At 71.3% G+C, this 57671-nt stretch carries 52 protein-coding genes (2 of these 52 cut by a window edge); 32 read left to right on the forward strand and 20 right to left on the reverse strand.

Annotated features, from left to right (window positions below; genetic code table 11):
• The 3 genes from AWX74_RS15825 to AWX74_RS15835 form a co-directional block, all read right to left on the reverse strand.
• A protein-coding gene (locus tag AWX74_RS15825; RefSeq protein ID WP_091277327.1) for an acyl-CoA synthetase crosses the window boundary here: on the reverse strand, positions 1-130 show its beginning. Its footprint begins 1388 nt before the window's first position; only the first 130 of its 1518 coding nucleotides appear in the window; its start codon is at positions 128-130; the stop codon falls past the left edge of the window.
• A 28-nt stretch (positions 131-158) separates the two neighbouring features.
• A complete protein-coding gene (locus AWX74_RS15830) occupies positions 159-1439 on the reverse strand; it encodes an amidohydrolase family protein (RefSeq protein ID WP_091277329.1) in 1281 nt (426 codons plus the stop codon).
• A gap of 79 nt (positions 1440-1518) precedes the next feature.
• Positions 1519-2514, reverse strand: coding sequence for an aromatic ring-hydroxylating oxygenase subunit alpha (locus AWX74_RS15835; RefSeq protein WP_091277331.1), 996 nt, complete (start codon positions 2512-2514; stop codon positions 1519-1521).
• 257 nt (positions 2515-2771) lie between these two features.
• Here AWX74_RS15835 and AWX74_RS15840 point away from each other — a divergent pair, with 257 nt between their 5' ends.
• On the forward strand, positions 2772-5129 hold the full coding sequence (locus AWX74_RS15840) for an acyl-CoA dehydrogenase family protein (protein WP_091277333.1): 2358 nt from the start codon (positions 2772-2774) through the stop codon (positions 5127-5129).
• Positions 5130-5210: 81 nt separating this feature from the next.
• Here AWX74_RS15840 and AWX74_RS15845 read toward each other — a convergent pair whose 3' ends face one another.
• Complete coding sequence (locus AWX74_RS15845) at positions 5211-5948, reverse strand: class II aldolase/adducin family protein (RefSeq protein WP_091277335.1); 738 nt, start codon at positions 5946-5948, stop codon at positions 5211-5213.
• A gap of 11 nt (positions 5949-5959) precedes the next feature.
• Positions 5960-7240, reverse strand: a complete 1281-nt coding sequence (locus AWX74_RS15850) for an amidohydrolase family protein (RefSeq protein WP_226930778.1) — start codon at positions 7238-7240, stop codon at positions 5960-5962.
• A 580-nt stretch (positions 7241-7820) separates the two neighbouring features.
• Between AWX74_RS15850 and AWX74_RS15860 the strand changes: the two genes are divergently transcribed.
• The 4 genes from AWX74_RS15860 to AWX74_RS15875 all read left to right on the forward strand — a co-directional run bounded on the left by AWX74_RS15860 (position 7821) and on the right by AWX74_RS15875 (position 13852).
• Positions 7821-8939, forward strand: coding sequence for an NDMA-dependent alcohol dehydrogenase (locus AWX74_RS15860; protein WP_091277340.1), 1119 nt, complete (start codon positions 7821-7823; stop codon positions 8937-8939).
• A 108-nt stretch (positions 8940-9047) separates the two neighbouring features.
• Complete coding sequence (locus AWX74_RS15865) at positions 9048-10550, forward strand: aldehyde dehydrogenase (protein ID WP_091277342.1); 1503 nt, start codon at positions 9048-9050, stop codon at positions 10548-10550.
• A gap of 327 nt (positions 10551-10877) precedes the next feature.
• Positions 10878-12050: an amidohydrolase family protein gene (locus tag AWX74_RS15870; protein WP_091277343.1), complete on the forward strand. Its 1173-nt coding sequence runs from the start codon at positions 10878-10880 to the stop codon at positions 12048-12050.
• A gap of 206 nt (positions 12051-12256) precedes the next feature.
• Positions 12257-13852 (forward strand): AMP-binding protein, encoded by a 1596-nt coding sequence (locus AWX74_RS15875; protein WP_091277345.1) that lies wholly within the window; start codon positions 12257-12259, stop codon positions 13850-13852.
• A 25-nt stretch (positions 13853-13877) separates the two neighbouring features.
• On the opposite strand, the gene AWX74_RS15880 is transcribed toward AWX74_RS15875, so the two are convergent.
• Positions 13878-14789, reverse strand: coding sequence for a helix-turn-helix domain-containing protein (locus tag AWX74_RS15880; protein WP_091277346.1), 912 nt, complete (start codon positions 14787-14789; stop codon positions 13878-13880).
• Between the two features lie 189 nt (positions 14790-14978).
• Between AWX74_RS15880 and AWX74_RS15885 the strand changes: the two genes are divergently transcribed.
• Genes AWX74_RS15885 through AWX74_RS15895 form a run of 3 tightly spaced genes read left to right on the forward strand, consistent with a single transcriptional unit; the run spans position 14979 to position 17168 of the window.
• Positions 14979-15443 (forward strand): pyridoxamine 5'-phosphate oxidase family protein, encoded by a 465-nt coding sequence (locus AWX74_RS15885; protein WP_091277544.1) that lies wholly within the window; start codon positions 14979-14981, stop codon positions 15441-15443.
• A gap of 41 nt (positions 15444-15484) precedes the next feature.
• On the forward strand, positions 15485-16321 hold the full coding sequence (locus tag AWX74_RS15890) for an SDR family oxidoreductase (RefSeq protein WP_091277348.1): 837 nt from the start codon (positions 15485-15487) through the stop codon (positions 16319-16321).
• Complete coding sequence (locus AWX74_RS15895) at positions 16311-17168, forward strand: maleylpyruvate isomerase N-terminal domain-containing protein (RefSeq protein WP_226930776.1); 858 nt, start codon at positions 16311-16313, stop codon at positions 17166-17168. The genes AWX74_RS15890 and AWX74_RS15895 overlap by 11 nt, the downstream gene beginning before the upstream one ends.
• A gap of 63 nt (positions 17169-17231) precedes the next feature.
• Here the strand turns inward: AWX74_RS15895 and AWX74_RS15900 are convergent, their stop codons facing one another.
• Positions 17232-18446, reverse strand: a complete 1215-nt coding sequence (locus AWX74_RS15900) for an amidohydrolase family protein (RefSeq protein WP_091277350.1) — start codon at positions 18444-18446, stop codon at positions 17232-17234.
• Between the two features lie 252 nt (positions 18447-18698).
• Positions 18699-19361, reverse strand: coding sequence for a TetR/AcrR family transcriptional regulator (locus AWX74_RS15905; RefSeq protein WP_091277351.1), 663 nt, complete (start codon positions 19359-19361; stop codon positions 18699-18701).
• Between the two features lie 306 nt (positions 19362-19667).
• Here AWX74_RS15905 and AWX74_RS15910 point away from each other — a divergent pair, with 306 nt between their 5' ends.
• From AWX74_RS15910 to AWX74_RS15980, 16 genes are all read left to right on the forward strand, one after another.
• Positions 19668-21149, forward strand: coding sequence for an aldehyde dehydrogenase family protein (locus tag AWX74_RS15910; protein WP_193209635.1), 1482 nt, complete (start codon positions 19668-19670; stop codon positions 21147-21149).
• Complete coding sequence (locus tag AWX74_RS15915) at positions 21124-21399, forward strand: ferredoxin (protein WP_311983307.1); 276 nt, start codon at positions 21124-21126, stop codon at positions 21397-21399. The genes AWX74_RS15910 and AWX74_RS15915 overlap by 26 nt, the downstream gene beginning before the upstream one ends.
• Positions 21396-22196 carry an SDR family NAD(P)-dependent oxidoreductase gene (locus tag AWX74_RS15920; protein ID WP_091277353.1) on the forward strand — a complete coding sequence of 267 codons (801 nt, stop codon included), beginning with the start codon at positions 21396-21398 and terminating at the stop codon, positions 22194-22196. The genes AWX74_RS15915 and AWX74_RS15920 overlap by 4 nt, the downstream gene beginning before the upstream one ends.
• Positions 22197-22248: 52 nt before the next feature.
• Complete coding sequence (locus tag AWX74_RS15925; RefSeq protein ID WP_091277355.1) at positions 22249-22707, forward strand: nitroreductase family deazaflavin-dependent oxidoreductase; 459 nt, start codon at positions 22249-22251, stop codon at positions 22705-22707.
• A gap of 1 nt (position 22708) precedes the next feature.
• Complete coding sequence (locus AWX74_RS15930) at positions 22709-23968, forward strand: cytochrome P450 (protein WP_091277357.1); 1260 nt, start codon at positions 22709-22711, stop codon at positions 23966-23968.
• A complete protein-coding gene (locus AWX74_RS41315; RefSeq protein ID WP_165615653.1) occupies positions 23965-24420 on the forward strand; it encodes a Zn-ribbon domain-containing OB-fold protein in 456 nt (151 codons plus the stop codon). Before AWX74_RS15930 ends, AWX74_RS41315 begins: the two co-directional genes overlap by 4 nt.
• The gene (locus AWX74_RS15935) at positions 24407-25582 is read left to right on the forward strand and encodes a thiolase family protein (protein WP_165615654.1); all 1176 of its coding nucleotides are present in this window, start codon (positions 24407-24409) and stop codon (positions 25580-25582) included. Before AWX74_RS41315 ends, AWX74_RS15935 begins: the two co-directional genes overlap by 14 nt.
• A 55-nt stretch (positions 25583-25637) precedes the next feature.
• Positions 25638-26792: an amidohydrolase family protein gene (locus AWX74_RS15940; RefSeq protein ID WP_091277359.1), complete on the forward strand. Its 1155-nt coding sequence runs from the start codon at positions 25638-25640 to the stop codon at positions 26790-26792.
• Positions 26793-26875: 83 nt separating this feature from the next.
• A complete protein-coding gene (locus tag AWX74_RS15945) occupies positions 26876-28090 on the forward strand; it encodes a CaiB/BaiF CoA transferase family protein (RefSeq protein WP_091277361.1) in 1215 nt (404 codons plus the stop codon).
• Positions 28091-28112: 22 nt separating this feature from the next.
• The gene (locus AWX74_RS15950) at positions 28113-29825 is read left to right on the forward strand and encodes a class I adenylate-forming enzyme family protein (RefSeq protein ID WP_091277363.1); all 1713 of its coding nucleotides are present in this window, start codon (positions 28113-28115) and stop codon (positions 29823-29825) included.
• Positions 29826-29953: 128 nt separating this feature from the next.
• Positions 29954-31291 (forward strand): ABC transporter substrate-binding protein, encoded by a 1338-nt coding sequence (locus tag AWX74_RS15955; RefSeq protein WP_091277365.1) that lies wholly within the window; start codon positions 29954-29956, stop codon positions 31289-31291.
• Between the two features lie 24 nt (positions 31292-31315).
• A complete protein-coding gene (locus AWX74_RS15960) occupies positions 31316-32377 on the forward strand; it encodes an LLM class flavin-dependent oxidoreductase (protein WP_091277367.1) in 1062 nt (353 codons plus the stop codon).
• Complete coding sequence (locus AWX74_RS15965) at positions 32374-33423, forward strand: aminoglycoside phosphotransferase family protein (protein ID WP_091277369.1); 1050 nt, start codon at positions 32374-32376, stop codon at positions 33421-33423. Before AWX74_RS15960 ends, AWX74_RS15965 begins: the two co-directional genes overlap by 4 nt.
• A gap of 88 nt (positions 33424-33511) precedes the next feature.
• Entirely contained in the window at positions 33512-34618 is a 1107-nt protein-coding gene (locus AWX74_RS15970) for an ABC transporter substrate-binding protein (protein ID WP_091277547.1), read from the forward strand.
• Between the two features lie 282 nt (positions 34619-34900).
• Positions 34901-35251, forward strand: a complete 351-nt coding sequence (locus tag AWX74_RS15975) for a class I adenylate-forming enzyme family protein (RefSeq protein ID WP_226930774.1) — start codon at positions 34901-34903, stop codon at positions 35249-35251.
• A gap of 131 nt (positions 35252-35382) precedes the next feature.
• Positions 35383-36024 (forward strand): PadR family transcriptional regulator, encoded by a 642-nt coding sequence (locus AWX74_RS15980; protein WP_091277371.1) that lies wholly within the window; start codon positions 35383-35385, stop codon positions 36022-36024.
• Positions 36025-36116: 92 nt separating this feature from the next.
• On the opposite strand, the gene AWX74_RS15985 is transcribed toward AWX74_RS15980, so the two are convergent.
• Entirely contained in the window at positions 36117-38276 is a 2160-nt protein-coding gene (locus tag AWX74_RS15985) for an acyl-CoA dehydrogenase family protein (protein ID WP_091277373.1), read from the reverse strand.
• A 202-nt stretch (positions 38277-38478) separates the two neighbouring features.
• Between AWX74_RS15985 and AWX74_RS15990 the strand changes: the two genes are divergently transcribed.
• The 5 genes from AWX74_RS15990 to AWX74_RS16010 all read left to right on the forward strand — a co-directional run bounded on the left by AWX74_RS15990 (position 38479) and on the right by AWX74_RS16010 (position 43942).
• Positions 38479-39105, forward strand: a complete 627-nt coding sequence (locus tag AWX74_RS15990) for a TetR/AcrR family transcriptional regulator (protein WP_091277375.1) — start codon at positions 38479-38481, stop codon at positions 39103-39105.
• A gap of 333 nt (positions 39106-39438) precedes the next feature.
• Positions 39439-40647 (forward strand): CaiB/BaiF CoA transferase family protein, encoded by a 1209-nt coding sequence (locus tag AWX74_RS15995; protein WP_091277377.1) that lies wholly within the window; start codon positions 39439-39441, stop codon positions 40645-40647.
• Positions 40644-41777, forward strand: coding sequence for a prenyltransferase/squalene oxidase repeat-containing protein (locus AWX74_RS16000; protein WP_226930773.1), 1134 nt, complete (start codon positions 40644-40646; stop codon positions 41775-41777). Before AWX74_RS15995 ends, AWX74_RS16000 begins: the two co-directional genes overlap by 4 nt.
• A gap of 175 nt (positions 41778-41952) precedes the next feature.
• Positions 41953-42792, forward strand: coding sequence for an SDR family oxidoreductase (locus AWX74_RS16005; RefSeq protein ID WP_091277379.1), 840 nt, complete (start codon positions 41953-41955; stop codon positions 42790-42792).
• Between the two features lie 322 nt (positions 42793-43114).
• Positions 43115-43942, forward strand: coding sequence for an SDR family NAD(P)-dependent oxidoreductase (locus AWX74_RS16010; RefSeq protein ID WP_091277381.1), 828 nt, complete (start codon positions 43115-43117; stop codon positions 43940-43942).
• Between the two features lie 29 nt (positions 43943-43971).
• Here AWX74_RS16010 and AWX74_RS16015 read toward each other — a convergent pair whose 3' ends face one another.
• Together AWX74_RS16015 and tnpA are read right to left on the reverse strand one after the other, a co-directional pair.
• Positions 43972-45171: an RNA-guided endonuclease InsQ/TnpB family protein gene (locus AWX74_RS16015; protein WP_091277383.1), complete on the reverse strand. Its 1200-nt coding sequence runs from the start codon at positions 45169-45171 to the stop codon at positions 43972-43974.
• On the reverse strand, positions 45168-45590 hold the full coding sequence (tnpA, locus tag AWX74_RS16020; protein ID WP_091277385.1) for an IS200/IS605 family transposase: 423 nt from the start codon (positions 45588-45590) through the stop codon (positions 45168-45170). The genes AWX74_RS16015 and tnpA overlap by 4 nt, the downstream gene beginning before the upstream one ends.
• Before the next feature lie 95 nt (positions 45591-45685).
• On the opposite strand from tnpA, the gene AWX74_RS16025 reads away from it, so the two are divergent.
• Both AWX74_RS16025 and AWX74_RS16030 read left to right on the forward strand, forming a co-directional pair.
• The gene (locus tag AWX74_RS16025; protein WP_091277386.1) at positions 45686-46549 is read left to right on the forward strand and encodes a TIGR03620 family F420-dependent LLM class oxidoreductase; all 864 of its coding nucleotides are present in this window, start codon (positions 45686-45688) and stop codon (positions 46547-46549) included.
• A gap of 173 nt (positions 46550-46722) precedes the next feature.
• Positions 46723-48426, forward strand: a complete 1704-nt coding sequence (locus tag AWX74_RS16030) for a class I adenylate-forming enzyme family protein (protein ID WP_207550339.1) — start codon at positions 46723-46725, stop codon at positions 48424-48426.
• Positions 48427-48463: 37 nt separating this feature from the next.
• Here AWX74_RS16030 and AWX74_RS40030 read toward each other — a convergent pair whose 3' ends face one another.
• The 5 genes from AWX74_RS40030 to AWX74_RS16055 all read right to left on the reverse strand — a co-directional run bounded on the left by AWX74_RS40030 (position 48464) and on the right by AWX74_RS16055 (position 52980).
• Positions 48464-48757 (reverse strand): SDR family oxidoreductase, encoded by a 294-nt coding sequence (locus AWX74_RS40030; protein WP_091277389.1) that lies wholly within the window; start codon positions 48755-48757, stop codon positions 48464-48466.
• Positions 48754-49839 (reverse strand): NADPH:quinone oxidoreductase family protein, encoded by a 1086-nt coding sequence (locus AWX74_RS16040; protein ID WP_091277391.1) that lies wholly within the window; start codon positions 49837-49839, stop codon positions 48754-48756. The genes AWX74_RS40030 and AWX74_RS16040 overlap by 4 nt, the downstream gene beginning before the upstream one ends.
• Before the next feature lie 2 nt (positions 49840-49841).
• Complete coding sequence (locus tag AWX74_RS16045; protein ID WP_091277393.1) at positions 49842-50597, reverse strand: SDR family NAD(P)-dependent oxidoreductase; 756 nt, start codon at positions 50595-50597, stop codon at positions 49842-49844.
• Between the two features lies 1 nt (position 50598).
• Positions 50599-51885, reverse strand: a complete 1287-nt coding sequence (locus AWX74_RS16050; protein WP_091277395.1) for an acyl-CoA dehydrogenase family protein — start codon at positions 51883-51885, stop codon at positions 50599-50601.
• Between the two features lie 99 nt (positions 51886-51984).
• The gene (locus AWX74_RS16055) at positions 51985-52980 is read right to left on the reverse strand and encodes a phosphotransferase family protein (protein WP_091277397.1); all 996 of its coding nucleotides are present in this window, start codon (positions 52978-52980) and stop codon (positions 51985-51987) included.
• 222 nt (positions 52981-53202) lie between these two features.
• Here AWX74_RS16055 and AWX74_RS16060 point away from each other — a divergent pair, with 222 nt between their 5' ends.
• Positions 53203-53889: a GntR family transcriptional regulator gene (locus tag AWX74_RS16060; protein ID WP_091277400.1), complete on the forward strand. Its 687-nt coding sequence runs from the start codon at positions 53203-53205 to the stop codon at positions 53887-53889.
• A gap of 77 nt (positions 53890-53966) precedes the next feature.
• Here AWX74_RS16060 and AWX74_RS16065 read toward each other — a convergent pair whose 3' ends face one another.
• The 4 genes from AWX74_RS16065 to AWX74_RS16080 all read right to left on the reverse strand — a co-directional run.
• Positions 53967-54599, reverse strand: a complete 633-nt coding sequence (locus tag AWX74_RS16065) for a TetR family transcriptional regulator (RefSeq protein WP_091277402.1) — start codon at positions 54597-54599, stop codon at positions 53967-53969.
• A 109-nt stretch (positions 54600-54708) separates the two neighbouring features.
• Positions 54709-55518 (reverse strand): DUF427 domain-containing protein, encoded by an 810-nt coding sequence (locus tag AWX74_RS16070; RefSeq protein WP_091277404.1) that lies wholly within the window; start codon positions 55516-55518, stop codon positions 54709-54711.
• Between the two features lie 272 nt (positions 55519-55790).
• Positions 55791-56702: a thioesterase family protein gene (locus AWX74_RS16075; protein ID WP_091277405.1), complete on the reverse strand. Its 912-nt coding sequence runs from the start codon at positions 56700-56702 to the stop codon at positions 55791-55793.
• A gap of 139 nt (positions 56703-56841) precedes the next feature.
• Positions 56842-57671 carry the 3' portion of a thiolase family protein gene (locus tag AWX74_RS16080; protein WP_091277549.1) on the reverse strand. Its footprint extends 316 nt past the window's final position, so the window shows 830 of its 1146 coding nt (coding positions 317-1146); its start codon lies off the right edge, out of view; the stop codon is at positions 56842-56844.

A 57671-nucleotide genomic window follows, 5' to 3' on the forward strand; every position in this document is an offset into this window, starting at 1 on the left:
ATCTGAGCGCGTGGGCGAGCTGGTTCGAACGCGCGTCGAGCTCCCGGTACGAGACCACCCGGTCACCGATGATCACCGCCGGCCGTTCCGGTGCGGACACGGCGAACCGCTTCGGATGCTCGATTCCCATGCGGACTCCCTTGGTGGTGCGTGCCGGCTCAGGCGGTCGCGTTCCGGGCGAGGTCGAGGGCGTGGACGCCGATCTGCTTCTCGAAGCGGCCCTGGTCGAAGCTCCGGACGGAGACGTCGTGCCCGGCGGCCGCGGCCCGCAGCGCGCCGACGGTGGACTTCTCCCTGGGCAGGTGGGCGAACGGGTCGAACGAGTACCAGCGGCACGCGTTCTCGAAGGTGATCTTGTTGATCTCGTCGTCGGGCACACCGGCGGTGACCGCCGCCAGTTCCTCCGCGGCCGAGGGCCAGGACGAGTCCGAATGCGGGTAGTCGCATTCCCACGAGATGTTGTCGATGCCGATGTCGTGGCGCAGCTTCACCCCGACCGGGTCGGCGATGAAACAGGTGAGGAACCGCTCGCGGAAGATCTCGCTCGGCATCTTCCCGCCGAAGTTCTGGCCGGTCCACAGGTGATGCATCTCGTAGGTCCGGTCGATACGGTCCAGGAAGTACGGGATCCACCCCGTGCCGCCCTCGGAGAGCGCGATCCGCAGGCCCGGGAACTCCTTGATCACCCGCGACCACAGGAGGTCCGCGGCGGCCTGGCAGATGTTCATCGGCTGCAGTGTGATCATCACGTCGATCGGTGCGTCCGACGCGGTCACCGACAGTTTCCCGGATGACCCGAGATGGATCGACAGCACCGTTCCGGTGTCCGACAGCGCCTTCCACACCGGGTCCCAGTAGGTGTCGTGGAAGCTCGGGTAACCGAGCGTCGCCGGGTTCTCGGTGAACGTCAGCGAGTGACAGCCTCTGGCCGCGTTCCGGCGCACCTCCGCGGCACACAGCTCGGCATCCCACAGAATCGGCAGGCCCATCGGGATGAAGCGGCCGGGATAGGCACCGCACCATTCCTCGATATGCCAGTCGTTGTAGGCCCGGGTCACCGCCAGTGCGAGGTCCTTGTCCTGCGCCGCGGCGAACAGCCGGCCGCTGAAACCCGGGAACGACGGGAAGCACATCGACCCCAGGACCCCGCCGGCGTTCATGTCCCTGACCCGCTCGTGCACGTCATAGCAGCCCGGGCGCATCTCCTCGAACGCCGTCGGCTCGACCCCGTACTCCTCCCGCGGCCGTCCCGCCACCGCGTTCAGCCCGATATTGGGGATCACCGACCCGTTGAACGTCCAGACATCACTGCCCTCATCCGTCCGGACGACCTTCGGCCCTGCTTCGACGAACCGCGCCGGCAGCCGCCCCTCGAACACATCAGGCGGCTCGACGAGGTGATCGTCAACACTCACCAGGATCATGTCGTCTGCGTTCACAGCACCCTCACCTCGTATGTCACCTGCAAGCACATTCGTGCACCATCACTGAAATATGGAAATCCGCCGCCGATGGCGGTCACTCCCCCGGCGGGACCTCGTAGAACTGGGTCGCCCAGCGGCGGTAGGCCATGTACGGCTTGGCATCCTGCCTGGCCATGATGGGACGCTCGATGTACTCCTGATACCGCCAGATCCCGAGGTCGTCGTCGAGTGTGGAGAGGAACTCCTTCTCCACCCGTTCGAGCACGTCCGGCGGCGGAACATCGGAGGTGTCGCCCGGGATCCGGGGCCACCAGATCGAGTAGAACATGTCCGAGGCGCCGTCCTCGACGGGCGTGGTCGCGAAGATCAGACGGTAGTTGTCCACGCCGGCGAACGCGCTGATCGCACCGCCGAGGCCGAACAGGTAGCTGTGGATCCGCAGGACCATCGCGTCGGGATCGTCGCTGCGGCGGTCGGGCCAGCCGGTCTCGAACAGCCACCCGTGGTCGTCGGCCTTCCAGTCACGCAGGACCGGCGTCACGGTGGAGTGGTGGACGTACTGGAAGTGCATGCTGTCGGCGGCGTTCTCACCCGGGATCTGCGGGTGCACCGGCTCGCGCTCCATCTTGCGGGACAGCGCCGGGTAGGGCGGATAGTAGGCGTCGGGATCGGTCTCGAACTGCGAGAAGATCCGGAAGATGTCGGTCATCGGCCAGCGCGGCGCCTCGCCCCGCGGCTGATGCCAGACGAACACGCAGCCGTACTGCTCATGCACCGGGTACACCCGCAGCTGGGCGGCGCGGTTGGGCTTGTCCTGGTACGGGATGTAGTGGTTCCTGCCGTCCGGCCCCCAGCCCCAGCCGTGGAACGGGCACTCGATGCAGTCGCCGTTGACCTTGCCGCCGTGGCCGAGGTGGGCGCCCATGTGCCGGCAGTGGGCCGCCAGCACATGCATCTCACCGGACTCGTCGCGGTAGGCGACCAGCTCCTCGCCGAAGTACCGCAGCGGCCGGACCTGACCCGTGCGGAACTCGGCCGACCAGCCGACCATGAACCATCCGGTGGGCTTCCAGGTGAACGGAACCTTCATGCGACGTCCCCTCGTCGAAAGCTCTAGATTTATCTTGCACCGGGCCGAGTGTGCCGGCAAGGGTGCGGACGGCGGCCGGGCGGCAGCCCCACCGGCAGCGGGTCCCTCCCGAGGAGCCTCGGGCCCCCGACACAGGCGCGGACCGGTCGACCGACCTCGACCGACCTCGACCGACCCGTAAATAATATCTATACATATTAAGTGGCTCGCGGCCATCATGCCGCCAGCTGTGCGGTGACCGGCATTCGGAGGCGTGCATGGACCTGTCGTTGGACGAGGCGTCGCGAGCGGCGCAGGAGCTGGCCACAGCCGTGCTCGCCCGCAGTCCGGGGCTTGCGGCGGCCCGGGCAGCCGAGCCGCTGGGGCACGACCCGACGCTGTGGGCGCAGCTGTGCGCGACGGGACTGCCAGGGCTCGCCATCGCAGAGAAGCACGACGGCGGCGGCGCCGGCCTGCACGCGCCGGTCATCGCGGCGATCGAGCTGGGGCGGGCACTCGCGCCAGTGCCGTTCGCCGAGCACGTCGCGGCGGCGCGGCTGCTCGCCGCCGTCGCGCCGGACCATCCCGACCTGCCCGCCGTCGTCGCCGGGGAGCTGATCGCGACGCTGGCACCGCGGGTGCACGCCGGCACCGCCGTCGCGGTTCCGGCGGGGGCGGTCGCCGGGCTGGTGCTCGCGGTGCGCGACGGTCAGCTGGTCGCGGCACGCTCCGTCCCGCCCGGCATCGCCGTGGCCAACCAGGGCGACCTGCCGGTGGCCGACCGTGATCTGCGCGAGGCGGTGGTCCTCGGCGGCCCGGCGGCGGTGGCGGCGTTCGCGCGGGCCCGGTCGGAATGGCTCATCCTGATGGCTGGTTGGCTCGCGGGCCTTGCCGACGGCGCGCTGGAGCTGGCGACCCGATGGGTGAAGGAACGAGTTCAGTTCGGTGTGCCGATCGGATCGTTCCAGGGGGTGCAGCACGGCCTCGCGGACCTGCCGGGGCTGGTGGACGGGGCCACGCTGTTGTCGCGGGAGGCGGCCTGGAGCCTGGACACCGGGCAACGGTCGGTCACCGGAGCCGACGGGGATCAGCTCGCGGCGATGGCGGCGTTGTTCGCCACCGAGGCGGCACGGCAGGCCACGGACCGGGCGGTTCAGTACCACGGCGGCCTCGGGGTCTCCCTGGAGCACGACGCGCAGCTGTTCTTCCGCCGCGCCCGCGCCTACCCCGCGCTCGCCGGCGCACCTCGTGCGCTCGCCCGCGAACTGGGCCGCGATCTTGTGGACGGCAGGTCGCTCATCGCGGACGCCCCGGCGGTCACCGGCGACATCCCGCAGGCCGGCGAGCCGACCGAGCCGACCGTGTCGGCCCTGGGCGGTACGGACTTCAACCACAACCCGTCCGTCTCCGCGTTCGCCGCCGAGATCAGCGACTTCGTCCGGTCCTGGCTGACGGACGAGGTCCGCCACGAGGCTCGCCGGACCGGCACCGTGCATGTACCCGCGCTGCACAAGGCCCTCGCCGAACGCGGCTGGCTCGCCGCGTCGGCACCGGGCGGCCGCGCCGCACGGGATCCCTATGAGCTGGCCGCCCTCTTCCGGGAGCTGGAGCTCGCGGACGCTCCCTACCACGGCATCGGCACCACCATGATCGTCGCAGGTGTGCTCGACCAGATCGGGAGCCCGGCGCTGCGCGCCGACGTCCTGCCCCGGCTGCTGGCCGGCGAGGCGACCGCCGTGCTGGGTTACTCCGAGCCCGGCGCGGGCTCCGACGTCGCGTCCGCGCGGACCCGGGCCACCCCGGTTGACGACGCGCACACCTCCTGGCGGATCAACGGGCAGAAGATGTGGACCACCCTGGCCCACACCGCCGCGCACTGCCTGCTGCTGACCCGCACGAATCCCGATGTGCCCAAGCACCGCGGACTGACGATGTTCCTCGTCCCGCTGGACACCCCGGGGATCACGATCCAGCCGATCCACACGATCGCCGACGAGCGCACCAACATCGTCTTCTATGACGACGTGATCGTCCCGGACTCCTGCCGAGTCGGCGGGGTCGACGAGGGCTGGCAGGTCATGGCGATCGGGCTGAGCCTGGAACGCGGCGTCATGGGCAGCACCGCCACCCTCGAGCCGCTGCTCGCCGCGGTGACCGCCTGGGCCCGCGTCCCCGCGCCGGCGGGCGGCTGGCAGGAAGGGGAACGACCGGGCGACGACCCCGCCGTGCTGACCGCGATCGCACGAGCCAGGGCCGACGCGGAGGTCTCCTTCCTGCTCACCCAGCGGACCGCGTGGCTCAACATCGCCGGCCAGTCACCCGCCGTCGCGGGCACGATCGCGAAGCTGTTCGCCTCGACCGCGTACCAGCGCGACAGCCGCGAACTCCAGGACGTCTCCGGCCTCGGTGGCATCCTGCGTGCACCTGCCAGCGGGAGCACCATCGCGTCGGCCGCCGGCGGCGAGATCGAACGCGCCGCCCGTCACTCCAGCGCCGTCACCATCCAGGGCGGCACCACCGAGATCGCCCGCAACCTCGTCGCCGAACAGCGCCTCGGCCTGCCGAAGACCCGCCGAGGCACCCGCGCCTCCGCCGACCAGGCAGCGACGACACCGCAACGGAATCCCGTGCCCTGAACGCCCACCGATCCGTTCACCGGCCAACCCCGGATCGGCTTCGGGGGCGGCGTGACGTCGCCGGGCGGCAGCTCGGCGACGTCACGGGAGCAGGCTGGGATCGGAGCGCAGTTCGGCGCGGACAGCGGACTCCCAGAACCCGACGAAGCCGTCGCCGTCGGAGTTCTTCAGGTGGTTCAGGAAGCCCGCCGGGAGGACCGGAGCCGGGGAGCCGCCCGCGGCACGGATGTGCCAGGCGCGCTGACAGCGCTGTTCCAGCGCCACGGCGCGCTGGAAGATGGCGCGGGCGGATCCGCCGAGCACGAAGACGCCATGGCCCGCGAGGAGGGCGAGGTCGCCGCCGTGCATGGCGTCGATCGCCCCCCGGGCGGTGGTGGGATCGTTGACGGGGCCCTGGTACTCGTTGACGAGGACGAGGTCGCCGCCACCGCCCAGCGCCGAGCTCTGGTCGTAGATCGGTGGGATCTCGCCGAGATCCGCCCAGACGGTGCCGTACAGCGGGTGGTTGTGCACAGCCCAGGTGACGTCGGTACGCGCGGAATGCAGCGCGAGGTGCAGCGGAATACCCAGCGGGACGGGCCAGTCCCCCTCGACCACCCTGCCAGCGAGGTCGATGCGGATGACCTGCTCCGGGCGCAGTTCGTCCCAGCGGACCAGCCACGGGTTGCACAGCAGGGTGCCATCCGGCTGCAGGGCCGTGATGTGGCCGGCCAGGTGGTCGTTGTAGCCCTGCCGCCACAGGGCCCGGGCCAGCAGGGCGATCTCCTCGCGGGGGGTGAGCTCCGGCATGAGTTTCTCGGCGGTCGGGATGAACGTCATGGTCGCGTCCTTCAGTCGGCCGGCAGGACTGTCGGCGGGAGGGGGTGGCGGAACAGGGCCGCGGCGTTCTCGCAGCACATCGCCCGGATCTCGGCGGGCGGAACGTGGCCCCAGACGTCGGCGAGCACGCTCTGGGTGTCCGGCCAGGTGCCGTCTCCGTGCGGATAGTCCGTCTCGACCATGATGTTCTCGACGCCGATCCGGTGGCGGGTGTCGATCGTCGACGGGTCGTCAAGGGTGCAGAACCAGAAGTTGCGGCGCAGCACCTCGGCGGGGCGCAGGTCCCAGCCGGTGCCGTAGCCGGACCGGTCGACGATGTTGTCGAGCCGGTCGAGCAGCATCGCGACCCAGCCGATCCCGCCCTCGCTCATCGCGATCTTCAACGTCGGGAGGCGGGCCGGGTGGCCCGACCACAGCCACTCCGCGCAGGCGGTGAGCGAGGCCTGGCCGAACAGCGTCGCACCCAGCTGCAGGCCGGGCGCGCCGGGCGGCGCGTCGGACAGGCCCGAGCTGCCCACGTGCAGGGTGATGACGGTGTCCGTCTCCACACAGGCGTTGATGATCGGGTCCCAGTGGTCACGATCCCACAGCGACGGCAGGCCGATCGAGTGCGGGCGCTCCGGGAAGGTGACGGCGGTGAAGCCGCGGGCGGCGTTGCGGCGGATCTCCGCGGCGGCGAGTGCCGGGTCCGCCAGGTAGGTGATGCCCATCGGCACGACCCGCTCGGGGTAGGCCTGGAACCATTCCTCGTGCAGCCAGTCGTTCCAGGCACGCACACAGGCGAGGCCGAGATCGCGGTCGCGGGCGCCGAAGAACACCCGGCCGCAGAAGCCGGTGATCTGCGAGGGGAAGTTCACCGACGCCCAGACCCCGTTGACGTCCATGTCGCGGACCCTGGCGTCGATGTCGTAGCAGCCGGGACGCATGTGCTCGAACCGGAACGGCTCCAGCTTCACCGTCTCCGGCCGCCGCCCGGCGACGGCGTTCATCCCGACCTGGGTGAAGGTCTGGTCCTCGAAGTGCCACACCTGGTGGCCCTGGTCGGTTTCGACGATGCGTGGCGCGGCGTCGGCGAACCGTGCCGGAACCCGCCCCTCGAACAGGTGCGGAGGCTCGACAACGTGATCGTCAACGGAGATGACGGTGTACCGGACAGCCCGCGGACCGGGCTCGGGTAAGAACAGCGCGGGGTCGAGGTCGGTGGGCACGCCGGTGTCGCTCACTGCGGCAGTGCCGCTCACTGCGGCAGTGCCGCTCACTGCGGCGGTGCCGCTCACTGCGGTGCTGTTCATGAAGGCCTTCCCAGGAGGACGAGGGTGAGGAAGAGCGCGCCGAACCGCCCGCGGTGCGCAACTCGCCTCCGGCGCACGCCGCCCAGAACGGCTCGGTCAGCGGCGCGCGTGGGGCGAACGACATCCCGGCCGCCTGGGGCCGCAACCATGCATCACCGCTAGGACTATTAGTTCGAGCGGATGGTGACGGAACTGCGGGAGAAGAATCGCTCACGGCAGCCCTCGCCGCCTCCTTCGACCTGCGACTCGGCAGATCACGCTGCTCTGGTCATCGTGGAGCTACCAGGGACGACACCGGCTGGTGCGGACGATTCACTTCACCACACTCCCGTTTGGAGCTCAATAGTCTTTTAGACTGCAGGTCGTCGAGGAGAACGACGCGGAGGGCGCTCAGACGCGCCTTGTCGGCCGATTCGCCCGTCAGGCCCCCGGCTCCGGCCCAGGTCGTCTCCCGTGCCTTCCCGCAGCTCGTGGCCGGCGCGCCCACGGCTGGCCGGTACGGGGAAGGACGACTCCCTCTTGCGCGGACACGGACCACAGCCTAAACATATAGACATATTCCGTCCGAAACGGAGGAGATATGAAGAGCAGGGCGGCCGTGCTGCACGAACAGCCCGGGAAATGGCAGATCGCCGAGATCGAGGTCGAGCCACCCCGGCAGGGAGAACTCCTCGTCCGGATGGTCGCGGCCGGGTTATGCCATTCCGATGATCACGTCGCGACCGGCGACATGCCGTTCACCGGCGCGCTGCCCCTCGTCGGCGGCCACGAGGGAGCGGGCATCGTCGAGCAGGTCGGCCCGCACACCGACGGGTGGCAGGTCGGCGACCATGTCGTCCTGCCTTTCCTTCCGGCATGCGGGAGGTGCCGCTGGTGCTCGTCGGGGATGCAGAACCTCTGCGACAACGGAGCCCGGACGCTTTCCGGCGCGCGCGAGGACGGCTCCAGCCGGCTGTCTCTCGACGGCCGGCCGGTGGGCCAGATGGCCAGCCTCGCGACCTTCAGCGAGTACACGACCCTGTCCGTGAACTCGGCCGTCAAGGTCTCCACCGATCTCGATCTCGTCTCGGCCTGCCTCACCAGCTGCTGCGTGTCGACCGGCTGGGGCGCGGCGGTGAACTCGGCCGAGGTCCGGCCCGGCGACGTCATCATCGTGCTGGGTGTCGGGGGCATCGGGATGAACGCGGTGCAGGGCGCCGCCCACGCCGGCGCACGGGTTCTCGTGGCGGTCGACCCCGTGGAATGGAAGCGTCAGCGCGCACTGGAGTTCGGCGCCACGCACGCGGTGGCATCCGTCGAGGAGGCGACCGAGATCGCCCGCGCGCACAGCAACGGGCAGGGCGCCGACGCGACGATCGTCTGCGTCGGCGTGACGAACGGCGCGAACATCGGGGCGGCCTTCTCCAGCATCCGGAAGGCCGGAACCTGCGTCGTCGTCGGGCTGGGCAACATCCTCCAGGACGGCAACCTGCCGCTGTCGCTGCATGAGCTCGTGCTGTTCCAGAAGCGGCTGCAGGGCTCTTTGTTCGGCGCGTGCAACCCGATGCGGGACATCCCGGCCCTGCTGGACCTGTACCGCGCCGGCAAGCTGCGCCTGGACGAGCTGATCACCACCCGCTACTCGCTGGAGCAGATCAACGACGGCTTCGCGGACATGCACGCCGGGCGAAACATCCGTGGCGTCATCACCTTCGGCTAGCACGGCCAGCACCGCGACCACGGCCCACGCGGGGCCGAAACGCCCCGTGGCGGAAGTGCCGAACCCGGGACGTCCGGCCACGGCGTGATGAGAACAAGGAGGCACGCGATGAGCGTGGCGACAGGCATCGAGCAACACGTAAAGCACCCGGACCAGTTGTACATCGGCGGCCAGTGGGTCGCCCCGTTATCCACCGCGTTGATCGACGTCGTCGACTCGGCGACCGAGGAGGTCTTCCTCCGGGTCGCCGAGGCAGGCGAGGCGGACCTGGACCGGGCCATCACCGCCGCCCGCTCGGCCTTCGACGACGGGCCGTGGCCTTCCCTCGCGCACACCGAGCGCGCAGCCTACCTGCGCCGGTTCGCCGCCGAGCTGGCGACCCGCGGGGAGGCCATCACGCAGCTCTGGCCGCGGGAGTCCGGGGCGCTCGCGATGGTGGCCCCGCACATGGCACCGATGGCCGCGGGCGTCTTCGAGTACTACGCCGGCCTGGCCGACACCTATCCGTTCGAGGAGCCGGTCACACCGACGATGGGCAGCGGGTTCGGTCTGCTCGTCCGGGAAGCGGTCGGTGTCGTGGGCGCGATCATCCCCTGGAACGTGCCACTGCAGCTCGCCGTCCAGAAGGTCGCGCCGGCGCTGCTGGCGGGCTGCACGGTCGTGCTCAAGGCGGCCCCCGAGGCGCCCGGGTCGGCGTACGTGCTGGCCGAATGCGCCGAGGCCGCCGGCCTGCCAGCGGGCGTGTTCAACGTCGTGACGGCCGACCGCGCGGTGTCCGAGCGGCTGGTGACCGACGCCCGGGTCGACAAGATCGCCTTCACCGGCTCCACCGCCGCCGGCCGGCGGATCGCGTCGCTGTGCGGGCAGCGCATCGCCCGGTTCACGCTCGAGCTCGGCGGGAAGTCCGCCGCGGTCGTGCTCGACGACGCCGACCTGACGAAGGCCGCGACGGCCCTCGCCGGCGCCGAGTGCTTCCTGACCGGCCAGGTCTGCGCCTCGCTCACCCGCATCGTCGTCCCGCGCGGCGTGCACGACGAGTTCGTGGAGACTCTCGCGCAGGTGTTCTCCCAGGTGGTCGTGGGCGATCCCTATGACCCGGCGACGCAGATGGGCCCGCTGGCGATGGCCCGGCAGCGTGATCGCGTCGAGGGCTACATCCGGGCCGGCGTCGACAGCGGCGCGAAGCTGGTCACCGGCGGCGGGCGGCCGGGCCATCTGGAGCGCGGCTACTACATCGAACCGACGGTCTTCGGCGGCGTCGACAACAGCTCGACGATCGCCCAGGAGGAGATCTTCGGCCCGGTGCTCAGCGTGATCCCGGCGGCCGACGAGGCCGACGCGATCAGGATCGCGAACGACACGATCTACGGGCTGAACGCCGCGGTGTTCACCGAGGACGTCGACCGGGCACGTGCCGTCGCCGGCAGGCTGCGGTCCGGGACGGTCGGCCACAACGCGATGCGGGCCGACACCGGCATCGCGTTCGGCGGGTTCAAGCAGTCGGGCATCGGGCGGGAAGGCGGCCTCGAGGGCCTGCTGCCCTATCTGGAGACGAAGATGATCCTGCTGGACGAGGCGCCGGCCAGGTACCGCGAGGAAGCGGCGCATTGATCTCGCCTCCCGCGCCCGGCGACTTCCTGGGCCGCTGCCTGGTCGGCAGGTGCGCCTTCTCCACCGTACGAGCTACTAGAACCAGAATCTAGAATGGTCTCGATCGGGGCCGCGCCAAGGCGGCCCCGAGCCGACCTCGACCAGTCGACAGGAGTTGCCAGCACACATTAGGCTGTGCGCGTTGGATAAAATATTCAGCAGGCTCGACGGTTGCCTGACACACGGGCAGACCGACCAGGCGCTCCCCCAAGCGGCATGAACATGAAACGATGTTCTACCTTGGAAGGCGAGCAGCTGTGTTCGAGGCCCACCTGGGGAGGTCGCGGCGTGACTACGGACGGACTGCGCGCTTTCGACGCGGACAATCACTACTACGAGGCCCTGGACGCCTTCACCCGCCACATCGAGCCCGAGTTCGCCAAGCGCTGCATGCAGTGGGCGGAGGTCGGTGGCCGCACCCGGCTGCTGGTCGGCGGGAAGGTCAACAAGTTCCTGCCCAACCCGACGTTCAGCGCGCTGGCCAAGCCCGGCGCGCTGGAGCGGTACTTCCGAGGCGAGGTCGGCGGCCCGGTCATCAACCTGTTCGGCGAGCTGGCCCCGCCCCGCCCCGAGTACCAGAACCGGGACGCCCGACTGCGGGTCATGGACGAGCTGGGCCTGGACGGCGCCTACTTCTTCCCGACCCTCGGAGTCGGCATGGAGCGGGCCCTGCAGAACGACCTGCCCGCGGCGCGGGCCGCCTTCCGGGCCTTCAACCGGTGGCTGGACGACGACTGGGGCTTCGCCTACCAGGAGAAGATCTTCGCCGCGCCCTACATCTCGCTGTCGGATCCGGCGGCGGCGGTCGCCGAGCTGCGGTGGGCGCTGGGCAGGGGAGCCCGCATCGTGGTGATGCGAGCCGGCCCGGTGCGCACCGAGATGGGCCTGAAGTCACCGGCCGACCGGATGTACGACGAGTTCTGGGCGCTCGCGAACGAGGCGCGGGTGGTGTGCGCCTACCACGGCGGCGACGACGTGTATTCGGAGCTGATCGGCTGGTGGAGCGAGAGCGACGAGACCGAGGCGTTCCGCCGCACCCCGCTGCGGGCCCTGCTCTCGCCGACGGCCGTGGCCGACACGTTCGCCGCGCTGCTCGCGCAGGGCACGATGCACCGCAACCCGCAGCTGCGGTTCGCCGCGATCGAGACCGGCTCGGACTGGGTCACCCCGCTGTTCAAGTCCCTGAAGAAGTCGTTCGTGCAGGGCGGCGAGGCGTGGGCGGAGGACCCGCGGGAGACCTTCCGGCGCCAGGTCTGGGTCTCACCGTTCCACGAGAACGACCTCGCCGAGCTCAAGAAGCTGATCGGCGTGGAGCGGATGCTGATGGGATCCGACTGGCCGCACGTCGAGGGACTGGCCGATCCGCTGTCGTTCACCAAGGACCTGGCCGCGGCCGGCTTCGACGACGCCGAGATCAGGCTTGTGATGCACGACAACGCGGCCTCGCTCATCGGCGTCTGACCGCCCCCGGCGTCTCCCAGCGGCACTGTGAAGGAGTGACGGACGTGTCCATCGGTCTCGACGAGGATCACAAGGCGCTGGCCGATTCGGTCCGCGGTTTCGTGTCCCGGCAGTCGAAATCCAGCTCAACGTCATCGCCGAGCGCATACTCGGGCTCCCGCGCGAGCTGACGCCCAGCTGACGCCTGCTTTAGGGGTGACTCGACAATGGACGGCAACTTAGGAATCGAGCTTCCTGCTCTGCACCCGTTCGTGGGTATGGACGTGACCTCGGCGCTGGAGGAACGGTCACGGCGGTACGGCGAGCGCCCGTTCCTCGTCTGGGAACCGCCGGACGGAGCGCGCCGCACCTGGACCTACGGCGAGTTCGCCCGCGACGTGCGTGCCGTCGCGGGCGGGCTGGCGAGCCGGGGCGTGCGCGCCGGCGACGCCATCGTGATCCATCTGGACAACAGTCCGGGCTTCCTGCTGGTCTGGTTCGCGTGCGCGCGGCTCGGCGCGGTCGCGGTCGACCTGAACACCCGGTACGCCGAGGATGAGCTGGCGCACGCCGTCGAACTGACCGGTGCCGTCGGGATCGTCACCGACCCGCGGCTCGGGCTCGCCGACTGCCCGGCGGTGACCGCGCTCGGGTGGACGGCTCTGCTCGACCCGGCCACCGGGACCGTGCCGGAGCTGGTCGGTGACCCGGAGCTGGCCCCGCACCGGGAGGCCGACCCGGCGGCGGCACTGTGCGTCCAGCTGACCTCCGGGACCACGGCCCGTCCGAAGGCGGCCCTTTTCACCCACGCCAACGCCCTGTGGGCGGGCCGGGTGGGGGCGCTGCTCTGGCGGCTGGCGCCGGACACCATCCAGTTGGTCTACGCCCCGCTGTTCCACACCCACGCGCTGTGCTGGCAGCTGTTGCCCACCTTCTGGGTGGGCGGCACCGTGGTGGTCCAGCCGAAGTTCTCCGCCTCCCGGTTCTGGGAGGTGTCCCTCCGCAACAGGTGCACCCACACCGGGCTGCTCCCGCTGCTGTTGAAGGTCGTCACCAGCCAGCCGGTTCCGGAGCACAGCTACCGCAGCTGGATCTTCGGTCTCGAGATGCCCCGGCTGGACGCCCTGCTCGGCGTCAGGATCTTCAGCGCCTGGGGCCAGACCGAGGTCGTCAGCACACCTGTCGTCGGTGAGCTCGACAACCCGGTCGACGAGGGCGCGATCGGCCGGCCGGCACCGGGCTATCAGGTCCGGGTCCGCCGGGACGACGGCGCCGACGCCGGCCCTGGAGAGACCGGTGATCTGCTCGTCGGAGGCATCCGCGGCCTGTCGGTGTTCGCCGGGTATCTCGCCGACCCGGCCGCCACCGCCGCCGCCTTCGAGGACGGATGGCTGCTGACCGGGGACCGGGTGACGGTGCTGCCCAGCGGCACCCTGAGGTTCGCCAGCCGCGCCAAGGACATGCTCAAGGTCAGCGGCGAGAACGTGGCCGCCGCGGAGATCGAACGCGTCATCACGACCGTGGCGGGAGTGGGCCAGGCCGCCGTCGTCGCTCGGCCGGACCCGGTTCGAGGTGAGGTGGCCGTCGCGTTCGTCATCGCCGCGGCCGCGGATCCCGACCCCGACGAGACGGCCCTCCAGGAAGCCGTCGTCACCGCGTGCCAGCAGCAGCTCGCTGACTTCAAGGTCCCCCGCGCCGTGTATGTCGTGCCCGAGCTGCCGACGGCGACCCTCGAGAAGGTGGCGAAGGGGACGCTGCGGCAGTGGGCCGCCGACCGGCACCGCGCGGAAAGCTCTCCGCCCCACCCGGAGATGTCCCGATAAAGGCGGAGATGGCCCGGTCTCGCGACTATCGGTCCAGGCTGGCCGGCCTGCCGTCGTCGTCGAACGCCGCGTTGACGGCGGCGGTGGCTCGGGTCACGTGGTTCGCGATCTCGTCGGCTCGCCTGGCGGACAGCGCCCGCAGCGGGTGGACGCCGATGCTCGCGGTGGCCTGGCGGGTGTGCGGGTCGAACACGGGCGCGGCGATCGCCGTGACAGGCCGCCGGTCCTGGTCCGTCGCGCCGGTGGAGGGCAGGCCGAGTCTGGCGATCTCGGCCAGGACGCCGTCCATCGCTCGCCGCACCGGCTGGGCCTGCGGGTCGGCCCGCAGGCTGGCCATGGCCCTGGCGGCCTGCGCCATGGCGGGGTCGAGGCGCTCGAGGGTGTGGCCGCGTTCGCGGGTGGCGGTGAGCAGGCCGTCGAGGCGCTCGGCCAGCACGGGGTCGGTGATCGCGCCGCGGTCCATCCAGGCCCGGCGCCCGTCGCTGTTCTCCCAGGCGGCGAAGACGACGCCGAGCGGCGCCGCGAACGGGAAGCGGTCTCCGGCCGCGGCGTCGGCGACCTGGCACGCACCCAGGTCGATCGTCGTGATGACGAGCTCGTCGCCGACGCGCTCGGTCATCACGGCGGGGTAGCCGAGGTCCTTCGCGAGTCGGTGGACCGCGGCCCGGGCCGGCTGATGACGCGAGCGCTCGGCGGCGGCTCGGGCCGCGACCGCCGCGAGCGCCGGGCCCAGGGTGAACGTCCGGTGGTCCGGGTCCCTGACGGCCCAGCCGCGTTCGCAGAGGGTCGCCATGATCGCGTGGGCGGTCGCCTGGGTCAGGCCGAGGTCGCGCACGAGGTCGCCCAGCCGCGGAGCGGGCCCGCTCTGCCCGCGCTGGGCGAGGAGTTCGAGGACGTCGAGCACCCGCGTCGTCGGCGGCGATGCGGCGTTCGGCACGGCTTGACCTTTCTCTCGCGGCCACTCTACGGTATCGAAATAACGATGAGATCTCATCGAATATTCGAAATATTCTTCGATCTCCGTCTCGGAGGTCGAGCGCCCCGGCCGAGCGCAGCAGAACACCCCGGCCAGGCGCGGCAGAAGAGAACGCCGACATGAGAGCGAGGCCTCGTGCAGCCTGACCTGATCAGCACCCAGCGTCGGGGACGCCGGATCGCCCTGACCTCCGACGAGGTCGACGCACTGCTCACCGAGCACCGCGTGTGCCGGGTCGCGACGCTGACGTCCAGCGGCGCGCCGCACGTCAGCCCGCTCTGGTACGTCTGGGACGGTACCTCGCTGTGGCTGTACTCGATCGTCCGCAGCCAGCGGTGGGCCGACCTGCTGCGCGACGGGCGGGCAGCCGTCGTCGTCGACGCCGGTGACGACTTCGGCGAGCTGCACGGCGTGGAGCTGCGCGGCCGGTTCGAGCAGGTCGGCAGCGCCCCCCGCACCGGCGCGGAGGACCACCCCGAGCTGGCTACGCCGGAACGGCTGTTCGCCGCGAAGTACATCGCCAACCCGGATGGCTCGATGTACCACGACGGCCGGCACGCCTGGCTGCGTCTGACCCCCGAGAAGGTCGCCTCCTGGGACCACCGCAAGATCTAGCGCCCACCAACGCACATTCCCAAGGCGGAGGCCAGGTTCACATGAGCCATCTGAACGGCAAGGTCGTGCTGGTCACCGGCGGCGCGAGCGGCTTCGGCCGGGAGATCACCACCCGGCTCGCGCGAGGCGGCGCGATCCCGGTCGCGCTCGACGTCAACGCCGAAGGCGCCGAGAAGCTGGCGGCCTCCCTCACCGCCGAGGGCCACCAGGCCCGCGGGCTCGGCCTGGACGTCCGCGACCGCCGGGCGTTCGCCGGGGTCGTCGACCGCGCGGTGGCGGACCTCGGGCGGGTCGACGTGCTCGTCAACAACGCCGGCATCATGCCCCTGGCCCACTTCGCCGACCACGAACGGGCCGCCGACGCCTGGGACCGGTGCATCGACATCAACCTCAAGGGCGTGCTGCACGGCATCTACGCCGTCCACGACCACATGATCCGCCAGGGCGGCGGTCACATCGTCAACATCTCCTCGGTGTACGGCAACGCCGGCATCGCCGGGGCCGCGGTCTACGGCGCGACCAAGGCCGCCGTCGCCACCGTGTCGAACGCGCTGCGGGTCGAAAGCCAGGGCCGCATCAAGGTGACGGTCGTCCGCCCCAGCGGCGTCGTCGACACGAACCTGTCGAGCGAGATCATCGACTTCACCGCGCCCGCCGCGCTCACGGCGCACCGCGCCGGCGTTTTCCAGGAGCACGCCCAGGCCTTCTTCGGCGGCGGCACGCCCGCCGCCGGGCTGACCGACCCCGAGGACGTCCGCTACTGGTCGCTGTCCGCCGCCCAGGTCGCGGACGAGATCGTCCGCCTCATCGACCAGCCGCTCGGCGTCGCCGTCACCGACATCACCCTGCGAGCCACCGGAGAGGACTATGTCTTCTGACGCCGCGTCCGCTGACGCCGCGATGTCCACCGCCTCCGTGCTCTCCGCCGGCAACAGCACGGTGGCGCTCGAGCACACCCTCGCCGAGACCCTCGACGTGTTCGGCGCTCTCACCGCCGACGAGCTCGCGGCCCCGTCCGCCTGCGACGGCTGGACGGTCCACACCACCCTCGCGCACCTCACCATCAGCGTGGCCGGGTTCGCCGGGCTGATTCCGATCACGCCCTACGACCAGGGCCTGGAGTTCGAAGCGGCGGTCGACGCCCACACCCACGAGGTCGCCGAACGGCCGACCGCGGAACTCCTCGACATCATCAGGTCATCGGTGCCAGCCGTCCTGGCCATCTTCGGCGGGCTGACCGACGAACTCGCCACCACGCCCGTGAACATGGGCACCGCCGGCACCTACCCGCTCGCGAGCCTCGCCGACGCCATCGTCTTCGACCACACCTGCCACACCCGCTGGGACGTCCTCACACCCCGCGGGCCCGTCCGGCGCGCCCTGCCCGGTCTCGACGGTGAACGCCTGGCCGCCGCGAACCGCTGGCTCATCGGCGGCATCCGGCAGATGACCACCGAACGGTTCCGTGAGCTGCTCACCGACCCGCTGGCCCTCGTCCTCACCGGACCGGGCGGCACGGCTCTGCGGCTCCTCCCCCACGCCGAGGCAACCGAGATCCACCACGACGCCACGGCCGCGCAGGACGGGACGCGCGCCACCGTGCGCACGAGTGCCACCGATTTCATCCTCTGGGGAACCGGCCGGGAAACACGACACGACCGAGTCGAGATCACCGGCGACACGGCCTACGCCAACACGGTCCTCGACGCCTTCCGCGTCTACTGAACCGCCACCCGGGCAGGCCGAGCTGACGTCAGGCCGTTTCGGCCTGACGTCATGGCACGGCCTTCAGACGGTCGACAGCTGCTTCTGGGCGTTGAGCAGGGCGCTGTTGGAGTTCTCCGGAAGTGCGTCGAGCGGCTCGGCGATCTCCTCGACGCTCGGGCCGTACTGTTCGGCCAGCAGCGCGAGTGCGTCGAGGTCGAAGCCGTAGAGGCGGGCGGCGTTCCCCGCCAGCAGGTCGCGCAGCTCCGGCTCGGGCAGGTCGTGCATCACCTGACGCAGCGCCTGGCGGGTGTACGGTCCGGTTCCCTCGTCATGCGGGTAGTCGCTGCCCCACATCCACCGGTCCCGGCCGATCACCTCGCGGGCGGCGACGTCGTCCGGCCGCGGGAAGCTGGCGCCCACCCAGCAGTTCTGGTGGAAGTACTCGGTCGCCGAGCGGGGCAGCGCATTGTCGCTGGTGTACTTCAGCTCGCCGATCTCACCACCGCGGATCTTGGCGATGATGTCGTCGAGCTGTCGCAGCAGCGGTGGAACGAACGAGGCCGAGGCCTCGGTGATGACGAACTTCAGCCGCGGAAAACGCTCGAACACACCGGCGAGCAGCATGTGGACGAACGGGCGCAGGCCGTAGAAGCTGACTTCGCTCATCATGATCGCCGGTACCGAGGCGAAGCGGCCGTAGTTCGGTGAGCCGGTGCCGCCGTGCAGGTTGACCGGGATCTCAAGATCCTGCAGCGCCGCCCAGAGCCGGTCGTAGTCCGGGTGGTAGAGCGGCTTCACCCACTTCACGTCGGGCGCGACGTTCGGCAGCAGCACGCCGCCACGCAGGCCGTGCTCCTTGATCCAGGTCGCGTCCGCGATGGCGTCGTCGATGTCGTTGAGGAAGATCTGCCCGACGCCGGCGCGCTGCGCCGCCTTGCGGGCGCAGAAGTCGGCGAGCCACCGGTTGTGGGCCAGGATGCCGGCGCGGCGGTGCGGGTACTCCTCCGCGGTGGGCGGGCCGGCGAACAGCACGAAGCCCGGGTAGAACGGCGGTACAGTATTCGGGAAGATCACTTCGCCCACGACACCGTCGGCGAGCTGGTCGCTGTCGCGCCGATCGTCGTCCCAGTTGCGGACGCGCAGGTCGGTGTCGCGCAGGTCCTTCCAGGGGTTCTTGTACTTCCCCCGCCAGGCGTCGAAGTCGTCATGGAAGGACGGGTCGAGGTACTCGCGGTAGGTCGCGTGGTTCGCGCCGGCGTGGGTGTCGGCGGAGATGATCGTGTAACGGGCGCCCATCAGAACTCCCTCAGATGGAACGGACTGGGCTCAACAGATACTAGAACACGAATCTATTCCTAGTCCTGCGTCGCCGTCCCGTCAGCCGTCGCGGCAGCACCGCGACGCGTCGGCCGCGGCAGGTACGGGCGGGCTCGGACGTCCCGGCCCGCCGTTTCGTGGTTCGAGCTGAAGCCGGCCCGACAGCGCGGCGACCAGACTGGAGTTCCGACGCGGGACACGGACCCCCGCGGAGGGAGCCCGCCGGGTCTCCTACCCGGCCCCGCCGCGTACGACCGACTCGACCAGCGTTCTCATCCACTCCCGCACCCGACGGTCGACGTCGGCGGTCGCCTCGACACCGGCGCCGGTGAGGCCGATCGAACCGAACAGCCGCCAGCCGAGCGCGACGACCTGCAGGAAGGCGGCAAGCAGCCGGGCCTCGTCCTCCGGCAGGTCCAGGCCGTCCTGCCGCGCGGCCCGGACCATCATCGACGCGACCTGCTGAAGTCCAGGCGAAGGCCCGAACACGTCGACCGGATCACCTTCGAGCGCCGCCCAGCCCATGATGCGCCCGACACTGTCGTCCGCGGTCAGGAAGATGTCGATCGCGTCGGCGAGGTCGTCGATGTGCTCGAACCGGGTCGCCGACCTCGCCGAGACCCGCTGGTACACCGCCCGCAGCAGTTCCTCCCGGGTGCCGAGGTACTGGTAGACGAGACCGAAGTTCACGTCGGCGTCCTCGGCGATCTCACGCAGCCGCACCTTGGACGGCCCCTGCTGCGCGATCAGCCGCTGCGCCGAATCCAGCAACGCCTCGCGCACCTCCGCACGACCGCGCGGTCGCCGGGCGCGGCCCGCACCGTCGGCCGCCGAGTCCGAGTCGTCCGGGCGCGGCTCGGGCCGCGATTCCGTTCCGCTGCTACCTGGGGCCACAGGGTCGCATCCTAGGCGCTCCCGGACGGCAAGGCCGGAGTCCTCGATGACCGACAGGATGGCCCTTGCATTGGTTTAGTCGCCCGACTACAGTCACCTGACTAGGTTACCAATTAGAACTTTGATTCAGCGCTGCCGGCACGAGAGTTCATGTCGTGCCGGCGATGCTGGCCAGAGGCTCGCCGCGGGGCTCCCCCACGGCGAGCCCGCATCGACGCCCGCGTCGGCCTGCGCACACAACCACGCGGCCGGCAAATCGCAGCTCAGAAACGACATCCCTACGGACGCACGGACCGGAGTCGCTTCGTGGCAGACCACCTCACGTTCGACCAGCTCTACATCGACGGCCGCGCCGTAGCCGGAGAGTCGGATGCCCTCGCGGTCGAAGACCCAGCACTAGAACAGAATTTCACTCATGTGCCCACGGCCTCACTGGCCCAGGTGGACCAGGCGGTCGATGCGGCGCGACGGGCGTTCGATGACGGCCCGTGGAGTCGCCTCCCGGTGGCCGAACGGGTCACCGTGCTGCGGCGCTTCGCCGATCGGCTGCGCGAGAGCCGCGACGAACTGATCGAGACGGCGATCCGCGAGACCGGCGCGACCAGGCTCGTCGCGCAGTGGGCGCAGGTCGACATGGCCCTCGACCAGGCCCGTCAGCTGGCGGACCTGTTCGCGACGCTGCCCGAGTGGGAGCACAACGAGCTGCCGCTGGCGGACTCGTTCGATCCGGCCGGCCGCGACGTGCTGCTCAGCATCCGCCGTTACGAGCCGTGCGGTGTGGTCGCGGCGATCAGTCCCTACAACTTTCCGCTCCAGACGAACGTGTGGAAGGTGGTCTCGGCGCTGGCAGCGGGGTGCAGCGTCGTCCTGCGCCCGAGCCCGCTGACGCCGCTGACCGCGCTGGCGCTGGGCGCGGCCGGGCTCGACGCCGGTCTGCCGCCCGGGGTGCTCAACGTCGTCGTCGAGCGTGACTCCCAGGGCGCGGAACTGCTCACCAGCGATCCGCGGATCGACTGTGTGTCGTTCACCGGGTCCACGGCGGTGGGCCGGCGGATCGCCGCCCAGGCGGCCCCGACGGTCAAGCGGCTGCTGCTGGAACTCGGCGGCAAGTCGGTGCAGCTCTACCTGCCCGACGCGCTCGGCGGGGTGGAGGCCGGGGTGTCGACCGTCTTCGGCTCGCAGAGCGGACAGGGCTGCGCGCTGCAGACCAGGGTGCTGGTGCCGCTGGAGAACCTGGACGAGGTTGTCGGGCGGCTGGCCGCCGTCGCCGGCGCGCTGCGGGTGGGTGACCCTCACGACCCGGCGACCGTCGTCGGCCCGGTCATCTCAGCGGCGCAGCGGGACCGCGTCGAGCAGCTGGTCGCCGCCGGCGTGGCGGCGGGTGGGCGGCTGGTGGCCGGCGGCGGTCGCCCGGCCCACCTGCCGGTCGGCTACTACATCGAGCCGACCGTCGTCGTGGTCGACGACAACCGCAATCCGCTTGCCCAGCAGGAGGTCTTCGGCCCGGTGGTGACCGTGCAGGGCTACCGCGACGTCGACCATGCCGTCGCCATCGCGAACGACAGCGAGTACGGCCTGTCCGGCGGCGTCTACACCGCCGACCTGCGGCTCGGGCTCTCCATCGCCGAGCGCATCCGCTCCGGGACAGTGCAGGTGAACCGGGGCGCCGCCAACGCCTACACCCCGATGGGCGGGTACAAGCAGAGCGGGATCGGCCGCGAACGCGGCGTGGCGGGATTCCGGGAGTACCAGGAGCTCAAGCATGTCGTCGTCGCCGGCGCCCGCTGACCCGATGGCCACCGACGGGAACCGGCGTGCCGACGCGCGCGGATCCAGCCTGCACGTGGACCGCGACCTCTGCATGGGCTCAGGGTCCTGCCTGTTCCAGGCACCCGCGACCTTCGACCTTGACGACGAGATGAAGGTCGTCGTCCTCGATGGATCCGACTCCGCGGACGCGGTCCGTGCCGCCGTCGATTCCTGCCCGTCCGGCGCGCTCAGATTCGTCGCCCGATCCGAACCAGGGGAGAACTCGTGACATCACCATCGTTAGCCGGACAGACAGCAGTGATCACCGGTGCCGGCTCCGGTGTGGGTCGTGCGTCCGCCCTGCGGTTCGCCGCCGCGGGTGCGCGGGTGGTCTGCGCCGACGTCCGAGAGGACTGGGCGAAGGAGACCGCGCGCCTGGTCGGCGCGGCGGGCGGGACCGGGGTGGTCACCCGCTGCGATGTCGCCGTGGAAGCCGATGTCGCCGATACGGTCGCGGCGGCCGTCGAGAACTTCGGCCGGCTCGACATCATGTTCAACAACGTCGGAATCACCGGCTTCAAGCCGGGCGCGTCGTTCGAGGACTTCACCGCGGACGACTTCGCCCGGCTGACGGACGTCAACTTCCGGGGCGTCTTCAACGGCTGCAAGTTCGCGGTGAAGCAGTTCAAACAGCAGGGCCGCGACGGTGATCGCGGCGGCGTCATCGTCAACACCGGTTCGGTCGCGGGCATCGTCGGATTCGGCAGCGTCGTCTACGGCGCGACCAAGGGCGCGGTCAACCAGATCACCCGCGGTATCGCCATCGAGTGCGCGCCGTTCGGCATCCGATGCAACGCCATCTGCCCGGGTGCCATGCCGCTGACGAACTTCACGCCCGTCTCCCCCGGAGCCGAGTTCTCCCCGCCGGCGCAGCAGTACCTCGACGAGGTCGCCGCCCTCCAGCCGCTGGGCCGCTACCTCACCGCCGAGGACTGCGCCGAGGCGGCGCTCTTCCTGGCATCGGACGCGTCGAAGAACATCACCGGCATCCTGCTGCCGGTCGACGGCGGATACACCGCCCGTTGAGGACGCGACCGGGGCCGCGGTCCAGTGGCCCCAGGGAGAGGAGGCGAGATCCGTGACGGAGAACCCCGCACCGACGACCGGCGACGGCGGTTACACGGCACCCGATCTGGCATTGTTCGGCGCGGAACACGTCCGCCGTTATGTCGAGACCGGCGGCGCCGTCGGCCACAGCTGGAACGGCGTGACCTGCCTGGTGCTCTGGACGACCGGGCGACGCACCGGGCAGCGCCGGGCGACGCCGCTCATCTACACCTCCGACGGCGACCGCTTCGTCGTCATCGCCTCCCAGGGCGGTGCCCCGGCTCATCCCGGCTGGTACCACAACCTCCTCGCCGAGCCCAAGGTCGAGGTGCAGGTGCTGGCGGACCGGTTCACGGCGACCGCCCGCACCGCCGAGGGCACCGAACACGAGCGTCTGTGGAGCCTGATGGCCCAGCGCTGGCCGAACTACGACGAGTACACGAAGCGGACGACACGCAGGATTCCCGTCGTCGTTCTCGAGCGAGGCTGACATGGTCGCGAGTGACGTTCCCACCCTGGACCCACAGCGCATCCGCGAGCTGTTCGACCTGCGCAGCGACGTCTACGCCGCCCGCGGCGGGGCCTTCGAGACGGACCCGTACCCGGCGTTCCACCAGCTGCGCGAGACCGGGCCGGTACATCCCGGCATCGTCGGCCCGCTGGTCGGGTTCCACGGCGAGGCGTTCTTCCAGGGCCTGCCGTACCCGGAGCTGCCGCACTTCTCGGTCTTCGACCACGCCACCTGCCAGTCGGTGTTGCGGGACAACGACACCTTCGTGTCGGCGCCGAGCGCGCCCGGCCCCGAACGCGCGATGGCCGACACGTTGCTGCTCTACATGGACGGGGTGAAGCACCGCCGCTACCGCGCCCTTGTGCAGCCGTCGTTCGTGCCGAAGCGGGGCGGTTGGTGGAGCGAACGGTGGATCGAGTCCACGGTTCGGGCGCTGCTCGACGCGATCGAGCCGCTCGGCCGTTCCGATCTCAACGTGGATTTCTGCGCGGCGATTCCGCTGCTCACGATCTGCGGCAGCTTCGGCATCGGCGTGTCCGACGCGCTGCGGATCCGCGAGGCGGCCACCGCCGACGGACGCGACGCCCACACCCTGGTCGACATCCTGGCCCCGATCATCGCCGAACGCCGCCGGGAGCCGGCGGACGACCTGATCAGCGTGCTGGTCCAGGCGGAGGTCACCGAGGAGGACGGTGAGCGCCATCGGCTCTCCGACGTGGACATCCTGGGTTTCTCCCACCTGCTGCTCGCCGCCGGCTCGGGCACGACGTGGAAGCAGATGGGCATCACCCTGCTCGCTCTGCTGACCCACCCGCAGTGGCTCGCCGCCGCCCGGGCGGACCGGGCGGTGCTGCGCGCCGCGATCGAGGAGTCGCTGCGCTGGACGCCGACCGACCCGATGTTCTCCCGCTACGCCACGAAGGACACCACCCTCGGCGGTGTCGACGTCCCGGCCGGATCGGTCATCCACCTGTGCTTCGGTGCGGCGAACCGCGATCCGGCCCGCTGGGAGCGGCCGGACGAGTTCGACCCGTCCCGCCCGCCGGGCGCACACCTCGGTTTCGGCGGTGGCCCGCACATCTGCCTCGGGATGCACGTCGCCCGCGCGGAGATCCTCACCGCGATCTCCGCGCTGCTCGACCGCCTCCCGAACCTGCGCCTCGACCCGGACGCCGAGACGCCGCGGATCATCGGCATGTACGAGCGCGGGCCGACCGCGGTGCCGGTGGTGTGGGGATGACGTGGGTCGAGGAGTTCAGCCGGGTCGCGCCCCCGCTGACGGAGCGGACGGCGCCGTTCTGGACCTCGGGCGCGGACGGCGTGCTGCGGATCGCGCACTGCCGTGACTGCGGGCGCTACCTGCACCCGCCGCGGCCGGTCTGCCCGGCCTGCCGGGGCCGCGACGTCGGGTTCGACCCGGTGTCCGGCCGCGGCACCGTGTGGTCGTGGACGCTGAACCGCTACCAGTGGGTTCCCTCCATGCCACCGCCATACCTGGTCGCGGACGTCGAGCTGGTCGAGCAGCCCGGGCTGCGCCTGCTGACCAACGTGGTCGACTGCCCGCCGGAGCGGATCCACGTCGGCCTGCCGGTGCGGGTGTGTTTCAGCCAGGCCGGTGACGCCTACATCCCGCTGTTCCGCCCCGATGGTCCGGCGAGCGAGGAGCGGGGAGCAGACGATGAGCGGGAGTGACGGCCGCCGGCCCGAGGACGCGGCGCTGATCACCGGGGTCGGCCGGTCGGCGATCGGCCGTCGGCTGCGGGTGGACCCGTGGGTGCTCACCGCGGACTCCGCACTGGCCGCGATCGCCGACGCCGGGCTGACACCGGACGACATCGACGGGGTCTCGACCTACCCGGGCGCGTTCTGGTCGACGCCCGGCATCACCGGCGCCGGTGTCGACGACGTCCGGGCGATGCTCGGGCTGAACCTGCGCTGGCACACCGGTGGCGGCGAGCTTGCCGGCCAGCTCGGCTCGATCGTCAACGCCGTGCTGGCGGTCGCCGCCGGGCTCGCGACCCACGTGCTGTGCTTCCGGACGGTGTGGGAGTCGACCGCGCAGGAAGGCTTCGGCGGCCGGTCGGCGACGCTGCTCGGCGGCGGCGGAACCCCGGGCCAGCCGGTGCGCTTCGGCCGGGAGCTCACCCAGTGGTCGACCCCGTTCGGGATCGGTTATCCCTGCTACGCGGCGATGGAGATGCAGCGGCGCATCGAGCTGGCCGGCGCCAGCCGGGAGAAGTTCGCCACGCTCGCGCTCGTCACCCGCGCCTACGCGGCCCGCAACGAGGCCGCGGTGTACCGCGATCCGCTCACCCTCGACGAATACCTAGGCGCCCGGATGATCTCCGATCCGATCTGTGTCTACGACTGCGACGTCCCGGTCGACGGTTCGGTGGCGTTCGTGGTCTCGAACGCGGCGGCGGCCGGGGACCCCGGGCGGGCGCTGCGGCTGGAGGCGATGGGCTCCGCCTCCGGGTTCGACGAGTCCGCCGCCATGATGTGGGAGCGGACCGACCTCAAACCGGCCGACGTCGACCTCGCGCAGGTCTACGACGGCTTCTCGGTCTACGCGCTGCGCTGGCTGGAGGCCCTCGGGTTCTGCGGCCGCCACGAGGCGCTCGACTTCATCGAGGGCGGAGACCGGATCGGCCCGACCGGCGATCTGCCACTGAACACCGGCGGTGGCCAGCTTTCCGGCGGGCGGCTGCACGGCTACGGCGGCCTGCTGGAGGCCTGCCTGCAGCTGCGCGGCGAGGCCGGCGCCCACCAGCTACCCACCGCCCGTCAGCTTGCCGTCGTCACCAGTGGCGCGGAGTCGTTCACCTCGTCCCTGCTGGTCGGGGCACCGCGCTGAGCGTGTGTCCCCATCAGCGGCACGGTCGCGAACATCGCGAACAGGAGTAGTGCACATGTTGCCAACGACCACCCGAATCATGTCGGCGGACGACCATCTGATCGAACCGGCCCACCTGTGGGTCGACCGCGTCCCGGCGAAGTACCGCGACGGCTGCCCGAAGATCGTGGAGGTCGACGGCCGGCAGGCCTGGCTCTACGAGGGTGAGCACACCTACATCCCGATGGGCTCCTGTCGTGCGCTGCCCGGCTTCTCCGAGGCCGGCTACCCACCGGCGCCCGGCACCGCCCGCTTCGACGAGATACGTCCCGGCTGCTACGACCCGGTCGAGCGGCTGAAGGACATGGACATCGACGGGACGTGGGGCCAGCTCTGCTTCCCGAACTACGCGCGGTTCGCCGGGCACCGCTTCTTCCTGAACGTCACCGACCTGGAGCTGGGGCTCGCCTGCCTGCGCACCTACAACGACTACCTGCTCGACGAGTGGTGCGCGACCGACCCCGAGCGCCTCTTCGGCGCCGTCATTCTCCCGCTGTTCGACGTCGAGAAGGCCGTCGAGGAGCTGAAGCGGGTGCTCGCCAAGGGCGCGCGGGCGATCGCCTTCTCGGAGAACCCGACCGTGCTCGGCCTTCCCTCGGTCCACACCGACCACTGGGATCCGCTGTGGGCGGTGGCGAACGAGGCCGGCATTCCCATCTGCATGCACATCGGGAGCTCGTCCCGGCTTGTCACGACCTCCGCGGACGCCCCGCCGACGGTGCTCGTCGCGCTCAACGGCGTGAACTCGATGATGGCCGGCGTCGACTGGCTGTTCGCCGGCATTCTGGAGCGCTTCCCCCGACTTAAGGTCATCCTCTCCGAGGGCGGCGCCGGGTGGATTCCCTACATTCTCGAGCGGGCGGAGAAGGCGTTTCACGACGGCCGCCTGAGCCAGGACACCTCCATCGGCCAGGCCGGCGTCAAGGCCACCCGGTCGCCCCGTGAGGTGTTCGCCGAGCACATGTACGTCTGCCTCGTCGACGAGCGGTTCGCGCTGCGCAGCCTCGCCGACGTCCCGGTCGACAACCTGCTGTTCGAAGGCGACTTCCCGCACGGGGACGGGCTGTGGCCGAACAACCGCGCCTACCTGGAGAAGGCCCTCGCGGACGTGCCCGACGCGGACGCCGTGAAGATCGCCGAAACGAACCTGCGCGGTCTGCTGCGCGTCTGAGTTCGTTCTGCGTTCCTCCTTCTTCGTTCCTCGTCCGCCGCTCCTGATCCCGCGACGAGGAACCGACGAGAAACCGGAGAGTCATGCCCTACGACCTGCTTGCCGGAGTGCGCGTCATCGAGGCGTCGATGTACGCGTTCGCGCCGTCCGCCGGCGCCGTACTCGCCGACTGGGGCGCCGACGTCATCAAGATTGTTCCCCCCGACGTGCGCGACCCGATGAGCGGCAACATCATCGCCGGTCTGCCGGAGCGCGAGGTGGGCGTCGCGTTCATGTGGGAGATCACGAACCGCGGGAAGCGCTGCATCGGCGTGGACCAGCGCACGAAACAGGGCCGGAGGATCGTGGCGGAGCTGGCGCGCGGCGCCGACGTCTTCATCACCAACCTGCTCCCGGACGCGCGCCGCCGGTTCCGGGTGGACGCCGAGGACCTCACCGCGATCAACCCGAACCTCGTCTACGCCCGGGCGAGCGCGCACGGGCCGGCAGGGCCGGAACGTGACGCCGGCGGCTTCGACCACACCGACTTCTGGGCGCGCACCGGGATGGCCCACGCGGCCAGCCAGGTGAGTGACGAGTTCGTCCCGCAGCCCGGCCCGGCGCTCGGCGACCTCGCCTCGGGCGCGTTTCTGGCTGGCGGCATCGCGGCCGCGCTCTTCCGGCGAGAGCGCACCGGCCGCGGTGGGGTCGTCGACGTCTCGCTGCTCTCCTCCGGCATGTGGATGTTCGGGCCCGGCGTGGTCGCGAGCCAGCTCTACGACGTCGACGCGATCCCCCGCAACCGCCACCACGAGCTGCCGAACCCGTTCGTCGCCGCCTACACCACCCGGGACAGAAGGCTCGTCTACCTCTCCGGCATCCAGACGGAGAAGCACTTCGACCGCTTCTGCGAGACCGTCGACCGCACCGACCTGCTCACGGACCCGCGGTTCGCGACCGCCGCCGCCCGCGCGGAGAACGCGCCGGCCTGCATCGCCGTCCTCGACGAGATCTTCGCCTCCCGCGACCTCGTCGAATGGATCACGCTGCTGGAGAAGATCGCCACCCCCTGGTCGCTGGTGCAGACCGCCCGGGAGGCGGCCGACGACCCGCAGGTACGCGCGAACAACTTCGTCACCACCGTCCAGAAGGACGCCGTCTCCTACCCGCTGGTGGCCAGCCCCGCGCAGTTCGACGGCGTCGCTCCGGCGCTCGCACCGGCCCCCGGCCACGGCGAGCACACCGAACAGGTCCTGCTGGAGCACGGCTACAGCTGGGACGACATCGTCCAACTCAAGATCGACGGAGCTGTGCTGTGAGGACCGGACGGAGGCTGCCCCGATGACCAGCGCCGCGTTACCGATACCGGCTTCCACCACACCGGTTTCCGCCGCCCCCGGTCTGGCCGCCGCCACCCTCTGGCAGCTCGTGCGGCGACGTGCCGACGCGACGCCGGACGTTCCCCTCCTGCTCGACGACCTCGGCCGCAGCCTCACCGCCGCCGGGCTGCGCGACGCGGCGGCGGCCACCGCCGGCGGGCTGCTGGACCTGGGGGTCGGCCACGACTCGGTGGTGAGCTGGCAGCTGCCGACCTCCCTGGAGGCGGTGGTGCTGGCCGTGGCCTGCGCACGGCTCGGGGTCAGCCAGAACCCGATTGTGCCCACGCTGCGCGAGCGCGAGGTCTCGTTCATCGTCGAGCAGGTCGGCACCACCCTGCTGGCCGTCCCACCGACCTGGCGCGGGTTCGACCACCAGGCGATGGCCACCGCGATCGGTGCCACCCGTGGCTCCCGCATCCTCGTGGTCGACCACCGCGCCGCCGCCGCTGCCGGCGAGCTCGGCCTCCCGACGGCCCGCAGCCCACTCCCGCCTCCCCCACCGCTCACGGTCGGTGTGGAGCAGGAGATCCGCTGGATCTACTACACATCCGGGACGACGGCAGCACCGAAAGGCGTGCTGCACACCGACGCCTCGGTGATGGCCGCCGCGGCCGGCTCGGTCACCGCGATGCGCCTCGGCCCGGACGACGTCTACCCGATCGCCTTCCCGATCGGGCACATCGGCGGCACCGTCATGCTCGCCGCCGCCCTGGCGTCCGGTACGCGGCTGCTGCTGGTGGACACCTTCGACCCGGCGACCAGCCCGCTGACGATGGCGGCGCACGGCGCGACCATCCTGGGCTCGGCGACACCGTTCCTACGGGCGTACCTCGCGGCCCAGGCCGACCAGCACCACAGCGACCAGCACCGCGGCGACCAGCACCGCGGCGACGCGGACGGCGCTGCCGCGGCCCTGTTCCCGCGGCTGCGGGTGGCGGTCAGCGGTGGCGCGGCCAAACCCGCCGGCCTGCACCGGGAGATCGCCGACGGGCTCGGTGGACGTGGCCTGGTGTCGAGCTGGGGCATGACCGAGTTCCCGCTCGCCACCCACGGCGCCCTGGACGACACCGACGACGACCTGGCCCGCACCGAGGGCCGCGCGACGCCCGGCGTCGAGATGCGCGTCGTCGGGCCGGACGGCCTGGACTGCCCGGCCGGCGTCGACGGCGAGCTGCTGGTCCGCGGCCCGCAGATGTTCGCGGGCTACCTCGCCGCGGCCGAGTCGGGTGCGGGCCGTCGGCGGCCGATCGGCGAGCGGCGGTCACGCCCGGCGGAGCTGTTCGACCCGGACGGCTTCTTCCGCACCGGCGATGTCGGCGTCGTCGGCCCGCGTGGGCATGTCCGGATCTCCGGCCGGCGCAAGGACATCGTGATCCGCAACGCCGAGAACATCTCGGCGAGCGAGGTCGAGGAGGTCATCGCCACCCATCCGGCGGTCGGCGAGGTCGCCGTCATCGGACTGCCCGACCCACGTACCGGCGAACGCTGCTGTGCGGTGATCACCCTTGTTCCCGGGGCGGCCCCGGTCGGCCTCACCGACCTGGCCCGCCACTGCGAAGACGCCGGCCTCGCCCGCTACAAGATCCCGGAACAGGTCGAGATCGTCGACGTCCTTCCCCGCACCGACATGGGGAAGATCGCCAAGCCCGTCCTCCGGAATCGGTTCCAGCCCTGACACCCCGATCGACCGTCACCCCCCATGGCCCGGGGCTCCCGTAGTTCTCCGGACCCGCGTCCCCTTCCGCGCCTCGGCAGGGGCACCTGAAACCCGCTTCCCGCACCTGAACGCCCACGGAGGAACCGATGAGACGATCCAGGACCGGCCTGGTCATCGCCAGTGTTCTCTTACTCGGCATCGCCGCATGTGGCGGCGGAGACGACTCCGCTGCCACAACGGCGATCGATCAGAAGATGTTCGACCCGGGACCGGCCACCGGCTGGGACAACACGGGCCTTTCCGTGGACCCGGCCAGCCTGAAATGCGCCGACCCGGGCGGCCCGCAGGCCCGCGGCGTGACCGACACCGAGATCCGGGTCGGTGGCCTGTTGAGCATGACCAGCGCCGCCGGGGTGGCGCTCGCGGCTGCCGAGGCCGGGGCGAAGGTCCGGTTCGACCGTGCCAACGCCGAGGGCGGCGTGAACGGCCGAAAGATCAACTATGTGGGCACCCTCGACGACGGAAGCGACCCGGCCCGCAACGTCTCCCAGGCCAAGGCACTCGTCAACGAAAACGTCTTCGCGGCCGTTCCGACGATGGTCCGCTCGCCCAACTATCGGGACACCTTCTGCAACGACGGCGTGCCCTACTTCGGCTGGGGCACCCAGGAGGCGTACTGCGACACCGCGATCGGCTTCGGTATCACCGGCTGCCTGGTTCCCAGCTCGGGGCACAGCACCAGCTCGGCGTGGGGCATGGTCGGGCGGTCGATTCTCGGTGACAAGGCCACCGGCGGCAGCGTCGCGGCCATCGGGACCGACCAGGACAACGCACGTCTCGGTCTCGCGAGCATCACCAGGTCCTTCGAGCAGTCCGGGATGGAGGTCGTCTACGACAAGAGCCCGGTACCGGCAGCCGGGCTGGCCGACGCCACCCCGATCATCGGGGACGTCATGAGCGCCGACGGTGGCGCGCCGCCCGACCTGGTCGTGCTGACCACGGACTTCGGGCCGACCGCGAAGATCGCCGAGGCACTCGCCGCCGCCGGCTACCAGGGCGCGGTCCTGAGCGCCGTCGGCTACGACCCACGGCTGGAGGGGTACGCAGGGCTCCAGGGCACCTACACGCTGCTCCAGTGGTCATCGACACAGACTGACTCGCCCGCGATGGAGCAGCTCGAGGCCGACTTCGCCAAGTACGCCCCGGACCAGGCGGTAGGGCTGGTCGCGATGGCCGGTTACTGGTCTGCCGACTTCTTCCTCGACGCGGTGGCCAAAACCGGCAAGGACCTCACCGTCGACAATCTGTTGAAGACCATCAACGGCGGTGGCTACACCTTCCACCGGGACGGCGCGCTCGCCGAGACGCAGTGGCCGCTCAACCACACCATCTCGGCGCCGTGTGCCAGCACGGTCAAGCTGCAGGACAAGAAATACGTCGAGACCCTGAAGCTGTCCTGCGGCGCCCCGCTGCCCAGCAGCTGACCATCGACCGACCAGCGGCCCATCATGGATGCGACAGACTCGGCGGCGCGACAGACGCCGCGGACTCGACAGGCACGCGACCTGCTCACGGGCGGCGAGGTGACGGTCGGCTGTGTGGCACCGCGGTCCCGGGCCGGGGTCGCCGCGCTGGAAGCGGCGGGCGCGGACACGCTCTGGGTCGGCGGGCATGTCGCCTCGCCGAACCAGAGCCCGGAGGCGATGGCGTGGCTGGCCCGGCTGAGCGCGCAGGCGGAACGGGCCGTGATCGGCACAGCGGTCCTGCTCCTGCCGCTGTACCAACCCGCCATCGTCGCCAAGCAGATCGCCGATCTCGACACGGCCACCGACGGCCGGATCGCGCTCGGGATCGGAGTCGGCGGCGAGTACCCGGCCGAGTTCGACGCCTGCGGGGTGCCGCTGGCCGGTCGGGGCCGCCGTACCGACGAGGCGATCGGGGTGCTGCGTGATCTGTGGGGCGGCACCCCGGTCGACCGGCCGGGCCCGCTTTTCCCGATGACGGGCGTACGGATCGGCCCGCCACCGTGCCAGCCGGGTGGGCCGCCGGTCATCGTCGCCGGCCGCCGGGAGCCGGCGATGCGCCGCGCCGCCCGGCTGGGCGACGGCTGGATGCCCTACCTGTACTCCGCCGAGCGCTACCGGCGGTCCGTCGACATCGTCCGAGCCGAGGCACATGCGGCCGGCCGTACCCTGGACGGTTTCGTCTGGGCGGCGTACCTGCCGGTCGTGGTCGACGACGACAACGAGGTCGCCCGGCGGCGCGCGGCGGAGTTTCTCGGCGGGACCTACCGGCAGGACTTCCTGCCGATGGTCGACCGAGTCGCCGTCGCCGGGACCCCGGCGCAGGTGGAGGCACGGCTGCACGACTACATCCGAGCCGGCGCCCGCCACCTGGTGCTCCTGCCGGCCGTCCGTGACGGCGGTGACGACCTGCTCCTGCATCTCATGACGGACATCGCCCCGCGGCTGCGCACGGCACCCACGGAGCAGCCGTCCACCGCCAGCCCACCGAGGCCGGACCGCGGCGACAGCGACAGCGGCAGCAGCGACAAGAGAGGCTACGCATGACCGTTCCCGTTCCCGGCACGCTCGACGAGATGCTGTCGCCGGACTGGCTGACCGGCGCGCTCGGCGCCCGGTTCCCCGGCATCGCCGTCACCGCGGTCACGCCAGGATCCGTGATCAGCCGGATCGCCACCAACGCCCGGTTCCGGATCGAGTGCGCGGACGGTGTCCCGGCAGGGCTCTCCCCCGATCTGTGCGGCAAGGGCTACTTCACCGAGGCAGGCCACGCGTTCCGGCACGCGGGGATTCCGGAGGCCTGCTTCTACCGTGACGTCGCGGCCAGATCGGGCGTACGCACGCTGCGCAGCGTCTACGCCGACGTCGACCCGCGGGAGCGGCAGGGCGTCGTCATCACCGAGGATGTGATCGTCGAAGGCGCGGAGTTCCTCGACGCACGTAGCGACTACACGCCCGACCAGGCCGCCGAGAGCCTTGCGCAGCTCGCCACGCTGCATGCCTCGACCTGGGGTGCCGCCGACCTCGCCACCACCGAGTGGCTCGCCCCGCGGCTGACCAGCTACCTCCAGCTGCGCGGGGTGGACGACATCCGGGTCAACTTCGACGGGCCGATCGGCGCCGGCGTGCCAGCGGAGGTGCGCGACGCCGATCGGCTGGTGCGCGCCTACCGGTCGCTCGCCACGCTGACCGCGCAGGACGACGAGCCCTGGTGCGTGATCCACGGCGACGCCCATGTCGGGAACGTCTTCCTCGACGGCGCGGGCCGGCCGTCCTTCCTCGACTGGCAGCTGGTCCAGCGCGGGCCGTGGTACCTCGACGTCGGCTACCACATCGCATCCGCGCTGACCGTCTCCGACCGCCGCCGGACCGAACGGGACCTCGTCGCGCACTACCTCGACCGGCTTCGGGCGGCCGGGGTCGAGGCGCCGCCTGACAACGCCGTCTGGCCGGGGATCGGGCGCGGCATCATCCATGGCCTCTACCTGTGGGCCATCACCCTCAAGGTCGACCCGGCGGTCACCAGCCTGCTGCTGACGCGGCTGGGTACCGCCGCGGCTGACCACGACGCCCTCACCGCATTCGACCGATGACCCGCGTTGTTACAACCACCCACCTCGCCGGACACGACCGATGAAAAGCCGGAACCAGCGTCAGACCGAACAGGACGGAGTACGGACGATGACGACGTCGATCGAGGACCGCTGGCTGCGCCTCGAGCCGATCAGGATCGGCTGGCTGGGCATGGAATGGCAGCGTTTCAAGCGAGAAATCCAGATGGCCTTCGACGAGGGCATCGAGCGCGGCCTGCTCGACCGCCGCTACGAGTTCCTCTTCGAGGACAACGCGGGCCTGCCCCAGGGCACCGCCAAGGGCGGCATCGACGCGTTCAACCGGCTGGTGGACGCCGGCTGCCTGGCGGTGGTCGGCGCCAACTACACCGACTCGGCGATGGCGCTGGCCGAGCACGCGAACGCCCGGAAGGTCCCGCTCATCAGTATGTGCGGAACGGACGCGTTCCACGGCGAGTACTGCTTCAGGCTCGGCAACGGTGACGTCGGTGGCGACCCCGCGTTGATGGTCAACTGGCTGAAGCGCGAGGGTCACCGCCGCGTGGCGGTCGTCATGCCCTGGTCGCCGATCAGCCCCGAGTACGTCCGGTTCTTCCACCAGGAGTGCCGCCGGCTCGGCATCTCGGTCGCCGCCGTCGAGTCGATCACGAACAAGACCACCACCGACGAGCTCGCGGAGAAGTTCGCCCTGCTGCGCGATGCGAAGGCCGATGCGCTGGCCTGGCTCGGCTACGGCGGCCTGGTCGTGAACGGGACGGTCCGCGCGGCGCTGGAAAAGATCGACTGGGATCCGCCGCGGATCATGACCACCGCGTTCATGCAGTACATCTGGGGCTTCGAACAGCTGGAAGGCTGGGTCGGCATCGACCAGTGGTGCCCGGAGAACCCGCGCATGCACCGGTTCCACGAGCGGTTCGTCGCCCGCTACGGCGAGGACCCCTGGATGTGGCCGAACGCCATTCCCGGCCTCGCCTACGACATGGCTGCCACCACCGTTGAGGCCCTGCATCGCGCCACCGTCCTGACCGGCCAGGGCGTCAAGGAGGGGATCGAACGGATCCGTTTCATGCCAGCCGTCACCGGCGGCCCGAACACCCACATCGCCGGCGGCCCGTTCGACCACCAGCTGTTCAAGGGCGACTGGCTGCACTTCGGCCGGGTCCGCGACGGCAAGCTCGAGTTCGCCGGCCTCTTCGAGCCGACCGACGACTACTGACGACTACTGACGACATTCAGGGCGTCCGGCGCCTGGTCAGCCGCCGGACCGCACCGCCGGATTCATGAGAGCAGACGCCGGCCGGCCCGAGAACAGAGGCCGGCCGGCCCGTCGGCGTCGATCGGAAGGGCAGAAATGCTTCGGTGGCCCGACCTTCACCGAGTTCCAGAATCGGTTCGCCCGAGGCTCGTCGGGCCCGGTGCGCCATTCGAACTGGCCCGCGAGGACGTTCGCGGTGGGTCGGCGACGAACGCCGCCTCGAACGGCTCGCCAGGATGACGGATGTACCTGGAGAGCCGCCTGCGCGACATGATCATCCGTGGCGGCGAGAACATCTACCCGATCGAGATCGAGAACCGGCTGATCGAGCATCCGGGCGTCGCCGAGGCCGCGGTGATCGGGGTGCCACACGAAAAGCTCGGCCAGGAGGTGCTGGCCGTACTGGTCCCGCGCGACGGGACCACCCTCGACCCGGCGGACGTACGCGACTGGGTTGCGGCCACGCTGGCCGCCTTCAAGGTCCCCGCCCGGGTACGCGTTGTCGACGCGCTTCCCCACAACGCGTCCGGCAAGGTCATCAAACGCGATCTCGAGGACCGTTTCGCCACGGGCGCCGATCTTCCACACCCCTGACCCGGCGGCGTCCAGCCGGTTCCGGAGCTGCCGTCCATCGAACCGACGAAGGACGGGCTCGTCGCTCACCGGCCGGCGTGTGACAGCCTGGCGCGGCATCGATGTGACGCCGTGCGAAAGGGAGTGCAGCAGTGCCCCGACGGGACGCGGCCGGACTGCCGCCGACCAGCTACGCGGTACTCGGGCTGTTGGCAGTCGCGGACGTGCCGTTGTCCGCGGTCGAGCTCAAGACCCGCGCGGACTTCAGCCTGCGGTTCTTCTACTGGGCACCGGCGGTCAGCCACATCCGCAAGGAGCTGGCCCGCCTCGGCGAGCTGGCGCTCGTCACCGCCGAGGTGGTGCCGGCGCCGCGGGCCCGGCACACCGTCGTCCATGAGATCACCCCAGCGGGCCGGGCGGTGCTGCGCGGCTGGCTGGACGACCTGCCCGACGACGAGCCCGTCGTCGTCAAGGATTCCGTCCTTCTGCGGGTGTGGCTGGGTGCGGAGGGCGAGCCGGAACAGATCGTGCGGCTGCTCGACCAGCACCTGGAGCGGACCCGGGCCGCGATCGACGAGCTGCAGTGGGGCCGCCGGCGAGCCCGTGAGGTCCGCCTGGACAGCGTGACGCGGCTGCGTCACTCCCACGCGGTCGGCGACTACGTGCTGCGCCGGATGTACGCCGAGCTCGCGAACCTCACCCAGCTGCGGGACCAGATCGCCGATCGGCCGACCGAGCCACGCCCGCCGACGGCCGGCCCGCCGCCCCTGCACGACTACGACGAACCGGAATGACGACCCCGGAATGACGACCGGCGGCACCCGTCTGGCCAGCCCAGGTCAGGGCGCACGCGGGGCCGCGGCGTGCGCCGGTCGGCGGGAACGGTTCAGATCGCCAGCGGGTCGCGCGGCAGGCCGAGAATGCGTTCCGCGATCTGGTTGCGGGCGATCTCCGAGGTTCCGCCCGCGATCGTCGCCGCGCGGGAGATCAGCTGGCGCCATCCGACGCCGCCGAGCTCGTCGCTGAACGCGGTCTGTTCACCGACGAGGTCGGCGGCCAGGGTCGCGGTTCGCTGCGCGTGCTCGGCGACGACCAGCTTGGTGATGTTGCCCTCCGGCCCTGGGGCGCCACCGGCGACCGCCCGCTCGGCGCGGCGCAGGTTCAGCTGGCGCAGCGCGAGGTTCTCGGCCAGATGCGCGCCGATCCGGGACTCGGCGCCGGGCAGCCGGTGACCGTGCGCCCGGTACAGGTCGAGGTAGTCGACCGATCCCATCATGTCGACGCTGCCACCGAGGCTGACCCGCTCGTTGCCGAGAGTCGCGCGGGCAACCGTCCAGCCCGCTCCCGGGACCCCGACGACGTCGGCGTCCGGGACGAAGACGTCCGTGAAGAAGACCTCGTTGAACATGCTGTCGCCGGTGCTCTGGCGCAGCGGGCGGATCTCCACCCCGGGCGCGGTCATGTCGATCACCAGGGTGGTGATGCCCTGGTGCTTGCCGGCCCCGCGCTCGGTGCGCACCGTGGCCAGGCCCCAGCGGGCCCGGTGCGCGTCGGAGGTCCAGACCTTCTGGCCGTTGACCACCCAGCCCCCGTCGGCCCGCACCGCCGAGGTCCGCACGGCGGCGGCGTCGGAGCCGGCGGCCGGCTCGCTGAACAGCTGGCACCAGATCTCGTCCCCGGCCAGCGCGGCCCGGACCCACCGTTCGACCTGGTCGGAGCTGCCGTGCTGGATCAGGGTGAGGATGACCCAGCCGGTGATCGACAGGTTCACCCGCGCGACGCCGGCGGCGCCGAACTCCTCCTCGATCACCAGCTGCAGGCCGGCGGGAGCCTCGATGCCCCACGGCTTCGGCCAGTGCGGCTGCACGTAGCCGGTCTCGATGAGGCGCTGGCGCTGCTCGGCCGCGGGCAGCGCGGCGAGCTCGGCCGCGAGCCTCCGGACGCGCGGTCGCTCCGCCTCGACCTCGGGCGGCAGGTCGAGAGCCGTCGAGCGGGTCACCCCGGCCGCGCTCAGGCGGGTGACGTCGGCCGCCGCCGCGATCGGTGAGAACAGGGCGCTGAGCACCACGGCGCGCCGCTGCAGCAGGTGGGCGTCGTGCTCCCAGGTGAAGCCGATGCCGCCGTGCAGCTGGGTGTTGCGCTCCGCGTTGGTGACGAAGGCCGGCATGGCAAGCGCTGCCGCAGCCGCCGCGGCCAGCACGAACTCGTCCTGGGAGCCCGCGGCGGCCCGCGCCGCGTCCCAGGTCGCCGCGGTACCGAGCTCGGCCGCGACCAGCATGTTCGCCAGGTGGTGCTTGACTGCCTGGAAGGTGCCGATCGTGCGGCCGAACTGCTCGCGGACCTTCGCGTACTCGGTCGCGGCCGTCACGCATTCATGGGCACCGCCGACCGCCTCGGCGGCGACCAGCGTACGGACGAGCGCCTGCGCGAAGGGGCGGGCCCCGGCGAGGACGGCGTCGGTGGCGATCGGGACGTTGTCGAGGCGCAGCCGCGCTGACGGGCGGGAACGGTCGAGGTTCGACGCCGGTACCTCGACCGTGACCCCTGATGCGGCGGTCGAGATCAGCATCAGGTCGTCGCCGACCGCGACCAGCACGATCTCGGCCAGGGCGCCGCCGAGCACGGCACCGGCATCACCGGTAAGCACGTCGCCGCCACGCGTCAGCGTCCCGCCGAGGCCGATCGCCGCCACCGTCTCGCCACCGGCGAGGCCGGGCAGCAGCCGGGCACGCAGGTCCGGGCTGCCCTTGGCCGCGATGACCGCGGAGACCGCCAGCGTCGGCAGCACCGGGCCGGGGGCGAGCGCCCGGCCGAGTTCCTCGACCACGGCGACGAGTTCCGGCAGCCCCGCCCCGCCGCCGCCGAACTCCTCTGGGAGGTGCAGGCCGAGCAGGCCCAGGGAGGCGAGTCCCTTCCAGAAGTCCGGCACCGTTGTGGGCGGCGCGTTCAGCAGTTCCCGGCCCGCGGCCCGCGCCCCGTGGCTCTCCAGACAGGCCCGCGTTGTACGCGCGATCTCCTGGTGCTCGTCGCTGATGGCGATCGCCATGACGCCTCCGCTTCGCCGCGCCCATTAAGGGTGAGATTTCAGACGAACTCGTTCTGTAATAGGCGCAAAGTATTCGACCGACCAGCCGGCGTCAAGACGGCCCAGGACCCGCGCCCGGCCATGGCCACCACCGTCGGATCGTGCACCAGGGGGGACACCCACGTGATCAACCGATCATGTGGGGCTGTGGGATGGTGGGGCGATGTCCACCCCTCCCAGGCGCCGTATCGGTCGTCCCGTGGATCCGACCATCGAGGAGAAGGTCACCGGCGCGGCGATCCAGATCTACGCCGAGGTGGGTTGGTCAGGCTTCACCTTCGACGCGATCGCGGCCCGTGCCGGCGTCGGCAAGGCCGCCATCTACCGCCGCTGGTCCTCCAAGATGGAGATCCTCTCCAGCGCCTTCGCGGCGACGCAGCCGGACCTCGTCGAGCTTCCGGACACGGGCAGCATCCGCGGCGACCTCCTCGCGCTGGCCCTGGCCCTGCTCGACCGCCTGGACCAGCCCGCGGGGATCGCGGAGATCCGGCTCCTCCTGGACACCAAGCTGTACACGGGAGACGTCGCCTTCCCGGACATCGACCCGGGCAGGCGGCGCAGCCGCGCGCTGGTCCGGGAGGGGGTGAACCGCGCGATCGAGCGGGGCGAGCTCCCGCACGGCACCCGCCCCGAAATGATCGTCGACGCGGTCCGCGGGACCATCATCCACAACTTCCTCCTCCTGCCGTCGGACAAGACCGACGTCTGGCACGCCCGGCGGGACGCCTACGCGGAGGAGGTCGTGGATCTGGTCCTGGCGGGGGTCCACGCCCGCGCCGCGATCAGCTGATCGCGGCCGGACTCCGGACTCCGGACTCCGGATTCCGGACCCCGGGCTCCCGACCCCCGTATTGATCCGGACGACTCTCGTCCGGAACTCTTGACTCCGCGCTTGCGGCGGCCTTAGCGTGCCGCCGAGCACACATCGCCGGACTTCGCCCTGGTTCGCCCGGCCGCTTCCGGCCGGAAGTCTCGTCGGTGCACGCACTCGCACCTGATCCGCGCGGCGCCGGGCGGCTCCGCGGCGGGAAGTAGCCGCACTCCCCGAACCGGCACAGGACTCAACGCGTCCGGGTGCCCGGCAGGCCGGTTCCACTCGTCAAGAGCACGTTCGGAGACAGGAATGACCGATAGCACGCTCGGCGGTGCGACCACGGAGGTCGAGCCTGTTCCACCCACGCCTCGCCGTGGCGGCCCGCTCGCGCGCCTGCGCGTCGTTGAGCTGGCCGGCATCGGGCCTGGCCCGCACGCCGCCATGCTGCTCGCCGACCTGGGCGCGGACGTCGTGCGCGTCCAGCGTCCCGGGGCGGCCGGCATGAACGATCTGATGCTGCGCAACCGTCGCTGGATCGGCGCGGACCTCAAGGACCCCGCCGGACGGGAAGCCGTGTTGGGGCTGGTGGAGCACGCGCATGTGCTGATCGAGGGGTTCCGCCCCGGCACGACCGAGCGCCTGGGGCTGGGCCCGGACGACTGTCTCGCCCGCAATCCGCGGCTGGTCTACGCACGGATGACCGGGTGGGGGCAGAGCGGGCCGCTGTCCCAGCGGGCCGGCCACGACATCAACTACCTGTCGCTGACCGGGCTCCTGCACGCGATCGGCCCCGCGGACGCCCCACCCGTCCCGCCGCTCAATCTCGCCGGGGACTTCGGCGGAGGCTCGATGTTCCTGGTCACCGGAGTGCTGGCGGCTCTGTGGGAACAGGCGGTCTCCGGGCGCGGGCAGGTCGTGGACGCCGCCATGGTGGACGGGGCCAGCGTGCTCGGGCAGATGGCCTGGGCGCATCGGGCCATGGGGGTCTGGTCGGACGAGCGGTCGTCGAACATCCTCGACGGGGCCGCGCCGTTCTACCGCACCTACGTCTGCGGGGACGGGCGCTACGTCGCGGTCGGCGCGATCGAGCCGCAGTTCTACGCCCAGCTGCTCGCCGGCGTCGGGCTCACCGCCGAGGAGCTGCCGGGCCAGTACGACCGGGCCGGGTGGCCGGTGGTGGGCGCTCGTCTGGCCGGGATCTTCGCCACCCGCCCGCGCGACGAGTGGGCCGCGGTGTTCGCCGGCACCGACGCCTGCGTCACGCCGGTTCTCGCGTTCGGCGAGGTGTCGACCCATCCGCACATGGCCGAACGACAGACGATCGTGACGGTCGACGGCGTGGAACAGGCCGCCCCCGCGCCGCGCTTCACCCGCACCCCGACCGCCGCCCCGATCGGCCCGCGGCCCACGGGCACGCCGATCGAGGACGTCCTGGCCGGCTGGAGGCAACAGACGGCGGCGCCGGAGCCGGCGCCACCGCCCGTCGAACTCGACCAGCGGACCCCACGGACACCATGAGCCACACATACGCCCTGCCGTCCGACGGCACGCCGACGCTCCTCACCCGCGCGGCGATCATCGAGACGGCCGATGCCATCGCGGCGATGCAGGAACCCGACGGGGCGATTCCCTGGTCCCCCGGCGACCACACCGATGCCTGGGACCATCTCGAGTGCGTGATGGCCCTGCAGCTGGCGGGGCGGTCCGACGCCGCCGCCGCGGGGTGGGAGTGGCTGGCACGCAGCCAGCGCCCGGACGGCTCCTGGCCGATGCGGACAGTGGCCGGTGTCGTCGAGGACGCGGGTGCGGACAGCAACCAGTGCGCGTACGTCGCCGCCGCCGCCTGGCACCACTGGCTCATCACCGGCGACCGCGAACACGCGGCCCGCGTGTGGCCGGTGGTGCGGGCCGCGCTCGACTTCGTCCTGGACCTGCAGCAGCCGGCCGGGCAGGTGTGGTGGGCCCGCGCGGCCGACGGCAGTCCGCACCCCGAGGCACTGCTCACCGGGTGCTCCAGCACGCTGCACAGCCTGAGATGCGGCCTCGCCCTGGCCGACCTCGTCGGTGAGCCGCGGTCCGAGTGGGAGCTCGGGGCCGGGATGCTGCGGCACGCGCTGCGCACTCGTCCCGAGCTGTTCGGCCGCCGGGACCGCTGGTCGATGGACCTGTACTACCCGGTGATCGGCGGCGTGTTCCGCGGCGCCGAGGGGCGGGCCCGGCTGCGGTCGCGCTGGGACGACTTCGTCGTCGCCGGGCTGGGTGCCCGCTGCGTCGACGACCAGCCGTGGGTGACCGGTGCCGAGACCTGCGAGCTGGCCATCGCCCTGCATCTGGTCGGGGAGACCGAGGCGGCCTGTCAGCTGGTGCGCGACATCGGGCACCTGCGCCACGACGACGGCAGCTACTGGACCGGCTGGCAGTTCGAGGCCGAGGCCAACTGGCCCGAGGAACGCAGCTCCTGGACGGCCGCGGCGGTGATCCTGGCCGTGGACACGCTGGCCGGTGGGGTGACCGAGACCCTCTTCCGCGGCGACGATCTGCCCACCGGCCTCGTTTTCCCGCGCGACGAAACCGCGGTCCGTCCAGGGCCGGACGAGGTCCTTCTCCCACGGCCGCGGATGGGCCAACTCGACGAGCGCCGCAAGTAACGCGCCCGCGCCCGCACCAGGTCGACTGCTACCGTCAATGTCGACGTCAAGGTCGACAGTCTCTGACCGTCATCGGTCGTGTGGTGCGCGGGGATGCTGGTGCCGGAGCTGAGCAGAGCGCGGCCCCACCGTCCCCCTGGCCTTGGCCGCGGCTGTTGAGATGACGGAGGCAGTGATGAGCAAGGACGTGGTGGTCGTCCTCGGTGTGGGTGGCATGGGCGCGGCGATCGCCCGCCGGTTCGGTGGATCGCGAACCCTGTTACTCGCCGACGCCAACGACGACACGCTCGCGGCGGTCGCGGGCGCGCTGCGGGATGAGGGGCACGAGGTCGTCACCCGTCCCGTGGACGTGGCCGAGGGAGAGTCCGTCGCCGCGCTGGCGGACGTCGCCGCCGGCCTGGGCCCCGTCACACATGTCGCCCACACGGCCGGCCTCTCGATGGCACAGGCGGCGCCGGACGCGATCATCCGGGTGGACCTGCTCGGTGTCGCGCACTTCCTCGACGAGTTCGCACGCGTCGTCGCGCCCGGCGGAGCAGGCGTGGTCATCTCCAGCACCGCCGGGCACTTCGCGCCGCGGCTGCCCGCCGACCAGGAGCGGGCACTGGCCATCACGCCGGCCTCCGAGCTGCTGGAGCTCCCGTTCCTGTCGAGCGAGGTCGTCACGGAACCGGCCAGCGCCTACAGCCTGGCCAAGCTGGGGGCGATGCTGCGCGTGCGGGCGGCGGCTCCGTCCTGGGGGCGGCGCAAGGCCCGCGTCAACTCGGTGAGCCCGGGGGTGATCTCGACGCCGATGGGGCGCCTCGAACTGGACGGGCCCTGGGGTGACGCGCTGCGCTCCGTCACCGACACGGCCCCCGCGGGACGGATCGGAACACCGGACGACGTGGCCGACGCGGTCTCGTTCCTGCTCGGCCCCCAGTCGACGTTCATCACCGGCACGGACCTCCTGGTGGACGGTGGTTCGGTCGCGATGAGCCTGAGCGAGAGCTGGGCTCGTCACCCACTCCGGTAGGCGTGGCGGCCATACGAGGGGCGAGATGGTCATGGATGTCCCAGGTCTCCGGTGAGACAGATCTGTCGTACTGTGTCGCTGTACAACGTCGGACAAAAGCTGTCTCGCCGTTCGTGATCGCTCCGCGTCCACCGGCACGGGCGTCCGCCGGCGCGGGGCAGGACCGTCGCCGGTTCCGTCACCCGATCCGGTTCCGCATCCGGCGGGCCGCGGGCTCGGACAGGACACCAGCGGCGCCCACACTGCCAGGAGGCCGCCAGATGGCGCGAGATGTTCACAGCGGGGACCAGCACAGCCGTCCCTTACGGCGAGTCGAGGGCCGATGACGAGCGGCGCACGCTCCGGGTGGGTCGGTGTGGTCACCGGGGCCGCCAACGGCATCGGCAGGGCCGTCACCAGGCGGTTCGTCGCCGAAGGCGGGAGAGTCGTCGGCGGTGACATCGACGAGGCGGGCCTGGCGGCGCTGAGCGCCGAGCTCGGCCCCGATGCCTTCGCGGCCGCCCGGTGCGACGTGACCGACGAGGACGACGTGGCGGCACTGGTCGCGCTGGCCTCGGCCAGGTTCGGCGGCCTCGACGTCGTGGTCGCCAATGCTGGTGGCGGAACTCTCGGCGAGGTCGCCGACCACGATTTCGGCGAGTGGCGGCGGATTGTCGATCTGAGTCTGCACGGGGCGTTCCTGACCCTCAAGCACGGCGGGCGGGCACTGCGGGAGGCTGGGCGCGGAGGTTCGATCGTCACGGTCGCGAGCCTCAACGCGGTGCAGCCCGGCCGCGGTGTGGCGGCCTACTGCGCGGCGAAGGCGGGTGCCGTGGCGCTGACCGAGGTCGCCGCGCTGGAGCTGGGCCGGCACGGAATCCGGGTGAACGCGGTCGCCCCGGGCCTGGTCCGCACCGGGCTCACCGGCGGTGTGTGGCACCTGCCCGGTCTGGTCGACGAGTTCGTCGACAACGCCCCCCTCGGCCGGTTCGCGGAACCGGAGGAGATCGCGAACGTCATCTACTTCCTCGCCTCGGAGCAGGCGTCCTTCGTCTCCGGCTCCCTGTACAGCGTCGACGGGGGCGCGCGGACCGGGCGCTATCCCGACATGATCGCCGGAATGGAGCGGGCGATCCGCTCCGCCGGGGTCTCTCCGGAAGGCAGGGCGTGACTACTCCGACGGCTGAAGCCGTCGGCTTCTCAGGCCGCTTGCGCGACCTGACGGGCCAGCCCGGCCCGCAGGATGTTGACCGCCGCGTTGACGTCGGCGTGCGCCGTGTGCCCGCAGGCGACGCAGGCAAACACCGCCTGGGTCGTGCGGTTCCCGGCGGCACAGTGGCCGCATTCGGCGCAGGTGCGGGACGTGTTGAGGGCGGGAACCGGGACCACCGTCCGTCCGGCGCTTTCAGCCTTGGCGTGCAGGATTCCCAGGAACACCCCCCATCCCGCGTCGTGGATCGACCGGTTCAGCCCGGACTTAGCCGCCTGCCCGTTCGGCAGGAACACCCCCGGGTCGTCGGGATCGGGCCTGGCCTTGGCCCGGCGGACCATACCCTTGATGTTGAGGGCCTCGTGGGCGACCAGGTCATGGTCGCGGACCAGCCCGAGCGCCGTCTTGTGCGCGAGGTCAGCGCGCTGGCGGCCGACCTCGCGGTGCAGCCCGGCGACCCGGGCGACGGCCCTGCCCCGCCGATTCGAGCCACGCTTCTTCCGCGACAGGTCCCGCTGCGCGTCGGCGAGCCGGCCCGCGGCGCGTTCCAGGAACTGGGGGTTGCCGTAGTGCCGACCGTGGCTGGTCGTCGCCAGCGAGGCGATCCCGAGGTCGACGCCGACCACAGCGCCGGTCGGCGGCAGCGGTTCGGCGGGCACACCGTCGCAGGACAGGACCACGTACCAGCGCCGCCCCTCCCGCTTGACCGAGACCGTCTTGACGACGCCGGCGACGGGGCGATGCTGGTTGACCTTGACGTGGCCGACACCCTGGAGACGGACGAACGTCTGGGTGGGGTTGTCGGGCTGGGAGTCCCAGCGGCAACCGTCACCGTCCTTCGGCCAGTCGACGGTGTCGAACCAGCCGGCGCCTTTGAAACGCGGGTAACCGGGCGTCTCGCCTGCCTTGACCCGGCGGAAGAATGCGGTGAACGCCCTGTCGAGCCGGCGCAGCGTCGCCTGCTGCGACGAAAACGACCAGCGGGCCTGGCCCGGGTCGTACGCCCGGATCTCCTTCAACTGGGCCGACTGGTCCCCATACCTGACCCTCGTCTTCGACGGGTGCCGGTAGGCATCTCGCCGCTCCCGCAACGCCGCGTTGTAGAGGTCTCGGTGGTCGTCGAGCATCACGACCAGCGCGACGGCCTGCCGCGCCGTGGGCCGCAACTGGAACTTGAAGGTCCGTCTCAACGGGCTACACCCCTGCGCCACGGGCGTTCGTTCTGCGTGTCGATGTACCGCTGGACCGTGTCGGCGGACACCGCGCCGACGGTGGCGACGAAGTACGACCGCGACCAGAGCGTGGGAAGCCGGGAGCGCAGGTGCGCGAACTCGCCGCGTAGCACGTGGGACGTAAAGCCCTTGAGCTGGTTGGCGATGTACGACGGGGCGTGCTTCGGGTGAGCTTTCACGAACAGGTGCACGTGATCGGGCTCAATCTCCAGTGCGACGACCGACCAGTCATGCTCGGCGCACTTCTCGCGGATCAGCCCGTCAAGCCGATCTCGGACCGGACCGACGAGGACAGCGCGGCGGTACTTCGGGCACCACACGACGTGGTAGCCGAGGTCATAGGCGCCACCCGCGCCGACCCCCACCGTGCGGGACATGCCGCTGATTATGCCAGCGTGGCCGGTATAATCATTGCGGTCCGCACCGGATTCCCCTGTCGCCTGAAGGCGACAGTTCCCTCCGGAGGTACCCGATGAAACTCTCTGGCGTCGGTGTGTGGAGCCAGCAGCTGCGCTACAGCGACCTCGGCGAAGCCGCCGAGGCGGCCGCCGAGCTCGAGGAGCTCGGCTTCAGCGCGCTGTGGATCCCGGACATGGGCGGAGACACGTTCGAGGCCGCCGAGCGCCTGCTCGCCGCCACTAGCTCCGTCGTCGTGGCGACCGGCGTCCTCAACCTGTGGTACTGCCCGGCGGAGCAGGCGGCCGCCTCCCATGCGGCGCTGGCGGCGAAATACGACAACCGGCTGCTGCTCGGCATCGGGGTCAGCCATGCGATCGCCGTGGACTCCACGGCGGAGCCCGGCAGATACCGGCGGCCGCTGACCGCGATGAAGACCTACCTGGACGGCCTCGACGCCGCGGAACAGCCCGTCCCCCAGGACAGCCGGGTCCTCGCCGCGCTCGGCCCCCGCATGCTGGAGCTCGCGTCCAGGCGGGCCCGCGGTGTCCATCCCTACCTGGTCACGCCGGAGCACACCCGGATCGCGCGGGAGGCGGTGGGCGACGGTCCGCTCGTGCTGCCCGAGCAGGCCGTCGTCCTGTGCTCCGACAAGGAGGAGGCCCAGGCGATCGCGGGCGGGTGGCTGCGCGGCTACCTCTCCCTCCCGAACTACGCCAACAGCCTGATCCGACTGGGATTCGAGCCCGACGAGGTGGCAGCCGCGGACGGCAGGGTGTTCGACGCGATGATCGCCTGGGGGGACGAGGCGGCGGTCAGGCGCAGGGTGGAGGAGCACCGGGCCGCGGGCGCGGACCACGTCACCCTCCAGGTGCTCACCGCGGACCAGACCGCCTTCCCCCGTGAGGAGTGGCGCAGGCTCGCAGCGGCTCTGCTTTAGCCGGGCTGGACGTCCTGCCGTTCCCAGCTTCCCCGCTCACCGGGCGCTGTCGCCACCGCCGGCCGCGCCCGGGCGCTCGGGACTGTTGCGTCTACCCCCGAGCGCGCTGGATGATTGGATAAATTATCCGAGGAGCACCAGAGCCACCGGTACAACCTGAGAGGTCACCGCCGTTGCTCAGCAACCAGGAAATTCACGAGGCACTCTGCGCACCGGGGCAGTTCTTCGAGTGGGAGACCGTCGAGGTACGCGGCGTGCCGACCCGGACCTGGAAGAACGCTCCCCGAAACCTCGGTGCCGTCCTCGCTCAGGGAGCGGCGGCCGGCGGCTCACGGGATTTCATCGTCCTCGGCGAGGAACGGATCTCCCACGTTCGGCACCTCCAGCTCGTCGAGGCCCTCGCCGCCTCACTCGTCGACGAGCTCGGCGTCCGCAAGGGCGACCGGGTGGCGATCGCGATGCGCAACATCCCGGAATGGTCGATCGCGTTCTTCGCCGCGGCCAGGGTCGGCGCCGTCGCCGTGGCGCTGAACTCGTTCGGCAACGGCGCCGAGCTCGCCTACACCCTCGACGACTCCGCCGCCACGGTCGTCATCGCCGACGGTGAGCGGATCGAGCGGCTCGCGACCGTCGCCGGCGCGCTCGACGGGCGCACGGTCATCGGTACCCGGCTCGACGACCGCAAGGGCACCGCCGACCTGCCCGCGGGAATCCTGCCTTTCTCGGCGCTCACCGAACGGGAGCACGGCCCCGTCGACGTCGACGTCGAGCCCGACGACCTCGCCACGATCTTCTACACCTCCGGCAGCACGGCCAATCCCAAGGGCGTCGTGGGAACCCACCGCAACGCCTGCGCGAACCTCATGAACATGATGTTCGTCGGCGCCCGCACCATGCAGCGCGACGCGACGCCGTCGGCAACTCCCGCGGGGCCGACCGTCCAGATGCTGTCGGTGCCCCTGTTCCACGCCACCGGCTGCCACGCGACGCTGGTCGGCACCGCCGCCTTCGGCGGGACCCTCGTCCTCATCCGCCGGTGGGACGCGGAGGTCGCCCTCGATCTCATGGAGCGCGAGCGGGTCACCTCCTTCTCCGGTGTGCCGACGATGCTGTGGGACCTCCTCAACGCGCCGTCGGTCGACCGCCGCGACCTCAGCGCCCTGCAGAGGTTCGGCGGCGGGGGCGCCGCCTCGCCGCCGGCGCTCTCACGCCGCATCCGCGAGCGGTTCCCCACCGTGATCGCGGCAACGGGCTACGGCCTGACCGAGACCTCGGCGCTCACCACCTCGATCAACGGCTCCGACTACCAGAACCGGCCCGCGAGCGTCGGCGCACCCGTCCCGGTGGCCGAGGTGCGCATCGTCGGTGACGACGGCTCGGACGTCCAGCCCGGCGACTCCGGGGAGATCTGGGTCCGGGGGCCGAACGTCTGCGCCGGCTACTGGAGCCGGACCGAGCTGGCCGCGGTGCCGTTCGAGGACGGCTGGCTGCGCAGCGGCGACCTCGGGCGCTTCGACGACGAGGGCTTCCTCTACATCGTCGACCGGCTGAAGGACATCGTCATCCGGGGCGGCGAGAACATCTCGACGCTCGAGGTGGAGGCCGCGCTGATGGAGCACCCGGCCGTGCTGGAGGCGACCGTCTTCGCGGTGGGGCACCCGACCCTCGGCGAGGAGGTCGGCGCGGTCGTCCATGTCGCGGCCGGCTCACCGAGCACCGCCGACGACCTGCGCGCGCATGTCGGCACGCTCCTCGCCGCACACAAGGTCCCGGCCCACGTGTGGCTGTCCGCGGAGCCGCTGCCCCGCAGCGACACCGGCAAGCTGCTCAAGCGCGCCATCCGGGCCACCTACTCGCCCCTGGCCGGCAGCGCCTGACGGCGGCGGGCCGGGCCCAGCAGGCCCGGCCCGCCACTCAACGGCCCTGCGCGGACATGCCTCCGTCCACGGTGATCACCGCGCCGTTCACGAACGACGCCTCCGGCGCGGTCAACGCCACGATCATGTGCGCGACCTCCTCGGGGCGGCCGTAGTCGCCCGCGCGGTCGAGAACGGCCACCCGCACCCCCTGCGCCGCGAGCAGGCCGGCGGTGGCCTGGCCGATCCCACTCGCCCCGCCGGTCACCACCGCGACCCGCGGCCAGCCGGGCTGTGGCGTCTCCTGCGCGGCGGCCCGGTCCGCGGACCCGGCCGGGTCCGGCCCGCTCACCGGCCTCCGTCCTGATTGGCGGCCTGATCGGCGGCTGGCGCCGGCATCTCGATGACGACCTTGCCGAGCGCCCGGCGCTGCCGCACGACCCGCAGCGCCTCGGCCGCCTGCTCGAGCGGGAACCGGTGCCCGATCGACGGCCGGACCAGGCCCTGGCGGTACCAGTCGAACAGCGCCCGCATGTCCTGTTCGTTCGAGGCCGGGTCGCGCAGGGCGGACATCCCGTAGGCGACACCGATAATCGAGACGCACTTGAGGATGGTCTGGTTGACGCTCACGGTCGGGATGCCTCCCGCGAACCCGATCGTCAGATAGCGCCCATACCAGGCGAGGGAACGCAGCGGCTCGCGGATGTCGGTGCCGCCCACGGTGTCGAACACGACGTCGACCCCCTCGCCACCGGTGTGCCCGCGCACCAGCACCGAGAGGGCCTTCGGATCCCGCGGGTCGAGCTCCCGGTGGTCGATGACGACGTCGGCGCCGAGCTGGCGGACCAGCGCGGTCTTCTCGGCGCCGCCGGCGACCGCCAGAACCCGCGCGCCGGCCGCCCTGGCCACCTGGACGGCGGCCGAACCGCAGCCGCCGCTCGCCCCGGTGATCAGCACCGACTCGCCGGCCCGCAGGCCGCCGCGGCGGATCAGCCCGTGGTAGGCGGTGCCGTAGGTGATGGTGAACGCCGCGGCCTCGTCGTAGGGCATCTCGGCCGGGATGCGGTGCGTCTGCTGCCACGGCGGCACGGCGTCGGCCTCGGTGGCGAAGGCCCCGCTGCCGACGACCGACAGCACCCGGTCGCCGACGGCGATCCCGCCGGCCACTGCTGCGATCTCGGCTCCGACCTCAATAACGTCGCCGGCGACCTCCGTCCCGGGCACGAACGGCGGCTCCGTCCGGGCCTGGTACTCGCCGCGGATCATCAGCACGTCGGGATAGTTGACCGACGCGGCCCGGACCCTGATCCGGACGGCCTTCGGCCCCAGCGGCGCGCGGGGGCGGTCCCGCAGCTCCAGGGCGTCCTCGCCCACCAGGTCGGTGCAGACGACCGCGCGCACCGTCTCTCCGGCGGGGGTCACAGTCGATGTCAAGATCAGCCTCCGTCCAGCGCGAGCAGCGCGCCGGTCATGTAGGACGACGCGTCCGACGCGAGGAACAGCGCCGTTCCGATGATCTCGTCGGGGCCGGCGATCCGGCCGAGCACGATCCGGCCGGCGACCTGTTCGGCGAGCTCCGGCGTCGGGATCGAGCGGTCGAAGCTGTCCGTGTGGAAGCTCCCGCAGACGATCGCGTTCACCCGGACACCTCGGCTGCCGAGCTCGCTGGCCGCGGCGACGGTCAGCGCGTTCAGCCCGGCCTTCGCCGCCGCGTACACGACGGTGTGCGGGGCGGGGTGGGTCGCGGCCTTCGAGCTGATGTTGATCACCGATCCGCCCGGGGGCAGATGCTCGGCCGCGAGCCCGGTCAGCCGCAGCGGGCCCTTGAGGTTGACCGCGACCGTCTTGTCGAACAGCGCCTCGGTGACACCGGCCAGCGACGGTGGCACCGGCGCGATCCCGGCGTTGTTCACCAGCACGTCGAGCCGGCCCAGCTCGCCAACGGTCCGGGCGACCAGCCGCTCGCAGTCGTGCCAGTCGCCGACGTGCGCGCCGACCGCGAGCGCCCGGCGGCCCTGCGCCCGGATCTCGGCGGCCACCGGTTCGCAGGCCGCCGCCGTGCGGCTGGACACGACCACGTCGGCGCCGGCCGCGGCGAACCCGAGCGCGATGGCCCGGCCCAGCCCCCGGCTCGCGCCGGTGACCAGTGCCACCTTGCCGTCGAGGCGGAACGAGGGCCCCGGAGAGACCATCTCAGCCCTCCAGAAGATCTGCGTAGCGGGCACGGGCGGCGTCACGGCGGTCCGGGACATGCTCGCTGGGCCAGCTGCCCGAGCTGGGGCGATGCTCCTTGAGGACCTCACGCGCCAGGGTGGCCTGGTGGACCTCGGTGGGCCCGTCGGCGATCCCGAGTGCGATCGAGCCGAGCAGCATCCGCGCCAGCGGCATCTCGTTGGAGATCCCGAGGGCGCCGTGCGCGTGCATGGTGCGCACCACCGCGTCGTGGTAGACCTTCGGCGTCGCGACCTTGACCGCGGCGATCTCCCGGCGGGCGGCCTTCGCCCCGTAGGTGTCCACGCACCAGGCCGCGTGCAGCACCTGAAGGCGGAACTGGGTCAGCTCGATCCAGGCGTCCGCGATCTTCTGCTGAGTCAGCTGCTTACGCGCCAGCAGCTCACCCTGCGTGGTCCGGCTCAGCGCCCGCTCGCACAGCATGTCCAGGCAACGGGCGACCGCGCCGACCGTGCGCATGGCGTGATGCAGCCGGCCGCCGCCGAGCCGGGTCTGGGCGATGACGAACGCCTGCCCCTCGGCGCCGAGCAGGTTCTCCGCCGGGACGGTGACCCCGTCATAACGCACGTAGGGATGGTTGCCGGTCCCAGCGGCGTCGTAGCCCAGCCCGGTACGCCGGATCACCTCCAGCCCGGGTGTTCCCGCCGGCACGAGGAACATCGACGTGCCCTGGTAGACGGACACGTCCGGGTTGGTGACCGCCATGACGATCGTGAACGCGGCCTTCTCGAAGCTCGAGGAGAACCACTTCTCCCCGTCGATCACCCAGTGGTCGCCGTCGCGGACCGCCCGGGTGGTGAACAGCGCCGGGTCCGCGCCGCCCTGCGGCTCGGTCATCGCGTAACAGGACGAGATCCGCCCGTCGAGCAACGGGGTGAGATAGCGCTCCCGCTGCCCGGGGGTTCCGTAGTGCGCGAGGATCTCGGCGTTGCCGGAGTCCGGTGCCTGGCAGCCGAACACCGTCGGCGCGAACGCCGAGCGCCCCAGGATCTCGTTCATGAGCGCGAGCTGGACCTGCCCGTAGCCCTGGCCGCCGAACTCCGGGGTCAGGTGACACGACCACAGCCCGCGCTCGCGCACCCGGTCCTGTAGCGGGCGCAGGTGACGCCCGTGCACGGGGTGGGACTTGTCGTACACGACCTCCTCGTCACCGAACGCCAGGTCCAGCGGCTCGATCTCGGTGGCGACGAACTCCCGGATCCAGGCGAGCTCCGCGGCGAGCGCCGGCTCCACCCCAAAACTGATCATCTGTTGTCCCCTTCTGCCCAGAAGGACTGGTGACGCGCAACGTGTGGACCGGCCACGACCCGGCGGCCCTGCGGACGGGCCGCCGGGCGGGACCCGGGCCTAGCCGTGCAGGTGGACGAGCTGGCGGGCGCGGTCGAGGTTCCACCGGGCCCGCGCCCCGACGTCCTCCATGGCGGGGCGGGTGGGATCCCGCAGCGAACGCTGGTAGATGCCCTCCAGCAGCACGGTGAGCCGGAAGTTGTAGAGGACCTGGTAATAGGTCAGGTCGGCCAGGCCGAGCGGGCTCACCGCGCCGGGCCCCCGGGCAGCCGTGTACCACTCGATCAGCTGGTCGGGGGTTCCCCACCCGTCGCCCAGGGAGGTGCTCCAGATCTCGCAGAACCCGGCCAGGTCAAGCAGCGGGTCACCGATCGTCGCGGTCTCCCAGTCGAGGATCGCGACGACCCGCCCCGGAGGCTCCGGCGCGATCAGCACGTTGAGCATGTGGTAGTCGCCGTGGATGAGCGTGGGCGTGAACGACTCCGGCAGATGGCCGCGCAGCCAGGCGGTCACCCCGTCGACGCCCGGGAGCTCCCGGCCCTCGTAGGAGCGCAGCTGGCGCGTCCAGCGCTCGGTCTGCCGCTCGTGGAACCCCTCGGGCCGCCCCAGGTCCGCCAGTTGACGGCCGCGCCAGTCGACGGCGTGCAGCCGGGCCAGTGACTCGGCCATGGACCTGCTGATCTCGACGCGGCCCCTGTCGGTCGCCAGCGGTTGCGGCGGCGGTGTCAGCGCCACGCCGTCGACCCGTTCCATCAGGTAGAAGGTGCGGCCGAGCACGGCCGGGTCCTCGCACAGCGCGACGACCGCCGGGTGGGGCACGCCGGTGCCCTCCAGCGCGGCGAGGATGCGGTACTCGCGCACCATCCCGGCGTCGGCGTTCGGCATGGCGACGGCCGCCGGCCGGCGCAGCACCCACCGCTGGTTCCCGCGGTCCACGGTGAACATGGCGTTGGACCTGCCGCCGGCCAACGGCGCCGCCGAGACCGGCAGTCGTGCTTCGAGTCCCTGTGCGTCGAGCCAGCGTGCCAGGCGGTCGACATCGAGCAGTCCGCTCACGGCGCTCCTTCGCGGCGTTACGCGAATCTTTGTCTAGACAAACTGTGCTGAGGGGACGATAGCCTTGGATCCGCGGACGCGCCAGCCTCGAACCAGTCCGCCCGCACTGGCCCCGCCACCACGGGCGTCCAGGACGGACATCCGAGACGGACATCCGAGACGGGCATCCGGGAAGCTCGGCGACAGGACCGGGCGACCACAGGAACCAGGGAAGGACGTAGCGTGGCGGTGCCGCGACATCGGGTACTCACCGAGGAGCTGCTCGCCGGCATCGCCGACGGCCGCTACCCGGTCGGCAGCCGGTTGCCCACCGAGGAACAACTGTGCGCGGCGCACGGCCTGGCCAGGGAGACGGTGCGGCGGGCGCTACGGCGACTCGAGGAACTGGGGCTCGTCAACCGCCGGCCCGGCGCCGGGACCACGGTGGTCGCGACCAGGCCGGTCGCCGACTACCAGCCGTTCGCCCAGTCGGCGGACGACATCCTCGCCCTCGCGGTCGAGACCCGGATAGCCCGGCCCACCTCCGCGGACATCGTTCTCGACGCCGACACCGCCCGCCGGGTCGGCGCCGAGGCGGGAACGTCGTGGTTCGTCGTCCGCGGGGCGCGGACCCGGCGCGGCGACGACACCCCGGTCTGCTGGAGCGAGCAGTACCTGCGGGGCGACCTGCCGCACGACCTGATCCTGCGGGTCAGCTTCCAGGCCGCGGACCTCGCCGGCAAACCCGTCGAGCAGATCATCTCGGCCGCCCTGCTCACCGACGAGATGGGCCGCGCCCTCGGAGCCGCCCCCGGATCACCGGCTCTGGTCATCACCCGGCGTCACTACGGCTCCGACGGCCGTCTGGTGAGCACCGGCATCCACACCCACCCCGCCGACCGCTACCAGATCTCCACCCGGCTCAGCTGATCGGCCAGGGTGTCACGCGCGCAGGGTGTCACGCGCGCAGAGTGTCACGCGCGCCCGCGGCGGGAGCGCACGTGGCGTCAGGCCTCGTCGTAGGGGCCCAGGATGAGGCGGACGACCTCCTCCAGCTGGCGGGAGAAGTCGGCGAAGGTGAGCCGGCCGTAGGTCCATGCGGTCAGGCCGGAGCCGAGCGTCGCGTTGATGGCCGTCATCGCCGGGCGGACCACATCAGCGGGAACACCCTCCATGAGGGCCATGAGGGTCGCGAAATTGTCCGAGCGCAGGCCGGCGAGCTCCTCACTGGCGAACGGGTCGCTCGACACCTCGACGTAGGCGACGAGGCGGGCGAAGTTCGGGTGCCGCTGGAACGCCCGCGTCTCCCGGCTGAGGAAAGCCAGCACGCGGGTGCAGGCACCGCCCGGGGCGGAGCGGTTGCGCGAGGCGTCCCGGCTCACCTCGACGCGGACCCGGTCGGTAAGCCGCCGCTGCCAGTCCGCCCAGGCCGCCGCGAGCAGGTGGTCCTTGGAGGAGAAGTAGCGGTACGCGGTGCCGAGCGCCACACCGGACCGTTCCGCCACGTCGCGCATCTGCAGCTGCTCGGGACCCATCTGGTCGATCATCTCGATGACCGTGTCGGTCAGCCGGCGCCGTCGCTCGAGCTGGGCCGGCGTCATGGTGCTGACCGGCTGCGGCAGCGTCTCCTCTTTCGCCACGACTACACGCTACCTGAAAGCCGATTCCATCCTGGGGCGACCACCCACGAACCGACAGCCGATGAGAGCAGCACCCGCCACAAAAGAACATCGTTCTAGTTTTGACAGGTCAGGTGTGCGTTCCGTCGACGTGGACGTCGACCTTCTCGTCGTAGAAGCAGACCAGGCCGGCGATGCGGATGCTCTCCGCCAGCGGGGTGCGGTAGATCCAGACGACGTCCTCGTGGAGCTTGTCGTTGACCTGGACGGAGAAGTAGCCCGCGGTGCCCTTGTACGGGCAGTGCGTGGATGACTCCGACGCCACCAGCAGCTCTGTCCGCACGTCGGTCAGCGGCAGATAGTAGCGCGGGCGGATACCGGACTCGAACAGGACGACCGGGCGGGTCGACTCGGCGACCGTCACACCGTCGATCTCCACCCGCACGTGCCGGGAGCTGGAGAGGACGTCGATGCGGTGATAGGGGTTACGCGCGTGCCCGTAGACGGGCTCGTCCTCCTCCAGCCATTCGTCCATCGCGTCCCAGTCGAGCCGGACGAGGCCACGCAGCTGCGGGATGGGGGAATCGGGGTAGGTGCCCGCGGCGTCCGGGGCCGTCCGGCCGCCGATGACCACGTCGTGGCGGACCGCGTCACCCCGGCTCGGCGAGCGCGCGATCTTCCCGTTCGGCTCCAGGGTCGCGCGGACGTCCTCGGCCGGCAGGTAGTACACGGGATAGTGCGGGCCCTCCCAGACCAGCACGGGCCGGATCGTGTCGACGACGACGTGACCGCCGAGCAGCGCACGGACCCGCTTGTTCGCCTGCTCGGCGTGGACCCGCCCACGGCCGACGGTGGTCGCCGGCTTCATCGACCCGGCTGCCGGCAGGGACTCCGGTGGTGCCGGCGTGCTGGCGCCGGTGGTGGGAGGAGGTGTCGTCATGGTCTCGTTCCTTCCGCCGGGTCCACCCGCGTACACGGTTCTTCGCCCAACCATTCGATCGTGCGCCAGGCGCCGGGGTCCAGCGGAACAGCGCACGCGCCTGGTACCGCGGTTCCGCAGTGCCGCGGTTCCGCGGTTCCGCAGTGCCGCGGTACCAGGGTGCCGTGGAACCGGAGGCACTCCGGAACCGGCGGTTCCGCGGAACCGCCGGCACCGCAGATCAGCGACATGCGATACGGCGGAGCATGAAGGAGACGGCGGGCGCTGGCGCGTCAGGTGCTGCGCCTGCGATCCAGCAGGTGCGCCGGATCCGCGCGGCCCGCGTTGGCGAGCGCCGTCGTCGTGCAGGTGCCGAGCAGGCCGGCGGCGTCGTGGATGGTCGTGAGGCCGAACGAGACGCCGTCGACGGCGTACTGGTCCTGGGCGAGCACGCCGAAGAACTCGCCCACCGGCTCGCGGACCAGCGTCAGGGTGAAGTCCGTGTTGATGTACTGGAGGCCGCCGGTGCCGCGGTGGGTCAACGGGCTGGTCATGTCGGCGACCAGGATCGCCCGCGCCAGGGGTGTCAGCGGCGTGCCCTCGACCACCTCACGCACCTCACGCAGCCACGACCCACCCCGCTGGACGCCGGCCGTCGGAACCACCGCACCGCCGGACTCGTCACCGCGCACCATCGGCCGCACGTCGGCACGCGAGCCCTCCGGCTGCTGCGGGACGGGCGAGCCCAGCCGCGGGGCGGGCCAGACCTCGCGCTCGGCGTGCCAGATCTCGCCGGGCGCGTTGCTGGACGGGCGCAGGAACACCGCCGTCGCCCGGGTGACAACCACACCGTCGTGGCTGACGTGGACGTCGGCGACCCTGATCCGCCCACCGGCCCGGACCAGCGACGTGCTCACCTGCAGCGGCGCGTACGGGATCGAGCGGAACATGTCGACCGTGAGCCGGGCGAGCTGGTAGCCGGGCTCCGCCTGCTCCTGCACCAGGACGTGCCCGATCAGACCGCCGAGGATGCGCCCGCTCACGGATCCGCTCGCCCAGATGCCGCTGGCGAAGCGGCCGGGCTGGTAGCGGCCGTCGTCGAGACGACGGAAGTAGGCCGACGACGGGCCGCCGTCGGAACCCGGATCGCCGGCCGAGGCCTGGTCCGCGAGCATCGCGGGCTGGCCCCCACCCGGGTCGGACATACCTACCTCCTCGCACGGCACGCGGCACGCGGCACAACGGGAACAGGGAGCTTAAGAACGCCTTTCCCGTACTACACGTCGGTTGCCACGACCGGCAAGCAGTCCCGCGGCCCCCAGCTCCCGCGGGCCCCGCCAACGGTCAAAGGGAGAGGATGGTGACGGCCGCGGTGCCGGGGGCTCCGTAGACCTGCGCGTAGCCGACCCGCGGGCTGCCGGGAACCTGCCGCTCGCCGGCCTGCCCGCGAAGCTGGCGCACCAGCTCGTGCACCTGCCGCAGCCCGGAGGCTCCGATCGGCTCGCCGTTGGCGATCAGGCCACCGTCGGTGTTCACCGGCAGCCGGCCGCCGATCTCGGTGGCGCCCTCGGCGAGCAGCTTCTCCTGCTCACCATCGGCGCAGAAACCGTTCTCGGCGAGATGTATGACCTCTGCACCGGCGTCGGTGTCCTGCAACTGGACGACGTCCACGTCCTCGGGGCCGATCCCGGCGGCCTCGTAGGCCGCCCGCGAGGCGTACACCGTCGGCGCGGCATCCTCCTCGACGGCCGCCCAGGTGGTGTTCACCTCGTACGCGCCGTAACGGCGGGTACGGATCACCGAGGCTCGCACGAAGACCGGCGCGTCGGTGTAGCGGTGGGCGATGTCGGCCCGGCACAGGACCACGGCCGCCGCGCCCTCGTCCGGAGCGCAGAACATGAACTGCGTCAGCGGGTAGTTGAGCACCGGCGAGGCCAGGATCTCATCCTCGGAGATCGGCTTGCGCCGGAACGCGTTGGGATTGAGCACGCCGTTGCGGAAGTTCTTCGCCGCCACCCGGGCCAGTGTGCGGGAGGTGATTCCGTGGTCGTGCATATAACGATTGATCTTCATTCCGAAGAACTTCGTCGTGACGTACTGGCCGTTCTCCGCGTACCACGACGGCATGTTCACCAGCATCGGGTCTTCGACGAAGGCCCCGCGCGGATGCTTGT

Source organism: Parafrankia irregularis (assembly GCF_001536285.1).
Lineage (GTDB): Bacteria > Actinomycetota > Actinomycetes > Frankiales > Frankiaceae > Parafrankia > Parafrankia irregularis.

Coding starts and splice junctions, on each gene's coding strand:
- AWX74_RS15835 (WP_091277331.1), bottom strand. CDS start 2,514: ATGAAGGTTCCGTTCACCTGGAAGCCCACCGGATGGTTCATGGTCGGC.
- AWX74_RS15840 (WP_091277333.1), top strand. CDS start 2,772: ATGGACCTGTCGTTGGACGAGGCGTCGCGAGCGGCGCAGGAGCTGGCC.
- AWX74_RS15845 (WP_091277335.1), bottom strand. CDS start 5,948: ATGACGTTCATCCCGACCGCCGAGAAACTCATGCCGGAGCTCACCCCC.
- AWX74_RS15850 (WP_226930778.1), bottom strand. CDS start 7,240: ATGAACAGCACCGCAGTGAGCGGCACCGCCGCAGTGAGCGGCACTGCC.
- AWX74_RS15860 (WP_091277340.1), top strand. CDS start 7,821: ATGAAGAGCAGGGCGGCCGTGCTGCACGAACAGCCCGGGAAATGGCAG.
- AWX74_RS15865 (WP_091277342.1), top strand. CDS start 9,048: ATGAGCGTGGCGACAGGCATCGAGCAACACGTAAAGCACCCGGACCAG.
- AWX74_RS15875 (WP_091277345.1), top strand. CDS start 12,257: ATGGACGGCAACTTAGGAATCGAGCTTCCTGCTCTGCACCCGTTCGTG.
- AWX74_RS15890 (WP_091277348.1), top strand. CDS start 15,485: ATGAGCCATCTGAACGGCAAGGTCGTGCTGGTCACCGGCGGCGCGAGC.
- AWX74_RS15895 (WP_226930776.1), top strand. CDS start 16,311: ATGTCTTCTGACGCCGCGTCCGCTGACGCCGCGATGTCCACCGCCTCC.
- AWX74_RS15900 (WP_091277350.1), bottom strand. CDS start 18,446: ATGGGCGCCCGTTACACGATCATCTCCGCCGACACCCACGCCGGCGCG.
- AWX74_RS15915 (WP_311983307.1), top strand. CDS start 21,124: ATGTCGTCGTCGCCGGCGCCCGCTGACCCGATGGCCACCGACGGGAAC.
- AWX74_RS15930 (WP_091277357.1), top strand. CDS start 22,709: ATGGTCGCGAGTGACGTTCCCACCCTGGACCCACAGCGCATCCGCGAG.
- AWX74_RS41315 (WP_165615653.1), top strand. CDS start 23,965: ATGACGTGGGTCGAGGAGTTCAGCCGGGTCGCGCCCCCGCTGACGGAG.
- AWX74_RS15935 (WP_165615654.1), top strand. CDS start 24,407: ATGAGCGGGAGTGACGGCCGCCGGCCCGAGGACGCGGCGCTGATCACC.
- AWX74_RS15940 (WP_091277359.1), top strand. CDS start 25,638: ATGTTGCCAACGACCACCCGAATCATGTCGGCGGACGACCATCTGATC.
- AWX74_RS15945 (WP_091277361.1), top strand. CDS start 26,876: ATGCCCTACGACCTGCTTGCCGGAGTGCGCGTCATCGAGGCGTCGATG.
- AWX74_RS15950 (WP_091277363.1), top strand. CDS start 28,113: ATGACCAGCGCCGCGTTACCGATACCGGCTTCCACCACACCGGTTTCC.
- AWX74_RS15955 (WP_091277365.1), top strand. CDS start 29,954: ATGAGACGATCCAGGACCGGCCTGGTCATCGCCAGTGTTCTCTTACTC.
- AWX74_RS15960 (WP_091277367.1), top strand. CDS start 31,316: ATGGATGCGACAGACTCGGCGGCGCGACAGACGCCGCGGACTCGACAG.
- AWX74_RS15965 (WP_091277369.1), top strand. CDS start 32,374: ATGACCGTTCCCGTTCCCGGCACGCTCGACGAGATGCTGTCGCCGGAC.
- AWX74_RS15970 (WP_091277547.1), top strand. CDS start 33,512: ATGACGACGTCGATCGAGGACCGCTGGCTGCGCCTCGAGCCGATCAGG.
- AWX74_RS15975 (WP_226930774.1), top strand. CDS start 34,901: ATGTACCTGGAGAGCCGCCTGCGCGACATGATCATCCGTGGCGGCGAG.
- AWX74_RS15985 (WP_091277373.1), bottom strand. CDS start 38,276: ATGGCGATCGCCATCAGCGACGAGCACCAGGAGATCGCGCGTACAACG.
- AWX74_RS15990 (WP_091277375.1), top strand. CDS start 38,479: ATGTCCACCCCTCCCAGGCGCCGTATCGGTCGTCCCGTGGATCCGACC.
- AWX74_RS15995 (WP_091277377.1), top strand. CDS start 39,439: ATGACCGATAGCACGCTCGGCGGTGCGACCACGGAGGTCGAGCCTGTT.
- AWX74_RS16000 (WP_226930773.1), top strand. CDS start 40,644: ATGAGCCACACATACGCCCTGCCGTCCGACGGCACGCCGACGCTCCTC.
- AWX74_RS16005 (WP_091277379.1), top strand. CDS start 41,953: ATGAGCAAGGACGTGGTGGTCGTCCTCGGTGTGGGTGGCATGGGCGCG.
- AWX74_RS16010 (WP_091277381.1), top strand. CDS start 43,115: ATGACGAGCGGCGCACGCTCCGGGTGGGTCGGTGTGGTCACCGGGGCC.
- tnpA (WP_091277385.1), bottom strand. CDS start 45,590: ATGTCCCGCACGGTGGGGGTCGGCGCGGGTGGCGCCTATGACCTCGGC.
- AWX74_RS16025 (WP_091277386.1), top strand. CDS start 45,686: ATGAAACTCTCTGGCGTCGGTGTGTGGAGCCAGCAGCTGCGCTACAGC.
- AWX74_RS16045 (WP_091277393.1), bottom strand. CDS start 50,597: ATGGTCTCTCCGGGGCCCTCGTTCCGCCTCGACGGCAAGGTGGCACTG.
- AWX74_RS16050 (WP_091277395.1), bottom strand. CDS start 51,885: ATGATCAGTTTTGGGGTGGAGCCGGCGCTCGCCGCGGAGCTCGCCTGG.
- AWX74_RS16070 (WP_091277404.1), bottom strand. CDS start 55,518: ATGACGACACCTCCTCCCACCACCGGCGCCAGCACGCCGGCACCACCG.
- AWX74_RS16075 (WP_091277405.1), bottom strand. CDS start 56,702: ATGTCCGACCCGGGTGGGGGCCAGCCCGCGATGCTCGCGGACCAGGCC.